Consider the following 56,634-nt stretch of genomic DNA (forward strand, 5'->3'; position numbering starts at 1 on the left):
GTGCCCCCCGCCCCCCCCGCGTGCCCCTCCTCTCCGGTTGACCGGCCCCCCAACCCCCCCAACACCCACGCTTAGCCCCCCCCCCGCCCACCCCCCCCAAGCCGGGGCCGGAGCGCTCGTGTGTCCGCACCTGGGACCGGAATATATTGCCGTGGTGGACATTGCGCGCGACGGGGATATCCGCGGCTGCTCACGGTTAACCCATCGCCATCAATTAGCGCTGTGAGCCAACGCAATTCGGCGGATTCGGCCGCAGCCCCGGAACTGCGCGTCTGTTATCTTCAGTCGACATCGAGATCGACAGAGGAATAGGGCAGTACACGATGACGCTCACCGGGGGATCAACCGAACCCGATATCCAGAACAAGAAGACCACCGTCGGTCGTCGCGTACCCGCCGCACCCGCGCCCTCCTCCTCGCGCGGGCCGTGGATCGCCGGGGTCGCCGCGCTGGCCTTGGTGGTCATCGGCGTCGGCGTCGCGGTGGCAACCGGCACGAGTTCGGATTCGGACAAGAGCCCGGTGCTCAGCAAGACCTTCCTCGCGGTCGACAAGGAATGCGAACTGGTCACCAAGGCGATGCTGGACGTCTACGTGCCCGGGGCCAGCTGCGCCTCGCAGGCGTTCAGCGGTATGAACAACAAGGACGGGGTCAGCACCTATGCCCCCTCCTGGGCGGTCGAATCCGCGACGCGCCCGCCGACCCAGATCGAACTCGGGCTCACCCTGACCCCGGCCGCGGAGAAGCTCTTCACCGACAGCTATGACGACGCCGTCCGCAGTTTCGAAGCCAGTCATCACGACCCGCAGATCGGTGAGATCACCCTGCCGCAGTTCGACAAGGCGTATCTGATGTCGGGCTCGTACGCCTACGCGGTGATCCCGCAGTCGGATGCGCGCGTCGCGGCCCGCAAGGGCAATGCCGTGGTGATTCTGACCTTCAAGGGGTTCGGTAGCATCGACGACTCCGTCGGTGCGGTGAAAGCCATTGCCGCGGACATCATCACGCACCTTCCCAGCTGATTCCCCGCGCACCGCAGCCCTCCGTCATCGCGCGACGGAGGGCTGTTTCGTGTCCGGATACCTCGGCGACGCGGTGGCCGGGCGCTGCGGCGGCTACTCGCCGACCTCGTCGAGGTGCTCGTGCAGGGCCGCGGTGATCGCGGTGAGCACGCGGTGGGCGGTGTGCAACTCGGCGTCGGAGAACTCGGTCATGGCGGCGCGGTTGCGATGGCCCAGGGGCAGGAAGAAGTCCTCGGCGGCGGCCCGCCCGGGCGCGTCGTGGTAGAGCAGGACCCGCCGGCGATCGTTTGGGTCCGTGGCGCGGCGCAGGTGGCCGGATTCGATCATCCGCTCCACGAGATAGGTCATGGCGGCCGAGGACATGCCCATGAGCTTGCCCAGTTGCCCCGAGGTGAGCGGGCGGCCGGCGAACTCGGCGGTGGCGATATGAAGCAGCGCGCGGAAGTCATTGGCGCGCAGATTGTTCGACCGGGCGAACACGTGCCCGAGCTGCTCGGACACCGCTGTCAGGGCGCGCAGATCCGCGCCGATCTCGGTTTCGAGCACAAAGCGCTGCCGAGTGGCCTCCGCGTCGGCGCCGTCGTTCTCGATCACCGCAACAGCCTAGCCCGCTAATCTCTCATTTGCTTAATAATTAAATACATGAAAGATTTTCCGGGTGAGCTTCTGGAATCGGTACGCAAGTCTGGTCAGCCACCGGAGGTCGTGGCTGCTGCTGGTCGCCCTGTTTCTGCTGGCCGGAGCGCTGATCGGCGGAATAGGCAAGAACGACGCCGCCGGGCAGGCCCCGCGCTCGGTGCCCGATTCGGCGCAGTCCGCGCGCATCACCGAGATCCTGAAACAGTTCCCGGACGCGGACCGGTCGGTGGCCATCGCGGTGGTCACCCGCACCGATGACGCGCCGCTGACCGAGGCCGATCTCACCGCGGCCCGCGCCGTCGTCGAGCGCGCCACCCGGGCCGCGGGCGGTACCCCCGACCCCGCGGTCCCCCTGCAGACCGCACCAGGCGGGCAGGCCGCGATCGGGCAGGTGCCCGTCTCGGGCGCCCTCGACGGCTCCGCGCTCACCGAACACATCACCGAGGTCCGCGAGGCCGCGCGCCGGGATCTGCCCGCGGACCTGACGGTCGAGATCACCGGCGGGCCCGCGTTCGCCGGTGACATCGCCGACGCCTTCGCGGGCGCCGACGTCACCCTGCTGGCGGTCACCGCCATAGTCGTTGCGGCACTGCTGATCCTGACCTACCGCTCGCCGGTGCTGTGGCTGATCCCGCTGGTGATCATCGGCCTGGCGGACCGGGTCGTGGTCAGCGTGGGCACGGGCCTGTCCCAGCTGACCGGGCTCTCCTTCGACGGATCGACCTCCGGCATCACCAGCGTGCTGGTCTTCGGCGCGGGCACCAACTACGCGCTGCTGCTCATCTCCCGCTATCGCGACGAGTTGCACCGCACGCCCGATCACCGCCGTGCGCTGTGGCACGCGGTGCGCCGGGCCGGGCCTGCCATTCTGGCCAGCAATCTGACCGTGGTCCTGGCTCTGCTGGTCCTGCTGCTCGCCTCCGTGCCCAGCACCCGCAGTCTCGGACTCTTCGCCGCGACCGGACTGCTGGTGGCCCTGTTGTTCGTGCTGCTCGGCCTGCCCGCCGCGCTGGCGCTGTGCGGTCGAAACGTCTTCTGGCCCTACGTTCCGCGCCCCGACGACCGCGACCGTGTCGAAGAGGGAATCTGGCATCGGGTCGCGACCCGGGTGGTGGCGAAGCCGGTGCCCATCGCCGCGGCCACCCTGGCGCTGCTGAGCGTGTGCACCCTGGGACTGTTCACCGTCGACGTCGGCCTGTCCCAGACCGAGCAGTTCCGCACCCGCACCGAGTCGGTCAGCGGATTCGACACCCTCGCACAGTATTTCCCGTCCGGTGCGGCCGACCCGACCCAGGTCGTCGCGCGGACCTCGGCCGCACCGGCGGTCGGCGAACTGCTCGCCGGGACGCCCGGGGTGGTGCGCGCGGCCGCGACCGGAACATCGGAGTCCGGCTGGTCCCGCTGGACCGTGCTCATCTCCGGCGCACCCGGTTCGCACGACGCCTTCGACACCGTGCAGGCCCTGCGCGATCGCGTGGGAGCGGTGCCCGGGGCCGATGCCCTGGTGGGCGGAAACGACGCGCGCGCACTGGATTCCAGCGATGCCGCCGCGCGCGATCGGATGGTGATCATCCCGCTGATCCTGCTCGTCGTCTGCGTGGTGCTGCTCGGTCTGCTGCGCGCGGTGCCCGCGGCGCTGCTGCTGGTCGCGGTCACCGTGCTCGGCGCGCTGGCCGCGCTGGGCCTGGGCAGCTGGGTGAGCGTGCACCTGTTCGGATTCCCGGCCATGGACACCGCCGTACCGCTGTTCGCGTTCCTGTTCCTGGTCGCCCTGGGCGTGGACTACACGATCTTCCTGGTCACCCGGGCGCGCGAGGAGACCCCCGAGTACGGCACCCGGCACGGCATGGTGCGCGCGGTGTCCTCCACCGGCGCGGTCATCACCAGCGCGGGTCTGGTCCTGGCCGCGGTGTTCTGTGTCCTGGGTGTACTGCCGCTGATCACGCTGACCCAGCTCGGCATCGTGGTGGGCATCGGCATTCTGCTCGACACCTTCGTGGTCCGCACGGTGGTCATTCCGGCCCTGTTCGCGCTGATCGGCTCTCGCGTCTGGTGGCCGAGCCCGCTGGCGGCCGAGTCCACCGGAAAGGAAGCCGCGCACGATGATTCGGTCGCGGTGAGCGGCTGACCGGCAAGGCTCCCGGTTCGGGGGAGTGCTCGGCCCGGATGCGACCGGGACCCGGGGCGGCCTCCCGCTCCGGGGCCGGTGACACGCAGAACCCCACGAACTAGAACGCGTTGCAGTACGGTCGGCGAATGGGTACGACCGAACCGCGATCGGGGACGGCGGCGTGAGCCGGCCGCGCGTCGTGATCGCCGGGCTGGGCGACACCGGCCTCCTCACCGCGATCCACCTCGCGAAACATGTGGACGTGGTGGGTATTTCGAGCAAGCCCGGCCTGGTCAGCGGGCAGGAGCTCGGCCTGCGACTGGCGCGCCCGCGCGAGTGGGCGCGCGACTACCGGGTGTCCTTCGACCGCTACCGCCGGCTGGACGGGGTGCGGATCGTGCACGGGACGGTGTCCGGCGTGGATTTCGGCGCACGCCGCCTCGAGCTCACCGATTCCGCCGGAGCCGCGCGGTCGGAGTCGTACGACGCGCTGGTGATCTCGACCGGGGTGAGTAACGGCTTCTGGCGCACACCCGGCCTGCAGACCGACGACGAGGTCGAGGCCGGGATCACCGCCGCGCACGAACGGCTCGCGGCCGCGGACTCGGTGCTGGTGCTCGGTGGCGGCGCGGCGGCGGTCAGTAGCGCGCTGAACGCGGCGACCGCCTGGCCGGGCAAGCGCGTGGATCTGTACTTCCCCGGCGAACACGCACTGCCGCAGCATCATCGCCGGGTCTGGCGCACCCTGCGCGGACGGCTCGAGCGCCTCGGCGTCGGCCTGCACCCGCACCACCGTGCGCGGGTCCCCGAGGGATTCGGCTGCGACGAGATCACCACCGGCCCGGTCGAGTGGAGCACCGGCCAGCCCGCGAGCGCCGCGGACGCCGTGCTCTGGACCATCGGGCGGGTCCGGCCGAACACGGACTGGCTGCCCGGCAAGGTGCTGGACGACGGCGGTTTCGTCGCGGTTGACGACTATCTGCGGGTTCCCGACGCCCCCGGGGTCTTCGCGATCGGCGATGTCGCCGCCACCGATCCGCTGCGCAACTCGGCGCGCAGCCGGGCGGACGGCCTACTGGCGCACAACATTCGGGCCGAATTGACGGGTGGATCGTTGAAACCGTTCGTTCCGGCGGCCCGGCGCTGGGGATCGGTGGTCGGGCCGCAGCGCAACGTGCTCGAGATCTTCGACCCGGCCGGCCGGGGCTACCCGATTCCCGCCTGGTCCGCGCTACAGCCGTTCATCGTGTGGCGCGGGATCTACGGCGGGGTTCGGAAACCTCACTCCCGGTAGACCCGCACGTACGCGTTCGTCACGCCGCCGACGCTCGCCGGCCCGAGGCAGGAGGACGCACCCTGTCCGGCCGGTCCGAACGACCCGCCCCAGCTGCCGCGGTACGGGCCGATGCCCATGAGCGGCCAGGCATTGGGAATACCGGCCAGCCCCCAGCACTCGACGACCACCGTGTACTCGCGCCCGGGCGGCGCGTCGACATCGCTGCAGGTCGCCGAGGCGCTGATGAGATCTCGTGTGATGACGCAGTCTTCCGGCGCGGCCTGCGCCGTTCCGGAACCGAAGACCGCGGCGAGTCCGAGAACCGGAACCGCGGCGGCCGTGACTCGTGCGGCAGCGACCATGCGCTCCTTCATTCGAAATCCTCCCAAAAGGCCGTGCGGCCATCGTTTACGGATACCGAGCTGATCGAGCCGGGGCACCGCTGTGCCCCCGAGTGCGCTGTCCACTCCAGGGTTTGATCGTCAACGCCGCGAGGAGTGTTGCACGGGACCGTCCGGCTGCGTGGGATCCGCGCTGGGCCAGGCAGCGCGGTGACGCCCCAGCGCGCTCCCCCTATCCGGGCCGAAGCCGCGGTTGGACGCCCGGCAGCGCGAATCGGCGAACCCCCTCGCCCCGGCAGTGTGTGAGGGGTGGCCGGAGCGCGACCGCGTGAATCCACCCCCCGGTGCCGGCATGGCGTCAGCCCAGGATCAGCGCCGCCGCGTGTTCGCCGATCATCATGGTGGACGCGTTGGTGTTGCCGCCGACGATGCTGGGCATGATCGAGGCGTCGGCCACCCGCAGGCTCTGGATGCCGCGCACGCGAAGCATCGGGTCCACGACCGCCCGCTCGTCCACGCCCATGCGGCAGGTGCCGACCGGGTGGTAGACGGTGGTGGCTCGATTGGGCACCTCGGCCGCCAGTTCGGCGCGGCCGGGATGCCGTGTGCCGGGCTCGATTTCGGCGTCCACCGCCGGGCCGATGGCCGGGGCCGCCATGATCTCGCGGGTCAGCTCCATCCCGTGCACCAGGGTGTCCAGGTCGCGTTGTTCGGCGAGATAGTTGGGGTCGATCGCCGGTGCGGCGGTGGGATCGGCGGAGGTCAGGCGCAGGGTGCCCCGGCTCTGCGGGTAGATCATCGTGACCATGACGGTGAGCGCGCGGCGCGGATCAGGGGTGTGCCGGACGGGCGCGTCCTGGTTCGGCCCGGGGTAGCTCCACGGCAGCACGTGCAATTGCAGGTCCGGTGTGCCGGTGGAGTACGGGGTGCGCAGGAACGCCAGGACCTCGAAGACGCTGCGCGCCAGCCAGGTGCTGTTCTTGCGCAGCGTCTCCCGCATCAGGGCGCGGGCGAAGTAGCCCGCCGCCGATCGGTGCACGGCGCTGGGCATGGCGAAGCTCATCGGCACGAACAGGTGGTCGTGCAGGTTGTCGCCCACCGGGAGATCGGCGGCGACCTCGATGTCGAAGGCCCGCAGGTGATCGGCCGGTCCGATGCCCGAGAGCATGAGCAGTTGCGCGGAGCCGAAAGTGCCCGCGCTGACGATGATCTCGCGGTCGGCCCGCAGGGTCTGGGTGCCGTGCGCGGTGCGGTACTGCACCCCGGTGGCCCGGCCGTTCTCGATCACGATGCGGGTGACGTGGGTGTCCGCCAGCACCGTGAGGTTCTTCGGCCGCGAGTCGAGATATCCGACCGAGCTGCTGTATCGCAGGCCTTCGCTGTTGCTCTGCTGTAGCAGCGACACCCCGTCCTGTTCCGCGCCGTTGTAGTCGGGATTCAGTGCGACGCCGGTGGTTTCGGTCAGCGCCGACATGAACGAGGTCGAAGCGTCGGTCAGCTCGCGCTGGCGAATCACCTTGATCGGCCCGGCGTCGCCGCGGAATTCGCTGGCGCCGTCCTCGAAGGATTCGAACTTCTTGAAACTCGGCAGCACGTCCGCGTAGGACCAGCCGGTATTGCCCGCGGCCGCCCAATCGTCGAAATTGCGCTGATTGCCGCGTACGAACACCATGCCGTTGATCGAACTCGAGCCGCCCACGACCTTGCCGTGCGTCTGCGGGACCTTGCGGCCCAGCGCGTGTTTCTGCTCGACGGTGTAGTGCCCCCAGTCGATCGTCTTCTTCAGCTGCGGTACCGCGTGCATGGGGCCGATCAGGCCGGGCGTGCGCACCAGCCGGGTGTTGTCCCGGCGTCCCGCCTCGATGAGTGTGACGGCCGCGCCGGAGTCGGCCAGCCTGCGCGCGATAATGGCTCCGGCACTGCCGGAACCGATGACGATGTAGTCCGTAACCGACATGGTCGGCCCCTCTCCCCAGACGGTGTCGCCGCGAGTCACCGGCAAACTAGAACCTGTTGCCGAACGTACTCGAAAAGCGCCGCGCGGGAGTCCGATTCACCGTGACCCGTGAATTCGAATGGGGAGGGCGCGCTATCGCGAGGACAGCGCCCGCAATACTTCTGCGGCCGCGCGCGTTCCCGATTCGAGGGCGCCCTCGATATAACCCGGATGATCGCCCGCGGTTTCGGTGCCTGCCCAATGGATGTCACCGGTGGGCTCGGCCGTGACCGGCGGGAATCCGACGGTGGTTCCGGGCAGGGGGACCGCGAAGTAGCCGCCGCCGACGAATTCGTCTCGATGCCAGGACTTTTCGTGCCAGCTCACGGGTTCGAGCAGTTCGGGTCCGAGATGCAGCGCCAGCGGGCGCAGGACGGCGTCGCGGCGCGCTCGGTCATCCAGGTCGTCGAGCCGATGCGCTTCCGGGCCGGGGACCAGGATGCACAGGTGGCCGGGACCGCCCGGCGGGGTCGTGTCGAAAGCCGCCCGTCCGGGGGTGTCGAGCACCAGGAACTCCCCGCCCGGGCCGGTGCGCCAGAACGGCCGGTCGTACACCGCGATCGCCTTGTACACCGATCCCATGTAGGTGTTCCGGGCGAGGTCGGTGTGCGCGGCGGGCAGCGCGGGGTCGAAGTCGATGCGCTCGAGCATGGGCGGCGGCACGGTGACGATGGCCTTCTCGGCCCGAATCTCGCCGTGCGTCGTGCGCAGGAGCACACCGTCGCCGTCGGCGACGATCGATTCGACGCCGTGGCCCAGGCGAACTCGATCGCCGAGCTCCGCGGCCAGGGCATCGGCCAGCGAACCCATGCCCTCGACCAGCAGGGAGTCCTGTGCGCCACCTCGGGTGGACAGCATGGTCCGGAGTCCGCCCTGCGAGCGGATCATCCTGGCCATGGCGTCGACCGAGAACCGGTCGAGATCGGCCGTCCACGACGTCGTGGCGATCACCTCGAGCAGCCGCCGGATGGTGCGCCCGGGCACGTGGCGCAGCCACTCGGACACGGTGACGTCGTTCCGTTTGCGTGGTAACGCGGTGCGGGACAACGCTTCCAGTGCGACGAGGGCGGCCACGGCGCCGAGCATGGCGGGCCCGCCGACCGTGATTCGGCGTGCGCCCTCGACGATGACGGGCAGTCGCCCGGTGTGCATCGGGAACTTGGTGAGGCGGAGTTCGGCGGCCAGCGCGGTCACCCGGTGATGGTCGTGCCCGATCCACTGGCCGCCGAGGTCCACGCGCGATCCCAGCGCCGTGGTCTCGCTCATCGCGCGCCCGCCCGGCCGGTCGGCGGCCTCGAGCACGATCACCTCGACACCGTGGCGTCGAAGTTCGCGGGCGGCGCGCAGGCCCGCGAATCCGGCCCCGACCACCGCCACCGTCGTGCGGGGGATCGCGTCGTGCTCCTGTGCCGGCTGCTGCTGCATCGGGCGTCCCTTCGGTATCGCTGCTGTTCGGAAGGCCACGCTCGGAGGGTGAGGGCGACCGCTGGCGCTCTAAGTCGTACAACCGACCGACTTTTTTCAGTAAGCCACAACGGGCCGGTGAACGCAAGGGTCGCGGCGTTGCCGGTGTCAGTCGGCGGCGGCCGCGATCGGCCGCGGATCGGCGAAGCGAACGATCATGTCGACGGCGTGGTCGAGATCGCGCCGTGCGCGCTCGGGATCGGGGTTCGTCACGTACTGGATGATGAGCCCGTCCATCATCGCCAGGGACAGGCGGCCGAGGGTGTCGTAGTCGACCGCGCAGCGTTCGCCCGCCGCGGTCGCCGCGCGCTCGTAGGACTCGGCGATGAGCGCGGTGTAGCCCTGAAACTGGAGTCGCCCGAGCCCGCCGGCGCCGCCGTCGTCGCGCGCGGAATACATGGCCAGTTCGTACTGCATCACCTGCAGACCGATCTCGTTCTCGACCAGCGAGCTCCAGAAATTGTCCACGGCCTGCCGAATAGCTTGCGCCACACCGTGATCGGAGTCCACCCGGACGTGCAGCGCGGCGGCGACGTCGCGCTCGACGGCCGCGATGACCGCCCGCAGCAACTTGTCCTTGGACGGGAACACGTAGTGCATGGTGCCCAGGGGGAGTCCGGCTTCGGTGGCGACCGCCCGCAGGGTCGTGCCCGCCACGCCCACCGCGCCCAGGACCCGGATCGCCGCGGCGACGATCTGCTCTTCCCGCTCGGCGGCTTTGACGTAGGCCAACCCATTCCTCCTCTTCGGCCCCACGAGTCTCGCACGCCGCACCCGCCGGCCTCGCCCGCAACCCGCCCGTCCCGCCGGACTCCGGGGAGTGTTCGCGCCGGGCTGCGGAGTGATGAACTGCGGCCCGGCCGCCGCCGCGCCCGCGCCGGGGCCTGCACGACGCCGGGGAACGTCGAGGGTGCTCAGCGCGGATCGGCGGGTACGAGCGCGTCGGTGATGGCCATGGTGACCCGGTGCAGCAGCCATTCCGCCGGTCCGCGGCGGAACATGCTGCGCCACAGGGTCGCCAGGACCAGCGAGCCGATGACCAGCAGCGCCAGGAGCTGCCAGGACGGGCCGTGGATCGCGCCGGCCGGGGGAGTGTCGGCATCCAGCGGCACCAGCACCGCGACCGCGACAACCTGCACGATATAGAGGCTCAGCGCGCACGAGCCCGCGCAGATCAAGGGGTACAGGGGAATTCGGGCCGCGGGCAGTACCGCCGTCAGCGCGCCGATCACCAGGAACGCGATGCCGACGGACCCGAAGATCTCGAACGGGGTTCCGCTGTGGGCGTTGTCGATGGTGAGCCACCACCAGCTGTTGGTGCCGACGGTGCCCAGACCCGCCAGATCGATGATCACCGCCGGATCGATGTCGGTGACCCCGAGGCCGGTCAACAGATCCACCAGGTGGGCGCGCCCGCCGAACGGATGTTGCAGCAGCCAGGATCCGCCGTAGCCGATGAGCGCCAGCAGCGCGCCGATGCCCAGCAGCGGCAGGGCGCGGAGTTCCCGGATGCCCCAGCGGCCCAGCGCCATTCCGGCCAGCACGAACGGCATCCAGGTGATGGCCGGGTACGCGCCGGTGAACATCAGCATCGTGGCCGCCTCGCCGAGTCCGGACCACGAGGTGAGCATGTCGGCGCCGGGGTGACCGCCGACGGTGGACTGATCCAGGTGCTCGCGAATCAGGAACGACGCGATCGGCCCCGCGATCGCCCACCCCGCCGCGAGCACGGTCAGCGCTCGCGCGCCCAGACGCAGCAGCGGCAGCGCGAGCAGGAAGTAGAGCCCGTAGTACGTCAGGATGATCATGATCCCGATACCCGAGTGCAGTTGCGCCAGTGCGAGTCCCAGCGCCGCGATGAGCACCGCCCGCGCGGCGATGCGGACCAGGTCCCGCCGGCCCGCGCGCCCGGTACGCGGGGTGCGACCCCCGGACATCAGGGTCAGCGAGACCCCCGCCAGCACCGCGAACAACGCGGCCGACCGTCCCGCGAAAACCGAGAGCCAGCCGGAACCGAACACCTGCTCGGGCGGCCCGGTGTGCACCGCGAACATGCCCAGCACGGCGATGCCGCGTGCCGCGTCCAGTGCCAGCACCCGCGGCAGACCGGGTTGGGTGGCAGAGCGTTCCGATACGACCGTTCGCGCCGACGTCACAGCCCGGCCTCCTTCGCAGTTCCCGTACTTCAGTTATTGGCAGGCTAATTCAAAGGATTGAGGGAAAGACAACCGTCACGGTGTGATCTGGAAAAGATCAGCCTTCAGATGTACTCCTCAGCAAATGTCATGGGCCGCTGGTCTGACGGTCACCGCCGCATGCCGGGGGTGCGTACCCCGTACCCGCGCCCGGCCAACCATCCAGTGGCACGTGTTAGTGTGCGTTTGGCTTCGGGGGCCGCGCGGGGAACCACTTTCGCGTCCCGAATGTTGACGTTCTGACCCACTCGGGCAACGCGCCCCTCGCGGGCGCGGTTCCCGGTAGGTTCCGAAACGCGACGGCGGGCTCGGTAGAGCCCGCCGCACAACGATCGACAGGAGATGGTTGGCATGGGTGTGAGTTTGTCCAAGGGCGGCAACGTGTCGTTGACCAAGGCGGCGCCGGGCCTGACCGCGGTAGCGGTCGGCCTGGGCTGGGACCTGCGGACCACCACGGGAACCGATTTCGATCTCGATGCCAGTGCCATCGGTGTCGACGCGAGCAAGAAGGTCGTGTCCCCCGGGCACTTCGTCTTCTTCAACAACCTCAAGTCCCCCGAGGGCGCGATCGAGCACGCCGGTGACAACCGCACCGGTGAGGGCGAGGGCGACGACGAGGTCATCAACGTCGATCTCGCGACCACCCCGGCGAGCATCGAGTCCATCGTGTTCCCGGTCTCGATCTACGACGCCGTCTCGCGCAGCCAGAGCTTCGGCCAGGTCCGCAACGCCTACATTCGCGTCGTCGACCGGTCCAACGGCACCGAGCTGGCCCGCTACGACCTGAGCGAGGACGCCTCGACCGAGACCGCCATGGTCTTCGGCGAGCTGTACCGCAACGGCGCCGAGTGGAAGTTCCGCGCCATCGGCCAGGGCTACGCCTCGGGCCTCGAGGGCATCGCCCGCGACTTCGGCGTCGGGCTCTGAGACCCGAGTTCTGAAACCGGCCGGTGGCGAGCGCGTTCATCCCGCGTGGCGCTCGCCGCTCGGCCGGTGCGGAAATGGGGCGTGACAAGCGGTTTCATGTCCCGAACAGTTCGATCGTCCGTGTTAGCGTCGAATGCACCCGACAAAACGGACACCTCACAGAAGCGAGCAGATGAGACGCGCGAAGCGCAAATACCGATTACCCAACCCGCCCCGAACTGATCGCGGCCGCGTTCCCGCCCCGGGGGTGACGCCGTGCTCACCGCGCTGAGTGTTGGACTCGGTGTTCTCGTCGTCCTGGCGATCACCGCGCTGACCGGGTACTTCGTTGCCCAGGAATTCGCGTACATGGCCGTGGACCGCTCGCGGCTCAAGGCCCGGGCCGAAGCCGGGGACACGGCCGCCGGCCGGGCCCTGGCCGTGACCCGGCGCACCTCGTTCATGCTGTCCGGCGCGCAACTCGGCATCACGGTGACCGGCCTGCTGGTCGGCTACGTGGCCGAACCGCTCATCGGCCGCGGCCTGGGCGAACTGCTCGGCGGTGTGGGGGTGCCCACCGGCGTCGGCATCGCGGTGGGTGCGGTACTGGCCGTGCTCTTCTCGACCGTGGTCCAGATGGTGTTCGGGGAGCTGTTCCCGAAGAATCTGGCCATCGCCCGGCCCGAACCGGTGGCTCGCAGGCTGGCGTTCTCGACGACCCTGTACCTGAAGGTCTTCGGCTGGCTCATCAAGCTTTTCGACCAGTCCGCGAACGTGCTGCTGCGCGCACTGCGCATCGAACCGGTCCACGATGTCGAGCATTCGGCGACACCGCGCGACCTCGAGCACATCGTGGCCGCCTCCCGCAACGCCGGGGAGTTGCCCCCCGAGTTGTCGACGCTGCTGGATCGCATCCTCGACTTCCCCACGCGTACGGCCGAACACGCCATGATCCCGCGGGCAAGGGTGGACGTCGTCGCGGCTTCGGAGACGGTGGGGGCGGTGCGCGATCGCATGAGCACCGGCCACACTCGCTACCCGGTGGTCGGGGAGACCAGCGACGATCTGCGCGGCATCATCCATCTGCACGATCTGCTCGACGTCGATCCGGACGAGCTTGCCGGGCAGCACTTCCGCGAGGCGGTCATGGTGCCCGAATCGCTGTCGCTGCCCGACGTCGTCACGGCCGTGACCGCCGCCGGGCAGGAAATGGCCTTGGTCATCGACGAATACGGCGGATTCGCCGGCGTGGTCACCATCGAGGACATCGCCGAGGAACTGGTCGGCGAGATCGACGACGAACACGATCCCGAGATCAACGACGATGTGGTGCCCGTCGACGGCGGTTGGCTGGTCGCCGGTGACCTGCATCTGGACGAGGTGTCGAGACTGTTGGATCTCGAACTCCCCGAAGGGGATTACGAGACCCTGGCCGGATTGGTGATCACGCGGTTCGGCGGCCTGCCCGAGGTCGGCGACTCCGTCGCGATCGACCTCGAACCCGAACCGTCCGAACTGCTCGCCGAACATCCGCGGCGGCGCTCGGTGCTGGCTCAGGTTCGCCAGGTGCACAAGCGGGTGCCGTCGCGAGTGTTGATCACCCCGCAGGCCGACTCGGAGGTGCGCGGCGATGAGTAATCCCTGGGTCGTGGTGGCCATCACCATCGGATTGATCACCGCCAGCGCGTTTTTCGTCGCGGTGGAATTCGCGCTCATCGCGGCGCGCAAGCACCGGCTCGAGGACGCGGCCGCGACCAGTGCCCCGGCGCGGGCCGCACTGCGCAGCGCCTCGGAACTGTCGGTGCTGCTGGCCGGGTCGCAGCTGGGTATCACGGTGTGCACGCTGGCGCTCGGCGCCATCACCAAACCCGCTGTGCACCACTGGATCACCCCGCTCATCGAGACGCTGGGCGCTCCGCTGTGGCTGGCCGACGTCGCCGGTTTCGTGCTGGCCCTGGTCGTGGTGACCTTCCTGCACCTGGTGGTGGGGGAGATGGCGCCCAAGTCGTGGGCGATCGCGCATCCGGAGCGATCGGCCATTCTGCTGGCGCTGCCGATGCGCGCGTTCATGTGGCTGACCCGGCCGCTGCTGTCCGTGCTCAACCGGCTGGCCAACTGGTGCCTGGTGCGGGTGGGCGTCACCCCGGTCGACGAGGTCGACGCGGGCCAGGATCCCGCCGCGCTGCGGCATCTGATCGAGCATTCCGCCACCGCGGGCACGCTCGACGAGCGCTACCGCGGGAACCTGACCGCGGCACTCGAACTCGAAGCGCTGACCGTCGGCGACATCGTGCGCCCGAACATCGGCCCGAGCGCGGTCGCGCCGGACGCGGACGCGCGCACGATTCAACGGGTCTCGCGCTCGACCGGGCACCTGCGCCTGTTCGTGCGCGAGGGCGCCGAACTGATCGGTGTGCTGCACGTGCGCGACAGTCTGGGCGTGCCGGACACGACCGTGGCGCGCGATCTCATGCGCCCGGTGCTGCGTTTCGAGGCGACGCTGCCGGTCTACGAGGCCCTGGGCGTCATGCGTGAGACGCGCGGCCACATCGGCGTGGTCACGGGCCCCGCCGGTGTGATCGGGTTCGTCACCCTCACCGATGTGCTCGAGCGGCTGCTGCCCGCGGCCGCGGTGTGAGCGCGGCCGGACAAGTTCATAACTGCTGTTCCACAACATGTTTCGACGAGTAGACAGAGGTTGAGTTCGTGATCACGCTCAGAAAAGAAGACGGTGCCGCCGATCTCGCGGGCATCAGCAAGATGAGTGTCGGGGTCAGCTGGGACCCCTCGGCCGGGGCCAGCGGCGGCCTGCTCGGCATCGCCCGCCGCAAGAAGGGCGTGGATCTGGATCTGATCGCGATCCTCATGCAGGGCGCGGAGCCGGTGCGGTTCGCGGGCCTGGATTCGCTCGATCCGCTCGGCAACGGGTCGGTGCTGCACTCGGGTGACGAGCAGACCGGTGCGGCCGCCGGTGACGACGAGACCGTGCACGTGACCTTCGCCGACGTGCCCGGCGGCATCGACTCGATCGTGTTCGTCGCGGCCGCGTTCAAGAAGGGCTCGAGCTTCGAGAAGGCGAACAACGTCTCGTTCAAGATCTACGACGCGACCGGCGGCGGCACCCAGCAGGTGGCCGACATCTGGCCGTCGCTGCTGGGCGGGGACAACGCCAACGCGATCGCCCGCGCGTTCCGCAACGGGCCTGCCTGGCAGCTCGAGGTCGTCGACCGCAAGGGCAAGATCAAGCAGGGTGACATGCAGGCCCTGCTGCGCTTCGCACTGCAGTAGCCCGGAAACGCGAAAGACCCTGCCCGCCGATAACGCTCGCGGGCAGGGCCTTTCGGGGTCGATCGGCAGTGCGCTCCCGGATCGATCGTCAGTGCACCGATTCGGATTCGGCCGCCGCCCGGGCCTTGCGGGTGGCGATCGCGCGCTTGGCGACCTCGTACACGATCGGCAGCACCGATACGGCCACGATCACCAGGAAGATCAGGTCGATGTTGTCGCGCACCGCGGCGATCTGGCCGAGCAGGTAGCCCAGGTAGGTCAGGCCCGAGCCCCACAGCACGCCGCCGATGATGTTGTAGGTCACGAAGACCCGGTACTTCATCTTGGCCGCGCCGGCCACGACCGGCGCGAAGGTGCGCACGATGGGCACGAAGCGCGCCAGCACGATGGTGATCGGCCCGTGTTTGACGAAGAACGCGTGCGATTCGTCGATGTAGGACTTCTTGAAGAAGCGGGCGTCGTCGCTCTTGAACAGCGCGGTCCCGCCGCGCGCGCCGATGAGGTATCCGACCTGGTCGCCGGCGATGGCGGCGAGCGGAATCAGGATGAGCAGCACCTCGATCGGCGCGAAGGGCTCGATCTCGGTCGATTTGGAGGCCGCGATCAGACCGGCGGTGAACAGCAGCGAGTCACCGGGCAGCAGCGGGAACAGCAGGCCGGATTCGATGAAGACGACCGCGAGCAGGCCGACCAGCATCCAGGTGCCGAAGGAGTTGAGCAGGTTCACCGGGTCCAGAAAGCCCGGTAGCAGTGCGAGATTCGTGGTTGTCGAATCCATCGCGGTGGTAATCGTCGTCATCTGCTCCGCCGTTCGGTGCTCGTCGATCGGGCGGGCCGGGTGTGGTCGATTGCCACGTGCTTGGTCTCCTTCGGATGGTTCATAACGCCGAGAACAGGGTCGATGCCCTGCCGGTGAGACCCCCGCGCGGCGACCACGTAGGCCGATCGGACATGCCGCACCCCACCTGCAGGCCACAGTAGCACGCGGCACTGTAAGGTTGTCCGGGTGCGAACGGCGCCCGTGCGGGCCCGTGATCGGGGTTCGGGCGGCGGACCGTGACCCGGATCGCTGTATGGTTGAGATCTTTCGAGGATGGAGGTGCTGATGCCGGAGGGCCTGGTCAGAATCGGAGAACTCGCCTCCCGTGCCGAGGTCAGCTCCCGCACCATCGACTACTACACCAGCCTGGGACTGCTCGTCCCCGCCGAGCGCACCGCCGGCAATTACCGGATGTACGATCCGGCCGACGTCGAGCGCATCCACCTCATCCAGACGCTGGAGGCCCAGGGCATCTCGCTCGAGGAGATCGCCAAGGCGCTCAATTCCCAGCCCGGCGACGTCGCCGAGATGCTGGCCCGCATAGACACCGACCTCAAGTCACTGCAAACCGCCGCCGAGGTCGCCCCCGGTGAAATGAACGGGCTGCTCAGCATTATCGCCGCCCGGGTGCAGTCGCTGCTCACCGTCGCCCTGCAACTCCCGCCCGACCTGCCGATGCTCTGATCGGCCGGCGGGTGTGACGGCTCGCTGATGGCCGCGCCGGCGCACGCGGATCCTCTTGCCGTGCACTGACTTCGGCTCGGGGCCGGCCGAGTCCGTCTCCGGCCGTTGCCGATCCGCGCCGTGCTAGGCCAGTGCGAGGAAGAGCTTCTCCAATTCGGCCTCGGTCAGCGGCTCGCGTCCCTCGGCTCCTTCGCCCGTGAGGCATTCGCGCAGGCCGCTGGCCACGATCTTGAACCCCGCGCGGTCCAGGGCGCGCGAGACCGCCGCGAGCTGGGTGACCACGTCCTTGCAGTCGCGGCCCTGTTCGATCATGGTGATCACGCCCGCGAGCTGGCCCTGGGCGCGGCGCAACCGGTTCAGGACCGCCGCGGTGGCCTGTTCGTCGCCGACCATGTCTGCCTCCTGAGCAGTTGATCCGGGTCGGTTCGCCCGGCCCGTCTACCGAATGAAGATACCCCTGGGGGTATGGCACCGACAGCCTCCGTGTTGGAACTCACCGGCCGGGTATGCCTCGGGGGAGGCGGGGATCACGTACTCGAAGCATACCCCCGGGGGTATGGTCGGTATCGAGTCGGATACCCCAGGGGGTATGGAACCGCGGGTCGTCACCCGCGAGGAGGTGCGAGATGAAGGTTGTGATCGTCGGTGGCGTGGCCGGTGGTATGTCGGCCGCGACCCGATTGCGGCGGCTGGACGAGTCCGCGGAGATCGTGGTGCTCGAGCGCGGCGCGCACGTGTCGTTCGCCAACTGCGGGCTGCCGTACTACGTGGGCGGAGTGATCGAGGAGCGCGAGGCGCTGCTGTTGCAGACCCCCGAATCGCTCGCCGCTCGCTTCCGCCTCGACGTGCGGGTGCGGCACGAAGCCGTCGAGATCGATCCGGCCGAGCGGACCGTGCTGGTGCGGGATCTGACCTCGGGCACGCAATTGCTGGAGTCCTACGACGAACTGGTGCTCAGCACCGGCGCGTCGGCCATCGTACCGCCGCTGCCCGGCGCCGAACGCGCCCTGGTGCTGCGCGATGTGGCCGATGTGGATCGCCTGGCCGACGCGGTCGGCCGGGTGCGTACCGCGGTCGTGGTCGGCGCGGGCTTCATCGGCGTCGAAATGGCCGAGAACCTCACCCGCCGTGGCATTTCGACCACCGTGGTCGAGCGCGGCGATCAGGTGCTCGGCCCGCTGGACCCGGAGATGGCGGCCCCGGTCGCGGCCGAGATGCGCGGGCACGGAATACGTTTGGAGACCGGCGTCGAACTCGAGCGGATCGACGCCGAGAGCGTGACGCTGTCCGATCAGCGCGTGGTGCCCGCCGAATTGGTCGTCATGGCGATCGGCGTGCGCCCCGAGAGTTCCCTGGCCCGGGCCGCGGGGCTGGACATCGGTTCCGGCGGTGGCATTGTCGTGGACGAGCAGCTGCGCACCTCCGCCCCGCACATCTACGCGGTCGGCGACGTGGTGCAGAAGCGGGACGCGGTGAGTGGCCAGGACGCGCTGGTCCCGCTGGCCAACGCGGCCAACCGCCAGGGTCGCTCGGTCGCCGATGTGATCGCCGGGCTGCCCGTGGTGGATCCGCCCGCACAGGGCACCGCGATCGTCGGCGTCTTCGAGCTCACCGCCGCCATGACGGGGTGGAGCGAGAAGCGCCTGCTGGCCGCCGGGCGTCCGTTCCGCGCGCTGCACGCTCACCCGATGGCGCACGCGGGGTACTACCCGGGCGCTCGTGCGCTCTCGATCAAGCTGCTGGTCGATCCGGAGACCGATGAGATCCTGGGCGCGCAGGCGGTCGGCGGCGACGGTGTCGACAAGCGCATCGACGTGCTGGCCACCGCGATGGCGGGCGGCATCCGCGCCTCGCGGCTGCTCGATCTCGAACTCGCGTACGCGCCGCAGTTCGGCTCGGCCAAGGATCCGGTGAACATGCTCGGGTACATGGCCGACAACCTGCGCACCGGCGGTCTGCGCACCGCGCAGTGGCACGAGGTCTACAAGGCCGTCGCGAACGGTGCGCAGCTGGTCGATGTCCGTTCACCGAGTGAGTTCGCCGGCGGTTCGGTGCCCGGTGCGCGCAACATCCCCCTCGATGAACTGCGAGCGCGCGCCGATGAGATCCCGGCCGGTCCCATCCTGGCGTTCTGCCAGGTCGGCCAGCGCGGCAACAGCGCCACCCGGCTGCTGACCCAGCTGGGCCGCGACGCGGTGAATCTCGACGGCGGCTACCGCACCTGGCATGCCGCCACGACCGGCTGATCCGAAACCCCCGCACCGAAAAGGAAATACGAACGATGTGTCAGCGAATCACCTGTCGTACCTGTGGCAAGCCGGGATTCACCGGATGCGGCAACCACGTCGAACAGATTCTGGGCGATGTGCCGAAGTCGGGCCGGTGCGCGTGCGCCGCCGAGCGTCCGGTGCGCAAGCTGTGGCCGTTCGGGCGCTGAGCGCGCCGACTCGTTCAATCAATGATTGAACTGTCGATTGAAACGTGTTCTACTTCTGTCCGATCGGGAAGCCGCCGTTGGCATCTCGACGTCGAAGGAGAACTGAACGATGACCGGACGACTGAGCGGACGGGTGGCCCTGATCAGCGGGGCCGCCTCGGGGATGGGCGCGTCACACGCCCGCGCCTTCATCGCCGAGGGCGCCGCGGTGATGCTGGGCGACATCGCCGATGACGCCGCCGCCCGCCTGGCCGCCGAACTCGGCGACCGGGCCGCGTCGGTGCACCTGGATGTCACCCGGCTCGCCGACTGGGAGGCGGCGGTCGCCGCGACCGTCGACCGCTTCGGCGCACTGAACGTACTGGTCAACAATGCGGGCATCCTCGACGGGGGCTCTATTGGCACGTACACCGAGAAGCAGTGGAACAACATCATCGCCATCAATCTGACCGGCCCGTTCCTGGGTCTGACCGCCGCGCGTGACGCTCTGGTCGCCGCCCGTCCCGCCGCGGTCGTGAACATCTCCTCGGCCGCCGGGATCCAGGGCGTCCCCGGCGTGCACGGTTACACCGCGTCGAAGTTCGGCGTGCGCGGCCTCACCAAATCGGCCGCCCTGGAGCTGGCCCCGCACGGCGTCCGCGTGAACTCCGTGCACCCCGGCGGCATCCTGACCCCGATGCTCGGCGCACCCGAGGACGCCCCCGTCGACCGCGCCGCGAATCCCCTCGCCCGCTTGGGTTCTCCCGCCGAGGTCACCTCGATGGTGGTCTTCCTGGCGAGCGAGGAGTCGAGCTACTGCAACGGGGCGGAGTTCGTCGTGGACGGCGGAATGACCGCCGGCCGCGCCTGAGTTCGACTGCGCCGCAGCCCAACCGGCACCGAGGCCGTGCACGCTGATATGCCGAGCCGGTCCCTGCCGCAGGTCGTGGTGAGCCGGCGAACCCGGCCGGGTCGGCGGACCTCCGTCGCGCGGGAGTGCGACCCCGCGCGACGGGCGCGGCGAGCCGCTCAGTGTGTGACCGGCAGTCCCGCGCTCGTCGCGGCCAGTACCTCCGCGGCCGCGCGCTGTCCGGCCTCGATCGCGCCGTCGATGTAGCCGGTCCAGGTCACCGCGGTCTCCGCGCCGGCCCAGTGCACCGGGCCGACCGGTTCGCGCAGCGCGCGTCCGAAGCTGGTCAGGGCCTGCGGGGTGGTGAACGCCCCGTAGCAGCCTCGCGTGTATTCCTCTGCGGCCCAGTCCTGTTCGATGTAGGCCAGGGGTTCGGCGGCGGCCGGGCCGAAGTAGCCGACCAGATCGGCCACGACCCGGCGCTGCCGCTCGGCCGGCGTCATGCGCGCGGCGGCATCGGCGGCGCGGCCCTCGAAGAAGCCCACCAGGACGCCGGGTGTGCCCTCCGGCGGCGAGTTGTCGAACACGGTGCTGATCAGCCGGAGGTCGCTGTTGGCCTGCCCGCTGAACCCGTCCGCGCGCCAGAACGGCGTCTCGTACACGGTATTGGTCTTGATCACGCGCCCGGCGGGCATGCGCTGCATGAGCATCACCCGGTCCGCGGGCAGGGCGGGGACGTGGTGAACGCGGTCGTTGAGCGCCTGCGGTATCGCGACGACCGCGTGCCGGGCACGCACCTCGAGTCCGTCGGCGTGCACCCGCACGCCGTCGTCGTCCCGCTCGATCCGGGTGACCGGCGCCGACAGCCGCACCCGCGCACCCAACCGCGCGGCGAGTTCGGTGGCGAGCAGTTCGGTGCCGCCGGCGATCCGATCCTGCTGTGCGCCGCCGCGGGTTTCGATGAGGGCGTCGAGCCCGCCCGCGGCCGAGATGTAGGACAGCGCCCACAGCGCCGACAGATCCTCGGGTTCGGTGGCGAAGACCGCCAGGGTGAGGATGCGCATGAACGCTCGCCCGCGCACGGTGCGGAAATGGTCGTGGATCCAGCCCCCGAAGGTCTGGGCGTCGAGGCTCTCGGCCGCGGCGGCGTCCCACGGTCGGCCCGGGTCGATGGCGGTGGCGGCCCGTTCGATCAGTCGCTGTCCGAGTGCCAGATCCGCCAGGGTGAGCGGCCCGAGCCGGGGGATGCGGCCGGTGTATGTGGTTCGCGCCCCGCGCAATTCGACGATGTTGCGACCCTCGTCGTAGGTCGGGTACAGCGTAAGTCCCAGTTCTTCGGTCAGCGCCCGTGCTCGATGCTGGGTCGGGCCGATCCACTGACCGCCCACCTCGATCGGCGCTCCGCCGGGCAGCCGGGCGTTGAGCAGCCGCCCGCCGACCCGGTCCCGCGCCTCGAGCACCACGACCTCGCGCCCGGCCGCGACCAGATCCCGGGCCGCGACCAGCCCGGATATTCCGGCGCCGACGATCACGACGTCGGTTTCGATCACCTGTGCGTTCATGACGGACCACCTCTCACATACACCGTGTATCTCGCATACACACTGTATGTGATATTCCTGGGGGATGAGCGCTGTCAAGAGCCGTCGCGAGGAATACGCGCAGAACACCAGGGAAGCGCTGGTGCGCTCGGGGGCCGCGCTGTTCGCCGATCGCGCCTTCGCCGAGGTGTCCGCCGAGGAGCTGGTCGCGGCCGCGGGCCTGAGCCGGGGCGCGCTCTATCACCACTTCGGCGGCAAACAGGGCCTGTTCGCCGCGGTGTTCGAGGACCTGGAGAACACGGCCGCCGAACGCATCGCCGCCGCGATGAGCGAACCGGCGGGTCTGCGCGAGAAGACGATCGCGGGTATGAGCGCGTTCCTCGACATCTGCACCGATCACGCCTACCGCCAGATCGTGCTGCTGCAGGGTCCCCTGGTGCTGGGCTGGGAGCGCTGGCGCGAGCTCGACCGCCGCTCCCTGGCCGGCCTGATGGTGACCCAGACCAAACTCCTGAAAGAGCAGGGCCTGACCCGCTTCTCACCCGAACTGGTGGCCGCGATGTTCTACGGCGGCCTCACCGACATGTCCTTCGTCCTGGCCGCGGCCCCCGATCCCGCCCCCATCCGCGCCGAAGCCGCCCGGATGCTCGAGGACCTGCTGGACAGCCTCCGCCCGGCCTGACCGCCGTCGCCTCGAAATGCCCTGTGGACCAAGCGCTCCAGGAGAGAGTGCCGCGCCTTGACGTGATAGTTGCTGAATAATTGCTAGCCTGGCTGGGGTTGGCTCGACTCGGCAACGGCGCGATTCGAGCCGGCCCTTCCCGCGCTCACCGCACCGCAGAGAGGCCGACATGGGGTTCGCCAGTTACTACACCGGTTCCAGCGCCGACGGTTTTCTGGCCGACGACAACAGTTCCCTGGACTGGCTCGAATCGCGTGACACCGACCCGGACGGCCCGCTGGGCTACAACGCCTTCATCGCGGACGTCGGCGCGATCGTCATGGGGGCCAACACCTATCAGTGGGTGATCGACCATGACCCGGCCGCCTGGCCCTACGACGTGCCGGCCTGGATCATCACCCATCAGCGTTTCGCCACCCGTTCGGACCGCGACATCCGGTTCGGCAGCGGGCCCATTCCGGAGATCTACGCCGAACTCGAGCAGGCCGCCGGCGACCGCAAGATCTGGGTGGTCGGGGGCGGCAACCTGGCCGCCCAGTTCGCCGCGCACAATCTGCTGGACGAGATCATCGTGTCGTATGCCCCGGTCACCCTCGGCGCCGGAATCCCGCTGCTGCCCTGGCGGGTCGAGCTCGAGACGGTCGAAGCCACCCAGAACGGCGACCTGGTCAGCGTGCGCTACGCGGTCGTCCGGGAGACGTAGCGGCGTGTCCCGCCGGTCCCGTATTTTCCTCACCGTGAATTCAATGCACTCAAGAGAAACTTCAGTATTCGTGTAGGGACTCTTGGCGATTGGAAATCGCGGAATGTCGCCCCGTCGCGCCTAGCCTCCATGGAGATACACCGGACGGCAGAAGGACGCGACATCGCGATGAGGATAAAACGATTCGGCAGGCTCATGGCAACGGGCACGGTGGCCATTGCCCTCGCAACCGCGCTCACCGCGTGTGGCGGCTCGGGGTCGTCCGGAAATGGCCCGGTGGGTGACCCGGTTTTCGGTGGCACGCTGAAGTTCTACGATCCCATCGAGTACACGGCCTGGTTGCCGACGAATTCGATCTGGTCCAACAGTCAGGTCGCGAACAATCTGGCCGAGCGCCTGACCTGGCAGGACCCCAAGACCGGTGAGATCAAGCCGTGGCTGGCGAAGTCGTGGAAGATCAGCGACGACAAATTGACCTACACCTTCACATTGCGAGAGGGCGTGACCTTCAGCAATGGCGATCCGGTCGACGCCGCGGTGGTGAAGGCGAATTACGATCAGCACGGCCTGGGTGACAAGGCGCTGGGAATTCCGCCGGATCGCTTCTTCTCCGATTACAAGTCGGCCGAAGTGATCGATCCGCTCACCGTGCAGGTCTCGTTCACGAAGCCGAATGTCGGCTTCCTGCAGGTGGCTTCGTTCTATCGCGCGGGCTCGATTCTGGCCAAGCCTTTCCTGGCACAGGATCTGAACGGCCAGGGGCAGGCCAAGAATTGGATCGGTTCGGGCCCGTTCGTGGTCGAATCGGTGCAGGGCACCACCGGCATCACCCTGAAGCGCCGCGACGACTACAACTGGGCCCCGGAGGGTTCGGGCCACCAGGGCAAGGCGTACCTCGAGAAGGTCGTGTTCAAGACCGTGCCCGAGGCGGGCACCCGGGTCGGCGCGCTCAAGTCCGGCGAGGCGCACATCGCCCGCAACATCGCGCCCTACGACGAGGAGACGGTGACCGCAGGCGGCGGCGTCATCGAGGCGTTCCCGGTCCAGGGGCAGACCAACAAGCTCTCGTTCCAGCTGGATTCGGTCACCCCGATCCTGGACAAGAACGTGCGCCTGGCCCTGCAGGCGGCCACCGACCGTCAGGAGATCAACGAGACGGTGCTCTCGCCCAGCTACCCGGTGCCGAAAAGCATTCTGGTGCAGGGCACCCCGAACCGGGGCGACTCCTCCCGCTTCCTCGGCTACGACCTGAACAAGGCGAAATCCCTGCTGGACGCTGCCGGTTGGCAGCCCGGCGGCGACGGCATCCGGGTGAAGGACGGCAAGCGCCTGCAACTCGACATCTGGGTCGCCCCCTACTACCAGGTCGCCCAGCCCGTGCAGGAACTGCTGCAGTCGCAGTGGCGCAAGGCCGGCGTCGAACTGAAGATCAACGCCACCTCGCTCACCGACTACGAGGCGACACAGCTTGCGCGCCCGGACAATTGGGCGCTGGTGCAGGGACAGACCTCGCGCGCGGAAGCCGACGTGCTGCGCACGGCCTTCGACAGCGCCGCGACCAACGAACTGCACGCCAACACCCCCGACGAGAAGCTGAACGAACTCGTCCGGGCGCAGGCCTTCGTCTTCGACCCCGCCAAGCGGACCGCCGCGGTGCAGGCCATCGAGGATCACCTGTTCGGTGAGGGCTACGTGATTCCGCTGTACGACGAGACCCAGGTCTTCGGCCTGGCTCCCTCTGTACACGGCTTCAGCACCGAATCCACCGCCCGCACCTGGTTGTACGACACCTGGATCGCCGAGTAGGCCGGGGAGCGAGAATGCACATCTATGCCGCGAAGCGCCTGGGACAGGCGACGGTGGTGCTGCTGGCCGCCTACACCCTGTCCTTCGTGCTGCTGAGCGCCCTGCCGGGCGACTCGGTCAATAATCGGATCCAGAATCCCGAAGCCCAGATCACCCCCGAGGCGGGGCGGATCATGCTCGAGTACTACGGCCTGGACCGCCCGGTCTGGCAGCAGTACCTGCACAGTCTGGCGGCGTTGTGGCGCGGCGATTTCGGCTTCTCGCTCACCAACGGCAAACCCGTCGAGGAACTCATCGGCGAGGCGCTGCCGGGCACCGTGCAACTCGCCGGCCTCGGGCTGGCCTTCGGGCTGGCGTTCACCGCCGTGGTCGCGATACTCGCCAATTACGCGCCGTGGGCGTGGCTGCGCTCGCTGGTCGGGACGGCACCGGCACTGTTCGCCTCGGTCCCCACGTTCGTGGTCGGCATCCTTGCCCTGCAGTACCTTTCGTTCCGATTCGGCCTGATCCCGTCGGTCGACGACGGCAGTTTCCGGGCGCTGCTGGCTCCGGCGGCGACCCTGGGCCTGTTGATCGCCGCACCGCTGTCGCAGGTGTTCACCGGCTCGATTCGGACCACCCGTCGGCAGCCCTTCGTGCACGTGCTGCACGCCAAGGGCGCGGGGGAGGGCTTCGCCTTCCGCAAGGACGTGCTGCGCAATTCCGCGCTGCCGGTGCTGACCCTGCTGGGCCTGGCGTTCGGCGAGCTCATCGCCGGCGCGGTGGTGACCGAATCGGTCTTCGCCCGGGACGGCATCGGGCAGCTCACCGTGGGCGCGGTGAACACCCAGGATCTGCCGGTGGTGCAGGGCGTGGTGCTGCTGTCCACCGCGGTCTACGTGCTGATCAACCTGGCGGTGGACCTGGCCTACCCGCTGATCGACCCGCGAGTGCTCGTCGACGGCAAGGCCCGCCGGTCCGCGAAAGCCGGTGTGGTGCGGCGCAAGCCGGCCGTCGCCGCCGTGCTGCCCGCACCGCGTCCGCTGCCGGTGGAAGCGGCCATGCCATGAAGCGCTGGTCTCTGATCCCGGCCGTGGGCGTGGTCCTGCTGGTGGTGCTGTGGGCGACGGTGCCGCACCTGTTCACCGCGGTCGATCCGCTGGCGGTGAATCCGGCCCAGAAGCTGCGACCGCCGTCGGGCGAGCACTGGTTCGGCACCGATCAACTCGGCCGCGACCTGTACGCGCGGGTCGTCTACGGTGCTCGCGCCTCGCTCACCGGTTCGGCCATCGCGGTGGCGGTCGGGGTCGCGGTCGGCTCGCTGCTCGGGGTGACCGCGGGCTGGTTCGCCGGATTCACCGACAACGTGGTCATGCGCGTCATCGACATCCTGCTGTCGATTCCCGGATTCCTGCTGGCCATCACCTTCGTGGTGCTGCTGGGCTTCGGGGTGCTGCAGGCGGGAGTCGCGGTCGGGCTGACCAGTGCGGCGACCTTCGCCCGCCTGATTCGCTCGGAAGTCCTGGAGGCGCGCACGAGCAACTACGTCGAGGCCGCGATCACCAGCGGGGCAACCACTTTCGCGGTGCTGCGCCGGCACGTGGTGCCCAATTCGATCGCCTCGACCGTCTCCCTGATCACCGTGCAGTTCGGCATCGCCATCATCTGGATCGCCTCGCTGAGCTTCCTGGGCCTGGGCGCGCAACCGCCGGACCCCGAATGGGGCCGCCTGGTCTCGGACGGCCGCAACTACATCGCCACCCGCGGCTGGCTCACGCTGTGGCCGGGCCTGACGGTGGTGGCCGTGGTGCTGGCGACCAATCACATTTCCCACCACCTCACCAGGAGGGCGTCGTCATGACCGTCGTCCAGTCGGCGAGCCGGCTCGAGAAGTCCCCCGCCGCACCGTTGCTGGCGGTGCGGGACCTGACCGTCGGCTACCGCGTGCGCCGCCGCTTCGAACCGGTGGTGCACGAGGTCTCCTTCGAACTGCCGCCCGGCGAGGTCCTGGCCCTGGTCGGCGAGTCCGGTTCGGGCAAGACCACCACGGCGCACGCGATCCTGGGCCTGCTGCCGGAGAACGGCTCGGTCTCCGGCGGCGGCATCACCTTCCGCGGGCAGGAGCTGACCGAGCTCTCGCCCAAGGGCTGGCGTGATATTCGCGGCCGGGCGGTGAGCCTCATCCCGCAGGATCCGGGGTCCTCCCTGGACCCGGTGCGCCGGGTGGGACATCAGGTCGAGGATGTGCTGCTGCTGCACACCGGCCTGGACGCCGAGGCCCGCCGCCGGCGGGTGTACGAACTGTTCGACCTGGTCGGTTTCACCGAGGTCGAGCGCCGCTATCGCCAGTACCCGCACGAGCTTTCGGGCGGCATGCGCCAGCGCGTGCTGATCGCGGCCGCCGTGGCCGCCGAGCCGGATCTGATCATCGCCGACGAGCCGACCTCGGCGCTGGACGCCACCGTGCAGCGGCAGGTGCTCGATCTGATCGACGACATTCGCCGCCGCACCGGGACCGGGGTGGTGCTGGTGACCCACGACCTGGGCGTCGCCGCCGATCGCTCCGATCGCATCGGGGTCATGCGCCAGGGCCGCCTGGTCGAGTTCGGGCCGACGAAAGAGGTTGTCGCCCAGCCGCAGCACGAATACACCCGGCACCTGTTGAACAGCGTGCCCGCCCGCGCCGGCGCGATCCTCGATCGGAAGCCGGCCCCGGCGCCCGCCCGGGAAACGATCATCGAGGTGAGCGGCCTGGTCAAGCGTTACGGCGACGCGGCCGCGGTGGACGACATCACCTTTCGGGTCGGTCGCGGCGAAACCTTCTCCATCGTCGGCGAATCCGGCAGCGGCAAGTCCACGACCGCGCGCGTGCTGACCGGGCTGACCACGGCCACCTCCGGCCGGGTGGAACTGCTCGGCACCGACATCACCGGGCTGAGCGCGCGCGCATTCCGCCCGCTGCGTCGCGAGGTGCAGATCGTCTACCAGAATCCCTTCTCCTCCTTCGATCCGCGCTTCGACGTCTACGACGTGGTCGACGAGCCGCTGCGCTCGTTCCAGCCGCGCCGGGGGCCGCGCCGGCGCAAACGCCCCAACGAGGAGCGAGTGGTGGCGGCGCTCGAAGCCGCCGCCCTCCCGGCCGATTTCGTCAACCGGCACCCGCGCGAGCTGTCCGGCGGCCAGCGCCAGCGGGTCGCCATCGCCCGCGCCCTGATCCTGGAACCCACCGTGCTGGTACTGGACGAGCCCATCTCGGCGCTGGACGTCTCGGTGGCCGCGCAGATCCTGGAATTGCTGCGCACGCTGCAGGCCGAGCGTGACCTCACCTATCTGTTCATTTCCCACGACCTGGCCGTGGTCCGAGCGATCTCGGACCGGGTGGCCGTCATGCGGCAGGGCCGCATCGTCGAACAGGGCACGGTGCACGAGGTGTTCACCAACCCCGTCGAGGACTACACGGTCCGCCTGCTCGAGGCGATCGCCGGTCGCCGCTCACTCCCCGGAGGTTTGTCATGACCACCGCACAACCGGCCACGCTGGCCGAGGCGCTCCCTCGTATTCGCGCGGTGCTCGCCGAATTCCCCAAGGGCGTCGGCGAACGCGATCTCGCCTTCGAACACCCCGACGCGCTGATCCGGGCGCTGGCCGAGGCGGGATTCGGCCGCCTCCGGGTGCCGGTGGAGTTCGGCGGCTTCGGCGTCGGCCTGCCCGCGCTGTTCGAGCTGCTCGCCGAGGCCGGGCAGGCCGACTCCAACATCCCGCAGATCTGGCGCGGGCACTTCACCACCACCGAGGTGTTGCGCGCCGAGACCGATCCCGTGGTCCGTGAGCACTGGCTGCGCGTGGCGGGGCAGGGCGCGGTGTTCGGCAACGCCCAGTCCGAGCCGTCGGCGATCGTCGCCGAAGCGGTTGCGGCGCAGGGCGAATCAACCACCGGCTGGGGCGTCACCACCACCCGGGTCCGCACCGATGAGAACGGTGATCGATTCGTCTCGGGCACCAAGTTCTATTCCACGGGCTCGCGCTTCGCGGATTACATCCGGGCCGCCGTCGCGAGCGAGGACGGCGTCCGAAGCTTCGTGGTGATTCCGGCGCGGCACCCGGGCGTCACCCACGTCGACGACTGGGACGGGGTCGGGCAGCGCCAAACCGGCAGCGGCACCACCCTTTTCGCGGACGTGCCGGTCGAGCCGCACGGTGACATCGGCCGCTATCGCGAATCGCTGCGCGGGCTGGACTCGTTCGTACAGATCGTGCACCTGGCCAACCTGGCGGGCATCGCCCGCAGCCTGGTCGCCGAGACCACCGACATCGTGCGGGCGCGCACCCGCACCAGCCTGCACGCCCTGACCCAGAACGCGGCCGCCGACCCCGAGGTGCTCGGCGTGATCGGCCTGCTCGAGGCGCGCCGGCTCACCGCCGAAACGCTGCTGCGCCATGCCGCCGAGCGGCTCGAGGCCGCGCACGCCTCGGGCGAGGAATCCGATTACACCGCCGCCTATCTCGACACCTCCGCGGCGCAGATCGCGGTGATCGAAGCCGTGCTGGACGCCGCGACCCGGGCCTTCGACGCCGGGGGCTCGTCCGCGGTGCGCAACAGCGTGCACCTGGACCGGCACTGGCGCAACGCGCGCACCCTGGCCTCGCACAACCCGGTGGTCTACAAGCCGCGGGTGATCGGCGATTTCGTGGTCAACGGCGTGGCCCCGGTGCCCGGCTACTACACCAACCGCCCGTCGGCCGCCGACGCCGAGGAAAGGACCGCGCAGTGAGCAGACTGCTGCACCTCAATGTCAACATCCTCAACGCCGGTGTCTTCGGCGGCTCCTGGCGTTTCCCGGGCACCGACGGCGCGGCCTCCTACTCGATCGAGCACTACACCTCGATCGCGAAGAAGGCCGAGGAGGCCAAGCTGGACGCGGTCTTCCTGGCGGACGGCCCGGTGCTGGACCCGGGCATCGAACACCGCACCGGGAACAACCTCGAGCCCACGACGGTGCTGGCCCGGGTGGCGGCGCAGACCGAGCGGGTCGGGCTGATCGCCACCCTGTCCTCCTCCTACAACGATCCGGCCGAATTGGCCCGCAGGCTGGGCGATCTGGACCACGTCACCGGCGGGCGTTTCGGCTGGAACGTCGTCACCACGGCGGGCCCGATCGCGGCGGCCAACTTCGGGCGGGACGGGGAACCCGAGCACGGCCTGCGCTACCGGCGAGCCGCGGAGTTCGTGGAACAGGTGGTCGCGGCCTGGGCCGAGCGCACCGATTTCGTCTCACCCCAGGGCCGCCCGGTCGTGGTGCAGGCGGGCGGTTCCAGCGACGGCAAGCGCCTGGCCTCGCGGGTCGGCGAAGTGATCTTCTCCGCCGAGCAGGACATCGACCGGGCCCGGGCCTTCCGCGACGAATTGCGCGCCGGCGCGGCCGAATTCGGCCGGAATCCGGACGAGATCGTGGTGCTGCCGGGTCTGTCGACGGTGCTGGGCAGCACCGAGGCCGAGGCCCGCGAGCGCCGCGAACTGCTGGACGAGCTACTGCCGGACGCCTACGCCCGCTCCCGGCTCGCCGGGCAGCTCGGCTTCTCCCTGGACGGACTGGACGACGACGCCCCCATTCCGCCGGAGCTGCTCGTGGAACCCGACGCCGCCGGTGGGTCGCAGACCTTCTACCGCGTCGTGCGCAATCTCATCGACAGCGAGAACCCGACCCTGCGCCAGCTGCTCAAGAAGCTGTCGGGCGGCGGCGGGCATCGCATCGTGGTCGGCACCCCCGAACAGGTCGCCGACGACGTCGAGCGCTGGTTCCGGGCGGGTGCGGCCGACGGCTTCAACGTCATGCCGGACGTCTTGCCCTCGGGCTTCGACGATTTCGCCGATCACCTGGTGCCCGAACTGCGCCGGCGCGGCCTGTTCCGCACCGACTACGACGGCACCACGCTGCGCGATCACCTCGGTCTCGGGCTGCCGCCGGTGCCCACCGGCGTGTGGGAACGCGGCCCGCTCGAAGCCGCGCGCTGAGTCCGAGAGAAGAGGCAGGACAATGAGTTTTCCGATTCTGATCGATATCGCGGTGCGCGATCTGCCCGGCGCGGTCGCCATCGCCGCGGCCGCCCGGTCCTCGGGCGCGGCGGGAGTGCGGGTGCACGACACCGCCGGGGACGGGCCCGCGCTGGATCCCAGCGTCGTGGCCTCGTACCTGGCCGGAACCATAGGGGACATCGGCTATCTGGTGGATGCGCCGACCACGGGCAACGCCCCGTACAACGCGGCCCGGCGCATTCTGTCCTTCGACCGCGCCACCGCCGGACGGGCGGGCGTGGTGTTGCGGCCCGGCGCGGACGACGAGGTGAGCCGGGCGACCACGCCCGATCCGGCGGCCTCCGATCCGGCGCGCCGCTGGGCCGAATACGCCATCGTGCTCACCCGGCTCTGGGAATCGTTCCCGCGTGCGGCGCTGATCGCCGATCAGGAACGCGCGCTCGTGGTGGACCGCGCGCTGATCTCGGCCATCGACCACGAAGGGGCGTACTACCGGGTCGCGGGGCCGCTCGACGGACCGTCCTCGGTGCAGGGCAGGCCGGTGCTGGCGGCCGCCGAACCGCACGAGCTGGGCTGGGACGTGGTGGCGCACATCGCCGATGTGGTCGTCGTGGACCGCGACCGCGCGGCCGGGGCGAACGCCGCGCTGACCGCCGCGCTGGCCGGGACCGGGCGGCAGCGCTCGGAGATCGTCCTGCTCGGCCGGGCGCGGGTGGCCGCGCCCGCGGATCCGCGCGCGGTCGCGGACGAGCTGGCCGCCTGGGTCGCCGCGGACGGCCTCGACGGACTGTCACTCGCTCCGGTGGGTGACACCATCGAGATCGTGGCGGCGATCGAGGCGCTGACACCGCTGCTCGCCACCCCGGTCACCGGACCGACGCTGCGCGAAGCGCTCGGTCTGCGCACCCCGGCGGGAGCGCTGCGATGACCGCCGTGCGCGACGGTCAGCCCACCACGCTGCTCACCGTCGCCGGCATACGCGCCGCCATCCAACCGGCGCTCGATCGCCTGGCCGCGTCCGCGAGACACCGTGAGACCGTGCGGGATTACGCGAACGAGGATGTCCGTGAGCTGGCCGCGGCAGGTATCGCAGTGACAGGCATCGCACCGTCCGAAGGCGGTGCGGGCGGCACCGTGCGCGATGTCACCGAGGTGATCATCGAGCTGGCGCGCGCGGATTCCAATGTGGCGCAGGCCCTGCGCAGCACGTTCCTCATCGCGCACCAGGTCGCCAATCGACCGGATCTGCCGCAGCGCGACCTGGTGCTCGAGCGCCTGCGCAACCGAGAACTGTTCGCGGGCACCGCCAACGAGCGCACCGGCGGCGCCAGCGGGCAGACCTACGCCACCGCGCGCGCCGACGGCGCGGACTGGATCGTCGACGGTGAGAAGTACTACTCCACCGGCGCGGTGTACGCGCACTGGTTCTCGACCCAGGCGATCACCGAAGACGGCACGCTGCTGCGGTTCACCGTGCCCACCGATCGCGCCGGGCTGGAGATCCTGGACGACTTCGATGCCGTCGGACAGCGCCTGACCGCCAGCGGGACAACGCGATTCAGCGGCGTCCGGGTCGCCGGCGCGGAGGTCACCACCGGCGGGCTGATCGACAACGTGTCGGACAATCCGTGGGCGGGATCGTTCGCGCAGTTGTACCTGGCCGCCGTACAGGCCGGTATCGCGGCCCGTGCGCTGGACGACGCGGTGCTGTACGTGCGCGAGAAGGCCCGTCCCATCAAGCACAGCTCGGCCGCCGCGAGCGTGGACGACCCCTACGTGCGCCAGACGGTCGGCGAGATCGCCGCGCGCGCCCAGGCCGCGCGTGCGGTGGTGCTGCTGGCCGCCGAACAGCTCCAGGCGAATCGGGGCCTGATCGGCGAGGCCGCGCGCACCGCCGGGGCCGCCGCGGCCGTGCACGTGGCCCAGGCCGGCGTCATCGCCATCGAATCCGCCCTGCGCGCCGCGGAACTGCTGTTCGACGTGGGCGGCGGTTCCATCACCGACCGCGGGCTCGGCTTCGACCGGCACTGGCGCAACGCCCGCACCGCGGCCAATCACAATCCGCGCCAATGGAAACAGGCGGTCGCGGGCGCCTACCACCTCACCGGTGAGGACCCGCCCACCACCGGTCTGTTCTGACCACCGCAATTTCGTCCCCGCACAACGGAAAGAGAACGACACCGATGAACTACGGCCCCTTCGAGACCACCTACACCGCGGCGGAGAGCCGCTACGAGCAGGTGCCCTACCGGCGCACCGGCGCCTCGGGTCTCGACCTGCCCGCCTTCTCCTTCGGCCTGTGGCAGAAGTTCGGCACCGACTACCCGTTCGCCACCCAGCGCGACATCATCCTGCACGCCTTCGATCTCGGCATCACCCACTTCGACAACGCCGACCGCTACGGGCCGCCGCATCGCGCCGCGCAGCAGAACTTCGGCAAAGTGCTGGGCCGCGACCTCGCGCCCTACCGGGACGAGCTCATCCTGTCCACCAAGGCGGGCAACGCGATCGGCCCGAGCCCGTACCTGCGCGGCGGCTCGCGCAAGTCGCTGCTGACCTCGCTCGAACACAGCCTGCGCGATCTGGGCACCGATTACGTCGACATCTTCTACCACCACTCGCCCGACCACGGGACGCCCCTGGAGGAGACCGTCGGGGCGCTGGTGAGCGCGGTACAGCAGGGTAAGGCGCTGTACATCGGCATCTCCAACTACCAATCCGAACGCACCCACGAGATCGCCGAGCAGCTGCGCGCCGCCGGCGTGCCGCTGCTGATCCACCAGGCCCGGTACTCGATCTACGATCGCCGGCCCGAGCGCGAGGGCCTGCTCGCGACCGCCGAGCGGGACGGCTTCGGCGTCATCGTGTATTCGCCGCTGGCACAGGGTCTTCTGACCGACAAGTACCTGGAGACGATCCCCGCCGGGGCCCGCGCGGTGAACAGCACCTTCCTGTCGCCGGACGTCATCGACGAGACCTACCGGCAGCGCACCGCTGAACTGAACAAGATCGCGGCCGCGCGCGGGCAGTCCCTGGCCCAGCTGGCCCTGCAGTGGGTGCTGCGCCGCCCCGAGGTCACCTCCGCCCTCATCGGGGCCAGCTCCACCGCGCAGCTCGATCACAACATCGCCGCCGTGAGCTTCCCCGACTTCACCGATGAGGAGCTCGCGCTCATCGACGAACACGGTGTGCACGGCACCGGACTTCGACTCTGACCTCCGGCTGATTCTCGGGAGAACACCATGACAGCGGTCCGGCACACCACCCTCGGCGCGGGCGTCGAGGACGGCAGGAACTTCCGGCTCGGCTTCCTGCTCCACCTCGATCGCGATATCGCGCCCGCCGACGCGTACCGGGAGGCGATCGATGTCTTCCAGGCCGCGGAGGAGCTGGGTTACGACTCGGGCTGGGTGATCCAGCGGCACTTCCGCCAAGGGCGCGAACATGTTTCGTCGCCGCTGGTGGTGCTGGCCGCCATCGCCGCGCACACCTCCCGTATCCGGCTGGGCACCGGTGTGCTGGTGCTGCCGCTGGAGGATCCGCTGCGGGTCGCCGAGGACGCCGCCACCCTCGACGAGATCAGCGGCGGCCGACTCGAACTCGGGGTCGGTTCCGGACCGTTCCCGGGCGCGTGGGAAGCCTTCGGGAGAGACCTCGATCGCAAACACGAGGAGTACGAGACGGCCGTCGCCCGGTTGCACGAGGTCCTGGGCGGCGGGCCGGTGAACAGTCTGGGTGAGGTGCTGCATCCGCCGGGCGCCAGTGTCCGGCAGCGGCTCTGGCAGGCCACGACCGGCGAGCCGGACCGCGCGCACGCCGCCGCCGCGGCCGCCGCGCGGGCGGGTGACGGACTGCAGCTGTCCCGGGCGACGGCGTGGCGAGACGGGAGCATCGAAGCGGCGCAGCGCAATCAGGCGGCGTGGATCGAGTCCTACCGCGCGGCCTGGACCAGAACCGATGCCGCGCCGCGCATTCAGGCGTCCCGCGCGGTCTATCCGCATCCGGATCGCGAGGCGGCGCTGCGGCTGGTCGAACCGGGCGTGCGGCGCTGGCAGAGCTGGGCGCCCGCCGATCGGGGCGTGGACAAGCTGAGCGTCGCGGACTACCTCGACGCCGACCACGCCCTGGTCGGTCCCGCGCCGGAGTTGGCGGGGGAGCTGGCCGCGGACCCGTCGCTGGCCGGGATCACCGATCTGCTGCTGAGTTTCGTGCCCGGGGTGCCCGAACCCGACGAGCACGTGCGGCTACTCGCCGCCGGCGCTCGCGAACTCGCCCCCGCACTGGGCTGGACCCCGGCCGCGTTCTGACACACTTTCGCTTCACGAGAGGCTTTCCATGCCTGGATTCCATCTGAACCTGTCGCTCATGACGCCGGGGCACTTCCGGCACGCGTGGCGCGCCGAGCACGCAGATCCGCTGGCGTATCTCGACATCGACTACTTCCAGCGGCTCGCTCGCATCGCCGAGGCTGCCAAGATCGACGCCGTCTTCCTGGGCGACGGTCCCGCCCTGCGCGCGGAGATCGAGGAAGCGCCCGGCACCGGCATCGATCCGCTGGTGCTGCTGGGCAATCTGGCCGCGGTGACCGAACGGCTCGGCGTGGTCATCACCGCCTCGACCACCTACAACTCGCCCTACAACCTGGCCCGCCGCTTCCAGGCGCTGGACCACGTCACCAAGGGGCGGGCCGCGGTGAACATCGTGACGACCGGAACCCCGGCCGCGGCGGCGAATTTCGGCCTGGACGAACACCCGGACAAGACCACCCGCTATCGGCGGGCCTGGGAATTCCTGGATGTGGTGACCCGGCTGTGGGACAGCTGGGAGCCCGATTGGCTGGTCGCGGACAAGGACAGCGGGCGCTACGCGGACGCGGGCAAGATCCACCGGATCGACCACGAGGGCGAATTCTTCTCGGTGGCAGGGCCTTTGCCCGTCGCGCCGGGACCGCAGGGCCGGCCGGTGGTGGTGCAGGCGGGCGGCTCCGAAGGCGGGCTGCGCCTGGCGGGCGACTTCGCGGACGTGGTCTTCACCGTCGCCCAGACGCGCGCCAAGGCGGTCGCGTTCCGCGAGGACATCCGCCGCCGGGCCGCGGCAGCGGGCAGGCATCCGGACTCGGTGAAGATCTCCCTGGGCGTGGTGGTCCTGGTCGCCGCCACCGAGGCGGAGGCCCGCGAGCGGGAGCGGGAGCTCTACGCGCACCTGCCGATCGAGCGCCTGACCGCCAACCTCCTGAACGATCTCGGCCTCCCGCCCGGCAGTTTCGGCCCCGACGACGAGATCACCGCCGACGATCTGCCCGAGGCCATCCCCGCGGGCGCGTTCTCCACCGGTTTCGCGATCTCCACCCGCGCCCTCATCGCCGAAAGCCCCCGTACCCCACGCCAACTCATCCAGGGTGGTGCGGGCGGGTCGGGCCACCGCCTGCTGGTCGGTTCCGCCGAGCAGATCGCCGACGACCTGGCCGACTGGTACGCCGCGGGCGCGGCCGACGGTTTCACGATCATGCCCGCCGAAACCGCCGTCGACCTCCAGGCGTTCACCGGCCTGGTGGTGCCGCTGCTGCAGTCCCGCGGCCTGTTCCAGCGCGAGTACTCCGCGCCGACCCTGCGTGAACGGTTCGGCCTCCCGCTCCCGGGCAGGCAGTCCGCGGCCGCGGTCCCGGCCTGAGCCCGCTCGGCCCGGAGCTGCGACGCGGTTAGGTTGGACCGATGACATCGATCAGGCAGATTCAGGTCACCTTCGACTGCGCCGAGCCCGAGCGCGTCGCTGAATTCTGGTCCGCGGTACTGGGTTACGAGCATCGGGGCCGATCGTGCGCCGATCCGGCGGGAGTGGGACCGCGGCTGTATTTCCAGGCGGTTCCGGAGGGCAAGATCGTCAAGAATCGGGTGCACATCGACGTGCGGGTCGGAACCGGTCTGGTGGGTCAGGAGCGGGTGGACGTGCTCGAGGCCGAATGCGCCAGGCTGGTCGCGCTCGGGGCGACCCGGCTGCACCTGCTGCGCGCGGACGGCGTCAACGAGTCCTGCCTGGTGATGCAGGACATCGAGGGCAACGAGTTCTGTCTGGACTGAGTGCCGAGTCGTAATCAGAGGGCGGCTTGGACGGCGGCGAACAGGTCGTTGGCCGGCTGGGTGAGCGGTCCCAGGGCGTCCGGGCCGAGTTTGGGCATCGACTTGACGGCGGTGCGCAGCGAGGTGACCGCGGCCTCGGCGTCCGGGCCGCCCGCGGCGATGGCGTCGGCGACCGGTGCGACCGCGAGCGGCTCCGGTGTGCTCGCCCGGGTCTCGATCGAAACGGGCTGGGCCGCTGCGGCATCGGCGCCCGGTGCCGCGGCGGGATCGGCCGCGGTCGCGGCGCCGAGCGCACCCCCGACGAATTCGCCGATGGCCCCGCCGCCCACCAGCCCGGCGATGTCGACGGGTATGGCGACCGCGAGCCCACCCAGTAGACAGCCCGCCACCCCGCCCACGGCGGCCCCCACGGGCACGCCCGCTCCCACGGTCGGCAGTCCGCCGATGACCCCGCCCGCGACCGCCCCGATCGTCGCCCCCACCCCACACCCGACGATCTCCAGGGGGAAGACGACGACCTTGCCGATGACCGCACCGATGACCCGGCCGGCTTCGGCCCCGGCGGCCCGGCGCTCGGGTTCGCTGCGGGGGTGGCCGAGCCGATCGAATGTCGCACCGACCTGTGACTGGACCCCGTCGACATAGCTCTGGGCCTGCGCGAGTGCCTGGGCGTCGATCGCCACCGGCAGCTGGACGGTTTCCGACCCCACGCGCAGGGTGCCGGAGGCCGCCACGGGTTGCACGGCGGGTTCACCGCGTCCCTGATCGAGGGGAACGCTTTCCCCGGGTTGCGCTGCCGCGGTTCCGGATCCGAACGCGAGCAGCGCCGGAACCGCCGTCAACACCGCACAGGCACGCAGGTAGGACATCGCCGCACTCCTCGCTCCGCCGAGCCATCGTCGAGCCCCCGGGAGCGGCCCCGAATCTCCGATGGCGACGCTGCCAGCCGATCTTACTCCGAACTTCTTGCTCGACAGCATGATTCGGGTGGCGGTCGACGGTGTGCCGGTTCGCGGCCGCTCGGCCCGCGGTCGGCGCGACGCCGACCGGACGGGGATCCGCCGAGCCCGGGATTACGCTCGGTGCCATCGATCGTTGTGCGATGCGCGCGGGTGGCGTGCGGAACCGCTGCGGAGTTCTGGATATCGAGAGGGCGGCACGTGCTGCGAATGGTTGTCGGCGGGCTGGTGTTCGCCCTGGTGCACTGGGTGCTGTATCGACGGTTACTGCGGGCCACGGGCGTGCCCAAGGCCGCGAAGGTGGCGGGGGCGGGCGTGCTCGCGGTGCTGTGGGCCGGTGTGTTCGTCGCGTTCGGGGCGGGAAGCCTGTACTCGCCCGAGCCCGTCCGAGGCATCGTCTGGGTGGGGCTGGTGTGGACGGCGGTGCTGTTCTACCTGGTGCTCGGCCTGCTGCTGATCGGGCTCGTGCTGGCGATCGCGCGCGGCGCGGGGATGACGGATCGCCTGCCGCTGCTGCGGGTGCTCTCGGGTGTACTCGTGGTGGCCGCGGTGGGCGCGGTCGTCTACGGGGTGGGGGAGGCGAACGATCCGCGCGTGCTCGAGGTGGAGGTGAGTTCGGCGAAACTGCCCGCGGAACTCGACGGCCTCCGGGTCGCGGTGGTCGCCGACATCCACGTGGGCGCGGCCCGCGGCGCCGCCTTCACCGAGCGGGTCGTGGATCTGGTCAACGCCCAGCGGCCCGATGTGATCGTGCTCCCCGGGGATCTCATCGACGGATCGGTCGAACTCGTCGGGCCCGATATCGCGCCGATCGCGGGGCTCACCGCGAAATACGGGAAGTTCGCGGTCGCGGGCAACCACGAGGGCTACGTGGACGGTGTCGCCGACTGGATGGACTACTGGGATCGTCTGGGGTTGAAGTCACTGCGCAACGCACGGGCCGAGGTTCAGGTCAACGGCGCGACCCTCGAGATCGCGGGCGTCTACGACTTCGCGGCGCCCGATCCGTACGGACCCGACATCGACGCGGCCCTGGCCGGGCATCGCGACGACCGCTTCGTCATGCTGCTCGCGCACCAGCCGCGCCAGGCGCCCGAGGCCGCCGCGCACGGGGTCGACCTCCAGGTGTCCGGTCACACCCACGGCGGCCAGATCTGGCCGCTGAACTACGTCGTGGGCTGGGTCAACGGCACGGTGGCCGGACTGGATCACGAAGCCGATATGCAGCTCTACACCACGCGCGGCGTCGGAGCCTGGGGCCCGCCGGTCCGCATCGGCGCGCGCCCCGACATCTCGATCCTGACCCTGCGGCGCGGCTGAGCCCGCCACGAACCCCGTGCGGGAAGGGAAGTTTGGACGACGCTGGGGAACTCAACTCGCCCCCAGCTATAGATCCAGGAGCTTCCCCGCGTCGCGGCGACAACGATAACGACCGATGCCGGTTGCCGCCAGCGAATAAAACTCGAACCTTGGTGGGGCGTGCCGGTCGGTTGAGCGGGTGTCTATCGGTTCCGGTTCGCCGATCCTCCGGTCTGTTCAATGACATTCCATGCCAACAGATCTCGTGTTCGTGCCAACTGTTCCACGCGGCTTCAGCCAAGCATGCGAACCCGCTGTGGGGCTAGAGCCCAACGGCCTCGAATTCGTGAGAGTGGTTGAGGCCCAATAGAAGTGAGGTGTCTCACGGAAGGGGCAGGGATCATGGCGGATGACGTGTCGGACGAAGTCGTACGGGCCAAGGCCGGAGAGTTGGAGGGTGCGCTGAGCCGGTGGAAACTCGAGGGATTCGATCCGGTGGCGGGATTGGATCTGGCGACGGCGGCCCGTCTGACGGCAGGACTCGAGCCGCGCGTGGATTCCGAGGGGACTCCGTTGATCATCGTGGATATGGACGGGGAGTACAGCTATTCGGTGCATCTGAGCACGCAGGCGGTCGCCGAGCTCGGCAGATCGGATTTCGGCGCGATGCTGGGCGCGGCCGTGGCCGCCTTCCCGGATGTCGCGGCCATCGTGCAGCCGCTGTCGGACTTCATCGCCACCCATGCCGGTGAGATCGAGGGGCAGGCGGCGGGCGGCCCGGTGCGGCTCGAGGGAACCGTGCCCTCGCCGTTCGTGGTACCGGTGCCCGAGTCGCCCGTGTACTGGGAGGTCGAGCACCAGATCGCGGAGGAGGAGTCCGGATCCGGGCGGCAGTCGGACGACAGTGACCTCGACAAACAGCTGAAGGACCAGCTCGGTGACGGCAACGGCGGCTGGGAAGGCAACCCGAACAAGGACCCGCTGCATCGCAAGCACCGGGGGAGTGGGATCTGATCATGTCCAACATCACCGAACAGCAAGTCCGGGACAAGGTTTCGGAGTTCGAAGCCACCCTGGCGAACCATCGGCTCGACGGGTTGGAGCTGAACCGCGTCTTCGATCTGGACGCGACGGCCCGGCGGGTGCTGCAGGCCGCGCAGGACCCGGACAGCGATCAGTTGGTGCGCGTCGACACGCACGGCTTCCTGCATCTGCGCTACACCGTCCATCTCAGTCCGCTGGCGGTGCAGATGTTCACTACCGCGGCCGACGCGATCGGCAGTGCGTTGCGGGACGTGGTGGTCGAGATCCCCGAACTCGCCATCATCTCGATTCCGCTGGTGGCCTTCATCATGACCGAATCCGGGTCCATCGAGGCAGTCGCGAACGCCTCGGAATCCGGCGCCGTCGCGCTGGAAGGCGTCTTCCCGTCTCCGTTCGCCATGCCCTTCCCGGAGGACGCCGGCTTCTGGCCTGACGATCAGCCGGACGATCACGGCGGCTCGAATTCGGGCGGCGGTGGCGGAAACAGCGGTGGCGGTGGCGGAAACAGCGGCGACGACGACCCGTGGCATCTGAACGACGGCGGCGGAAGCAAGGGCCCCGGCGACATCTGGGATGGCGACGACGTCTGATCGCACTATCGTGTCCTTGGGTAACCATCTCACCAAGGAGAGCGGGCCATGGCACGAGTGCTCATCGTCGGAGGCGGCATCGCGGGGGACACGCTCGCGGTGTACTTGGAGCGGGACGGGTGGGAGGTGGTCGTCACCGAGATCGCGCCCGCGCTGCGGGCCGGTGGCCAGACCGTCGATCTGCGCGGGGACAGCGCCGAGGTGCTCGATGAGCTGGGGCTGCTCGAACAGGCGCGCAAGCGCCTTATTCCCCAGCGCGGTGCGGCGTGGATCGTGGCGGACGGGCGGCGGCTCGCGGAGATGCCGGTGACGGCGTTCGACGGCCAGGGGCTGGTGTCCAGCGAGGAATTGCTGCGCACCGACCTCGCCCGGCTGATCCACGACGCCGCCGGCCCCGGTGTCATCCGGCGCTTCGGCGAAACGGTGACGGCACTGCGGGACTCGGGCTCCCGGGTCACCGCGGAGTTCCGCTCCGGCGACGCCGAGGACTTCGATCTGGTCGTGGGCGCGGACGGCGCACACTCCCGGGTTCGCGCACTGCGCTTCGGACCGGAGGAGAACTACCGCCGCCCGCTCGGCCTGGCCCACGCCTGGTTCACCCTCGAGGAGGAGCCGGCGACCCCGAAGCTCGACGGCTGGTTCCTGCTCTGCAACGTCCCCGGCCGCCGTGCGCTCGAGGCCCGCCCCGGCCATCCGGGTCAGCAGGAGATCGGGCTGACCTTCGCCGCCGACACGCTCCCGCCCCGCGACGATCGCGAAGCCCAATTCGCGCTGCTGGAACAGATTTTCGCGGACGCGGGCTGGCGCGCCCGCGAATTCCTGGACGCCGCGCGCAAGGCCCCCGACTTCGCCCTGGACACCTACGACCAGGTGCACATGCCCGCCTGGCACGACGACCGTGTCGTCCTGGTCGGCGACAGCGCGTGGTGCGCGAGTCCGCTCAGCGGCCTCGGCACCGCCCTGGCGCTGCGCGGAGCCGCGGAACTGACGACCGCCCTGCGCGCAGCGAACGCGCCCGCCGATCCGGCCGGAATCCCTGCCGCCCTGGCGGCTTTCGAGTCGGCCATGCGCCCGCGCATCACCTCGGCGCAGCAACTGCCCCCGGGCCGCGTCGCAGCGGTGGCCCCCGAGTCCATGCTCGGTATCCGCGTGAACGCCTGGATCATGCGCGCGGTCCAAACCCGGCTGGCCCGCCCCCTGGTCGCGCGCGCCATGGCCGGCACCGAACATCACCGGCCCGCGCAAACCCCGTAACCCGTACCGCCGCAGCTGGATTCCGGCACTGCTCCGGACGGGGTGGTCCGGGATGGATTCGGGACTCTCTGTCGCATCGATACGCTCACGAGGTGTCACGTGGCCGGACAGGTCGATGCCGTCCCGCACGGCGCGGTGATCGGCGGGTGGCGCGGGGGAGTCGCCCGGTGCTACACCGGGCTCGGCCCCGGTGTCCAGTGTCAGCGCACGCCGCTCGTCGGCTCGGGTGCGCAGGCCGCGGCTGTTTCGTCCTGGGCCGCGAGGCCGGTCGATCCGATGATGAAGACGGGTGTCGTTCCGGTGGCGGGAGATTCGGGTGCGGCGAGGGGGAGTTCCGCGACGGCCGGGCGGCGGCGGGACAGGGGGAGCAGGGCCAGGGCCGCGATCAGCGCGGCGGCGCCCATGATCACCAGGAACCGCCAGTCGCGCAGCCAGGCGGCCGCCAGCGGCGCGCCCGCGCGGGACAGCGCGATGGGGACCGTCATGAGCGCGGCGATCCCCGCGAACCGCGCGACGCCGAACGAGTCGGCGACAATCGAGGGCCGGGCCACCACGCTCGTGCCGTAGCCGAGCCCGAAGGATATGACGCACACCAGGGTCCACGGCAGCGAGGTCCCGGCCAGCGGCAGCGCCAGCAGGCCCGCGCCCTGGAACGCGAAGGACACCGCGGTCACGCCCGTCATCCCGTACCGACGGGCCAGCGGCGCGAGCGCCAGCCGCGAGCCGATCTGCGCGACCCCGATGGTGATGGGCAGGGTGGCCGCGGTCGTGGCCGCGAAGCCCGCGTCCCGGAAATAGGTGACCATCATGGTGAGAAAGGCCGACGTGGACGCGGATTGGGCGACGAACGCCAGCACCAGCAGCCAGAACCGGTGATCGCGCAGGGCCCCGCCCTCGGAGACGCCCGGCTGCGTGGCGATGCGGCCCAGATGCGCGGCCCGCCCGGGCACCGCCCACAGGTGCGCCGGGACGGCGATCACCGCCAGCTCCACCGCGAGCAGTACGAGTGTTGTGCGCCAGCCGAAGCGAGCGTCCAGGTGCCCGACCAGGAAGTAGTAGAAGCTGGTGGCCAGCCCGCAGATCATGGTGACCGCGATGATCGCGTTGTCGCGATGGCGTGGGTCGGCGGCCACCACCAGCACGGCGAAGGCCGCCTCGTAGGTCGACATCGCCAGCGACACCCCGATGAGGGCGAACGCCACGTACAGCTGGGCCAGGTTCTGCACCTGCGACCACAGCAGCACCGCGACGACGCCCACCCCCGAGCCGGCCGCCATCAGCACCCGCCCGCCGTAGCGATCGAGCAGCCTTCCGACCGGCACCGCCGCCAACGCCCCCACCAGCGTGGAAATCGTTGCGGCGGCGGCGATCGCGGTGCGCGAGGCCCCGAGCGCGTCCGACATGGGCAGCAGCAGGACCGTGAAGGCCTGGATCATCGCGCCATAGCTGACGGTCTGGGTGATCGCGAAGACCACGATCAACCGCAGCGGGCCGCGGTCCCGCGACAGCGCGGCGCGGGCGGTGGTGAGACTGCCCGCGCTCATTCGGCGAGCAGCGGCAGCAGCTGATCGCCCTGGCGTTCGATTTCCCGCAGGTAGGGGGTATCGGAGAGTACGAAGTGGGTGATGCCGAGATCGCGGTACTTGCGCAGGGATTTGGCCACGTCATCGGCGGACCCCACCAGCCACGTGGTCGCCGCGCCGCCCCCGCCGTAGCGGCCGGGTGTGGTGTACAGGTTGTCGTCGAGCACCTCGCCGCGTGCGGCCAGATCGAGCAGGCGCTGCTGTCCGACGGCGGTGCGGCGATGCGGATTCTGCCCGGGGTCGCCGTGCTGCGCCGCCATCTCCGCCACCTTCGCCTCCGCTTCGGCCCATGCCTGCTCGGTGGTGTCACGCACGAAAGTCGTGATGCGCAAACCGAATTCGAGCGGCGCGTGCTCGCGGCCGAGTTCGGCGCTGAGGGTCTTCAGGCGTTCGATGCGCTCGCGCACCCCTTCCAGGGGCTCACCCCAGAACAATTGCACGTCGGCCTCCGCCGCGGCGACCCGCTCGGCGGCCTCGGACGCCCCGCCGAAGTACAGCTTCGGGTGCGGACGGCCCTCGCGCGCCACCACGCGCGGCTGCACGGTGGAATCGGTGACCTGAAAGTGCTCACCCCGGTAGGTGACTCGCTCCTGCGTCCACAGCTTGCGGGTCAGCTGCAGGAATTCCAGGGTGCGCGAGTAGCGGTCGGCCTGCTCGCCGTCGCTGTCTCCGTACGCGGCCAGATCGTCCTTGCCGGACACGATGTTGACCCGGACCCGGCCTTCGGTCAGGTGATCCAGGGTGGCCGCGGCGGCGGCGAAGTTCGCGGGCCGCCAGTAGCCGGGCCGGATCGCGATGAGCGGTTCGAAGGTGCTGGTGCGCGCGGCCAGCGCGGTGGCGGTGGTGAAGGTGTCCGGGCGACCCCAGCCGGTGCCGAGCAACGCGCCCTGCCAGCCGTGCCGCTCCAGCGCCAGCGCGTGGGTGGTGAGGGTGTCCAGGCTGTTGTGCGCGGCGGTCACGGGTTCACCGCGATGCCCGGGGGTGACCTGATTCGGGATGTACCAGAGGAATTCGAGACTCATCGGAGGACGGCTCCTGTTCGTGGAGAAGGGTGGTTGTCCGGCTCAGCGGGCGAGCCGGGCCAGCTGGGCCCGGCGAACGTCGGTGGTCTGCCCCTGGACCAGGACGAAAAGCGCGGAGCGCGCGTGCAATTGGGCGGTGTCGTCGGTGCCGAGCCCGCGCCCGGCGCGAGCGATGAGCAGTGCGCGGGTGAGTACCGAGAGCGCCTCGCCGCTGGCGACCTTGGCGGCGAGCCGTTCGGCCAGTCGATGATCGCCGCCGCCGCGCGCCACCGACTCGTCGGCGAGTGCGTAGGCGGTGGAACGGATCTCGGCGACCCGCGGCCGCCAAGCCCGGGCCACCTCGCGTGCGGACTCGGTGTGCTCCAGCTCGGTGAGTACGGTCTCGGCCAGTCCGAAGTGATGCCCGCGCGCGTCGCTGGCCACCCCGATATCGAGATGGCGAGAACGCTCGAGCGAATGCGTGAGCAGCACGTGCGACTCCGGCACGAAGACCTGATCGATGCGCACCCGTGCGGTCCGGCTGCCGGTGACCGCGCTCAGCGGCAGCGGTCCCGCGCTGGTGATCCGCTCGCCGACCGGGACGAGTGCTGTCACCACGGTCTCGGTCTCCGGATCCACCGCGGCCAGCGCCAGCGCGGCGTGCAGCCCCCAGCCGCTGACCCAGGAGATGGTCCCGTCGAAGGTCCACCCGCCCACGGACCTGCGCGCCCGCAGGTAGTGCTTGGGGTAGCGGCGCACATCGCTCACCCCGGCGCCCAGCAGCACCTCACCGCGCAGCACGCGCTCGGCCAGCTCGGGCAGAACCGTTTCCGGCGTACGGGATTCGGCGATGCGCCCGGCCATGGGCGCGTGCTGTGCCCAGATCAGCCAGGTGTTGAAGCAGGCCCCCGAGATGATCTCGTGCAACCGCCGATCGGTATTGCGGTCGATGCCCGCGCCACCGAACTCGACCGGCGCGGTGTGATTGAGCAGTCCGAGCGCGGCGAGTTCGCTGATCCGCCGGGCCGGGACGCCGTCGCGGTCGGTCCGCAGCGCGGCGGGTCGCAGCACGGTCTCCGCGTACTCCCGCACCCGGACAACCAGCGGATGGCCGTCGGCCGCGGTGACGGCGGCCGCCGGGTCGGTTGCGGTAGTACCCGCTGTCATCGGACACCTTTCGTTCAGTTCAGCTGAAGAATGCGGCCGGGCGCGTACCGTCGGCGGCATATCGATATCCGGATTATCAACCCGGAAATCGGGCGCGATCCGAATAGTGATTGCGCCGATTACTCGCGCACGGCGCCTGATCTGCGCGAAGCGCCGACAGGACAAATAAATTCGCCGCGATTCCAGTTGTTTCGAACAGCTCGTCGCGGGCGCGCGCACGTAAAACCGCAGGTCCGAAGCGCGGTATCCGCCTGAACCTTTCACGAAAACTGAACGAATCCGGTAGATCAGCTTGGTTGTTCCACCCGGGCCGCCTATGCACACTTGCGGGCAGATTCGATTCATTCAGGAGTTCTCTCACATGCCCTCAGGCAAATTCGCGAAGGCGAGCGCGCTCGCCGTGGCCACTGCACTCGTCGCGGCGGTATTGACCGGATGCGCGGCATCCGGGAACAAGGTCTCCGGCGGCGACGACAGCGGTCCGCCGGTGTCCGGTGGGACATTGCGATTCGCGGTGCTGGACGCTCCGGCGAATCTCGACCCGCATTCGGGCAGTTCCTACCCGGAGTCGTTGATCACCAGCAATATCACCGACAAACTGACCTATCAGAATCCCGATACCGGGGCCATCGAACCCTGGCTGGCCAAGTCCTGGGACATCGATCCGGCGCTGAAGGAGTTCACCTTCCACCTGCGCGACGACGTCACCTTCAGCGACGGCAGCAAGTTCACCGCCGACTCGGTCAAGGAGAACTTCGACCTGCTCGGGCGCGGTGACAAGGCGCTGGGCATCGTTCCGGTGACCGCCTACTGGGTCGGCTACGCCGAGACCACCGTGATCGACCCGGTGACCGTCAAGGTGCGCTTCGAACGCCCCAATGCCGGTTTCCCGCAGGCCCTTTCGCTGTACTTCTCCGGCATCGTCGGTCATTCCACGCTGCAGTTGCCCAAGGAGCAGCGGGCGCTGGCCAAGAACATCGTGGCCACCGGCCCGTTCACCGTTGCCGAGCACGTGTACCAGCAGAAGACCGTGCTGAAGAAGCGCCCGGGCTACAACTGGGCGCCGCAATCTCGCAAGCACCAAGGTGAGGCGTACCTCGACACGGTCGAGATCTCGGTCATCCCGGAGGCCGGCGTGCGCACCGGCGCACTGCGCGCGGGCACCGTGGACGCCATCCTGGATGTGAACAACACCGACGAGGCGCCGTTGCAGGCCGAAGGGTATCGCCTGGTGCCGCAGCTCATTCCGGGCCGCGACATCTCCCTCGACCTCAAGACCGATCGCTTCCCGACCGATGATCGCGCGGTCCGCGAGGCCGTCAAACTGGGCTGGAACCGGGACGCGCTGGCCAAGACCGTGCTCACCCCCAGCTACACCGTGTCGAGCTCGGTGGTGTCCAAGCGGGTGCCCGGCTGGGTCGACTTCTCCGCGAGCCTGAAGCAGGACCAGAAGCGCGCCGAGCAGATCCTGGACGCCGCGGGCTGGACCAAGGGTTCGGACGGCATCCGAGTGGACCGCCAGGGCCGCCGGCTCGAACTCGACCTGCTCGGGATCAACAACCTGGTCAACAACAAGCCCGCCTACGAGCTGATCCAGCAGGACCTGCGCAAGATCGGCATCGAGGTGAAGCTGAACGTGCTGCCCATCCCGGACTACACCGCCGCCGCGACCCAGCAGCAGCGCTGGAACATCCAGGTGGCCAACCAGAGTCGCGCCGACATCGCGGTGCTGGAACAGGTCTACTCCCCGCAGTACACGAACATGACGAAGCTGGCCCCGGAAAATCCGGCCTACCAGCAGGCGATCGACGTCCTGAGCGCGCTGAGCAAGACCCTCGAGGCCGGCCCGCGGGCCAAGGCGGCCGAGGCGGCCCAGCGCTTCCTGCTCGAGGATCAGATCCTCACCGTCCCGGTCTACAACCCGGCCCAGGTCACCGCGGCGAACCCGCGCGTGCACAACGTGGGCTACGAGGCGCAGTCCCGGAACGTCTTCTACGACACCTGGATCGAGGCGAGGTAGTGCGATGACCCGATATGTGCTCGCCAAGGCGGGTCAGGCGGTGTTCGTGGTGTGGGGCGCGTACACGGTGACCTTCCTGCTGCTGTACGTCCTGCCGTACGACACGGTGGACATGCTGTTCAACCCCACCGAGGGCGAGATGATGACCGCCCAGGACAAGCACGACGCGCGGGTGTACTACGGCCTCGATCACAACCTCGCCGGCCAGTACCTGAACCGCCTGTTCGACGCCGCGCGTGGTGATTTCGGCATCTCCACCCGCACCGGCGAGCAGGTGTGGCCGCTCATCCTGTCGGTGCTGCCGCAGACGGCGCTGCTGGCCGGGGTCGCCCTGGTACTGGCGGTGGCACTGGCGTTCACGGTGGCCCTGGCCGCGGCCTACACCCGCAGCCGATGGCTGGCGGATCTGCTGGCCACCGTTCCGGCGGCGGGGGTGTCGGTTCCGGTGTTCCTGGTGGGATTGGCCGTGCTGCAGGTGTTCTCGTTCCAGCTCGGCTGGTTCCCGCCGATCGGCAACGAGGGCGCGGCCGCGCTGGTGCTGCCCGCGGTGACCCTGGCGATCCCCGTATCCGCGCCGATCGCGCAACTGCTGATCAAGAACCTGGATCTGGGATTGCGCGCGGGCTACGTGACGGTCTCGGTCGCCAAGGGCGCCACCCGTTTCCAGGTCCTGGTGCGCGATGTGCTCAAGAACGCGGGCCTGCCCGCGCTCACCATCGCCGGGGTGACCCTGGGGCAGTTGCTCGCGGGCGCGGTGATCGTGGAGACGATCTTCTCGCGCTCGGGGCTGGGCCGGCTCACCGAAACCGCGGTCCGCACCCAGGACGTTCCGGTGGTGCAGGCCGTGGTGGTCTTCGCCGCGCTGGTGTTCGTCACCGTCAATTTCGCGGTCGATCTCATCTATCCGGTGCTCGACCCCCGGCTGCGTTCGCGGCTGCGGGCCGGGAGCGCGTCGTGACCGCGCTGCGGCGGGTGCCGCTGGGACTGGCGATTTCCTGGGCCGTGATCGGGGTCGTGGTGCTGTGGGCACTGCTGCCGTCCTGGTTCACCGGTTACGACCCCAACGAGGGCGACTCGGACGCCAGCTTCAGCGCGCCCAGCCTGGACCACCTGTTCGGCACCGACCGGCTGGGCCGGGATCTGCTCTCGCGCACCATTCACGGCACCGCGACCACGGTCAGCGCCACGCTGCTGGCCGTGGCGCTCGGATTCGTGATCGGTGCGGCGATCGGCCTGTTCAGCGGATTCATCGGCGGCCGGGTGGATGCGGTGGTCATGCGATTCGTCGATGTGCTGCTGGCGATTCCGAGTCTGCTGCTGGCCATGACCGTGGTCACCGCCCTCGGCTACGGCACGATCAATATCGCGGTCGCGGTGGGCATCTCGGCGGTGGCCGCGTTCGCGCGGGTGATGCGCTCGGAAGTGCTCAAGGTCGCGGGCAGCGATTACGTGGAGGCCGCGTACGGGTCCGGAGCCGGTTTCGGCCGGGTGGTGTGGCGGCACGTGCTGCCCAACTCCGTTGCCGCCGTGCTGGCTCTGGCCGCCCTGGAATGCGGTTCGGCGGTGCTGGCCGTGGCCGCGCTGGGTTTCCTCGGCTACGGTGCGCCGCCGCCGCAACCGGAATGGGGTCTGGCCGTGGCCGAGGGCCGGGACTTCCTGGCCACCTACCCGTGGATCTCGATCCTGCCCGGCGTGCTCATCGCCGTGGTCGTGCTGTCCACCAACCGCATCGGACGATCGCTGGGAGGCTCCTGATGAGCGAACAACCATTGCTGCGCATCGACAATCTGCGCGTGCGCTATCGAACCCGCCGCGGAGCGAGCGCGACGCCCGCCGTGGACGGGGTGTCGCTCGCGGTACGACCGGGCGAATTCGTCTCGGTGGTGGGCGAATCCGGCTCCGGCAAGAGCACCACCGTGCACGCGGCCCTGCATCTGCTGCCGCCCGAGGCCCAGGTTCGCGCCGACGCCCTGGAGCTGGATGGCCAGGACACCCGCGGCTGGCGCGACCGCAAACTCGCGCGGGTGCGCGGGCCCTTCGTCGGCTTCGTCCCACAGGATCCAGGCACCTCGCTCAATCCGGTGAAACGGGTCGGCGCGCAGATCCTGGAGGCGGTACGCCTGCACCGCCGCGTCGATTCGGAAACCGGCCGCGCACTGGTGCTGGCCAAACTCGACCTGGCGGGACTCGCCGATCCCGAACGGGTCGCCCGGCAGTACCCGCACGAGCTGTCCGGCGGGATGAAACAGCGCGTGCTGATCGCCATCGCGCTGGCCAGCGATCCCGCGCTGCTGGTCGCCGACGAGCCGACCTCGGCGCTGGACGTGACCGTGCAGAAGGTCATCCTGGACCGGCTGGCCGAACTGCGGGTCACGCTCGGACTGGGCGTGCTGTTGATCACCCACGATCTCGGTGTGGCGGCCGAGCGATCGGATCGGCTGATCGTGATGCAACACGGGCGCATCGTGGAGCAGGGGCCGACGGCCGAGCTCCTGTCCGACCCACGCCAGGAGTACACCCGCCGATTGATCGCGGCGGCACCGTCCGCGCACGCGGACCGGCTCGCCCCCTCGGTCGCGACACCGAAGAAGGCTGTCGGCGACCAGGAGTCACCGCGGGTGATCCTGCGCCTGCACGAGTTGAGCAAATCGTTCGGGGGCGTGCGCGCGGTGGACGACGTCTCCATCGACGTCACCGCGGGCACCACCCACGCCCTGGTGAGGGAGTCGGGTGCGGGTAAATCCACCGTGGCCCGCATCGCGGTCGGTTTCGCCGCCGCCGACTCCGGGGACATCTGGGTCGAGGACCAGCGCGTCACGGGCCTGTCCCGGCGGCGATTCCGCCCGGTGCGCACCCGCATCCAGTTCGTGCATCAGAACCCGTATTCGTCGCTGGATCCGCGATTCGACGTCGAGCAGATCATCGCCGAACCGCTGGCGGCGCTCGGGCTGGCCACCGGCGCCGATCGCAAAGCTCGGGTGCGCGAACTGCTCGACGCGGTGGCCCTGGACCGGAAGTTCCTGGACCGCAAGCCCGCCGAACTCTCCGGCGGGCAACGCCAGCGCGTGGCGATCGCCCGCGCGCTGGCCGCGTCGCCGCGGATTCTGGTCCTGGACGAGGCGGTCTCGGCCCTGGACGTCTCGGTGCAGGCCCAGATCCTGCAACTGCTCGTCGATCTCCAGCACGAACAGGGCCTGACCTATCTGTTCATCACCCACGACCTGGGCGTGGTCCGGCTCATCGCCGACGAGGTGACGGTCCTGCGCGCGGGCCGGGTCGTCGAAACCGGCACGGTCGCCGACGTTTTCACCGACCCGCGCGCCGACTACACCCGCGAGCTGCTGGCCGCGGTGCCCGGCGTCGACACCGCCGTGCCGCAACTGGTCCGGGCCTGATACCCCACGCTACGAGAAGGAAGGTGACCCGCCCATGACCGCGGTAGCCGAAAGAACCACCCCCGCCACCGGATTGGACGAAGACGCCTTCGCGGCCGCCCTCGCGGTGGTCGCCGGCAACGCCGAACGCTACGACCGCGCCGCGGTGTTCCCGGCCGATTCGTTCGCCGCACTGCGCGAGGCCGGCGTGCCGGGCCTGACCGTCCCCGTCGAATTCGGCGGACGGGGCGCGGGTCTGGCCGAAGCAGTCGAGGTGATCGAGCGCATCGGCGCGGCCGATCCCTCGGTCGGGCTGATCCTGCAGTGGAACTTCGTGAACCATCTGGGCTTGATTCGCGAGGACTGTCCGTGGCCCGAGGATCTCAAGGAAGCGGTACTGCGCTCGGCCGCGGCCGACGGCGCGCTCTTCAACGGTTTCGCGGTGGAACGCGAGCTGGGCAGTCTGGCCCGCGGCGGCCTGCCCGCCACCACCGCCACCCGCCTGCCCTCGGGTGACTGGCGCATCGACGGCGAGAAGGCGTACGCCACCGGTGTTTCCGGGCTCACCTGGTTCACCGTCACCACCCGCACCGCCGATCCCGAACCCCGCATCGCGACCTTCCTGCTCGACCGGACCGCCACCGACTGGCGCATCGAGCCCACCTGGAATCACCTCGGCCTGCGCGCCTCGGACACCCAATCGGTGATCTTCGACGGCACCGTCGTGCCCAACTCCCGGCTGCTCGAACTGCGCGAGCCGGGCGCGCCCGGGCCGCGTCCCGCGCGGCAGGCGCTGCCGATACTGCTGGCGGCCAACTACAACGGCGTCGCCATCGCGGCCCGGGACTGGCTCACCGCCTACCTGCACACCCGGGTGCCGACCGCGCTCGGGGCATCCCTGGCGACGGTGCCGCGCTTCCACGATCGCGTCGGCGAGATCGAAGCCGCCGTCCTCACCAGCCGTGCGCTGCTGCGCCGGGCCGTGACCGAACTGGCCGCCGACGAGAACACCCCGCTACCCGGGCTGGCCAAGCACGTCGCCACCGGCACCGCGATCCGGGTCACCGAATCCGCCCTCGACCTCACCGGCAATCCCGGACTGGACCGGCGGCATCCGCTCGAACGGCACCACCGCGACGCCATGGTCGGCCGAATCCATTCCCCGCAGAGCGATCTCGTCATTACCGGTCTGGGCCGGGCGGCCATCGCCCGATCCGCCCCCGTCGCGCCGGACTCCGGCAGAAAGTGAATTCCCCCATGACATTGCGCTATCTCGGCCACACCGGCGTGCTGGTCAGCCCACTCGCGCTGGGCGCCATGAACTTCGGCGCCTGGGCCAATCGCGACCACGACGACGCGGTACGCATCGTGCACCGCGCGCTGGACGCCGGCATCAACGTCGTCGACACCGCCGATGTGTATTCGCAGGGCGAGAACGAGGCCATCGTCGGCAAGGCCCTGGCGGGCCGGCGTGACGATGTGTTCCTGGCCAGCAAGTTCCACGGGCAGATCGGCAACGACCCCAACAGCCGTGGCAACTCGCGGCGCTGGATCGTGCGCGCGGTCGAGGACAGCCTGCGCCGGCTGAACACCGACCACCTCGACCTCTACCAGGTGCACCGGCCCGATCCCGATGTGCCGCTGGAGGAAACACTGCGCGCACTGCACGACCTGGTCACCGCGGGCAAGATCCGGTACTACGGCACCACCACGTTCGAGCCGCATCAGCTGGTCACCGCGCAATGGGTGGCCGACGACCGCAATCTGCAACCGCCGGTCACCGAACAGCCGCCGTACTCGATCCTGGCGCGCGGCGCCGAGCGCGCCACCCTGCCGATCGCCCGGAAATACGGTCTGGGCGTGCTGACCTGGAGTCCGCTCGCGGGCGGCTGGCTCTCGGGCCGCTACCGCCCGGGTGCGGAAGCCGCCGAATCCAGCCGCCTGACCCGCCAGCCGCACCGGCACGATCCGGCGCTGGCCGCCAATCAGCGCAAGCGGGCCGCCGCCGAGCAGCTGGCCGTGCTCGCCGACGACGCCGGGCTCACCCTGGTGCAGCTCGCGCTGGCGTTCGTACTCCAGCACCCCGCGGTCAGCAGCGTGCTCATCGGCCCGCGCACCCTGGAACAGCTCGAAACCCAGCTCGACGCGGTCCAGGTGAAGCTCAGCGCCGACGTCTTGGACCGCATCGATGAGATCGTCGCGCCCGGGGTCACCATCAGCCCCGCCGACGAGGGCTATCTGCCGCCCTCGCTCACCGATTCCCGCACCCGCCGCCGCACCCTGTCAGGAGCCGTCCGATGAGCCTTTCCGACCTTCGCACCCTGGGCCGCACCGGCGTGCGCGTGAGCCCGTTCACCCTGGGCGCCATGAACTTCGGCGCGCGCGCCAAGACCACCCATGAGGAATCGATCGCCCTGATCCACCGGGCACTCGATGCCGGAATCAATATCATCGACACCGCCGACACCTATTCGCGCGGGGAATCGGAAATCATCGTCGGCAAGGCGCTGCGCGGGCGGCGCGATCAGATCATCCTGGCCAGCAAATTCCACGGGATCGTGGACGACGACCTCACCCACCGCGGCAACTCCCGCCGCTGGATCGTGCGCGCGGTGGAGGATTCGCTGCGCCGCCTCGACGTCGACCACCTGGACCTGTACCAGGTGCATCGCCCCGAAACCGTGACCGCGGTGGACGAAACCATCGGCGCGCTCGATGATCTCGTGCGCGCGGGCAAGATCCGGTACTACGGCACCTCGGTGTTCTCGCCCGGTGAGCTGATCGAAGCGCAGTGGGTGGCCGACCGCCGCAAACTCAATCGCCCGGCCACCGAACAGGTTCCGTACTCCCCGCTCGTTCGCGGCATCGAGCGCGAGACCCTGCCCATCGCCCGTGAATACGGACTGGGCGTCATCACCTTCGGCCCCCTTGCCGCGGGCTGGCTCTCGGGCAACTACCGGGTGGGCGCCGAGCAGCCCGAATCCTTCCGCGCCGATCTCATCCCCGGTCGCTTCGACATCGCATCGGAGCACAATGCCGCCAAACTAGCGGCCGCCGAGGCACTGTCGGTGCTCGCCGAGGAATCCGGGCTCTCGCTCATCGAATTGTCCATCGGATTCGTCCTGGCACACCCGGACGTCACCTCCGCCATCATCGGACCGCGCACCGAAGCCCACCTGACCGCGTATCTGAAGGCATCAGAAGTCGTGCTCGGTGACGACATCCTGGATCGCATCGACGACATCGTTCCGCCGGGAACGCTGTTCCACGAGCGCGACAGCGGCAAGATCCCCGACGCGCTGGCCGACCCCGCACTGCGCCGCAGCTGATCGGCGTGCGGCGCGATCTCGCCTCGCGCCGCACCGTTCGACGGCAGCGCAATCGCTCGGCCCCTGCTCAACCGGCCAGTTGCAGGGGCTGGGCGATCGCGCGCAGCGCGTGAATGGCCGCCGCCACCGCGGGGCGTTCCAGGGAGGCACGCCGGTAGGTCACCCCGATCTGCCGACTGCCCCCGGCCACCGGGCAGGCGATGAGGTGGTGATGCTCGGGCGCGACCGACATCTGCGGCACGATGGTCACGCCCAAGCCGTAATCCACCATCTCGGCCATGGCTTCGAAACTGGCACTGCGATGTTCGATGCGCGGCGCGAAGCCCGACTCCCGGCACGCGTAGAGCACCGACGCGATCGAGGGCGCGCCATCGCGAGCGGTGATCCAGTCCGCATCCCGCACGGCCGACAGACCGTGCTGAAGCACGCGTTCGCGCAACACTTCCGGGGCGAGCAGCACCAGCGGATCGCTGAACAGGAACTCCGAGGCCATACCCAGCGGCAGATCCCGCGTGCGGAACGAATACGAATAGGTGATCGCCAGATCCACTTCCTGCTGGCGCACCGCGGGCACCGAATCCACCGGCATCAGATCCACCACGCGCACACGCAAGCGCGGATACGCCTCGCGCAGCTGCACCACCACCGGCAGCGCCAATCCGACCTGAGCGGTGCGGAAGGTCGCCAGGGTGAGTACGCCGCTGATCTGCTCGGCGGTGGCCGCCACCGCGCTCTCGGCTTCCTCTAGCGCGGCCAGCACCCGGGACGTGTGATCGACCAGCACCCGCCCGGCCGGAGTCAAGCGCAGCACCCGGCCCTCGCGACGGGTGAGAACCGTCCCGACCTCTTCCTCCAGAATCCGCAACTGCTGGGACACCGCCGAGGTGGTGATGCCGTGCAGCTCCGAGACCGCGGTCATGGTGGTGTGTTCGGCCAGGTCCCGCAACAGGATGAGACGTCGGATGTCGTACACGTCTGCCTCGCTTTCGCCCCCGTGCTGGAACCCTGATCTTCGGCGCGAGCGAGCGCGCGGGACATGCTTTGGATCAGTGCGATTCTGTGTCGTCGCCGAACCACCAGGCTTCGATCGGGTCATCCTCGTAATACGCCGGCGTGGGGCGATATCCGCTCACGAGCTCGAAGGTCGTGGCCCCGGTGCGGAGTGCGATATCGCGAATAGCGGCCAGCGCCGGATCATCTCGGGGATGATCGAGCCAGGCGTCCTCGGTGATGCCGTGCCACCCGAGCGCGTGCCACAGGGCAATGGTTTCGACGTCGCCGGCGTGCTCCGCGGCACGCACGACCTCGTGCACGACCTCGGCCAGGGGCGCCGGAGCGAGCGGCTCGGCATCGGAGCCCGTGATCTGCCCGGACTGGATCATTGTGCGCCACAGCGCGGTTCCCGCATCGCAGTACAGGTGGGGCGGATCGACGTAGCCGTCTTCGAGCCAGCCCGAGGGATCTTCCTCCGGGTCGATCTCGGCCAGCGCGGTGAATTCGGTGAGCTGTTCGAAGTAGTCTGCGCGGCCGCTGTATTCGGGGTGCTGTCGTAGCTCGAAACGATGGGTGAAGCCGCGCTCGAGCAGGATGTCCAGCAGTCGGAAGTGCGTGAAGGAGCAGTCGTAGACATCCTGGTAGCGATACAGCGTGGCTATCCGTTCGCGTACGCGGCGATCATCTTTCGGGGAGGCGACGTGGAGCAGGCGGATCGACTGTTCGATCAGGTCCTCGACGACGTGCAGTGACATGCGCGTGCCTCAGCCCCGAGCAAGGACGGCAGCATCCACGTACCGCGGATCCCGGGCGATCGCGGTGCTGCTCGACTCGCCCGTCGATTCCTCGGCCTCGGCCAGCCGCACGAGCAGATCGAAATAGCTGCCCTCGGCCACCCGCAGATCCGCGATCGTGCGCGTGAGATCGAGATCAGCCGCGAACCGCGCCCCAGCGGTTCCCACGGACAGCGTGGCCAGCCACCCGGTGGAGTCGGCCGCGAACATCGAACCGCTGGTCTCGGCCCAGAACAGCACCGTACTCGGTGCGTCCGAGGCGCTCATCCGTCCCGCAGCGGCGAGCATGAGCAGCGCGGTGTAGATATTCGACTCACAGAATCCGAAGTGCATGAGATAGGCCTCGAGGGCCCCGTCCCGATAGGTCAGCACATAGGTGAGCCCGCCGGTGTCCTCCC

The 56,634-nt window shown here is 69.6% G+C and carries 51 protein-coding genes (1 of these 51 only partly in view); 35 read left to right on the forward strand and 16 right to left on the reverse strand.

Annotated features, from left to right (window positions below; translation table 11 throughout):
• Positions 1-323 precede the first annotated feature (323 nt).
• Positions 324-1,022 carry a hypothetical protein gene (locus ABZ319_RS10760; protein WP_354986139.1) on the forward strand — a complete coding sequence of 233 codons (699 nt, stop codon included), beginning with the start codon at positions 324-326 and terminating at the stop codon, positions 1,020-1,022.
• Positions 1,023-1,115: 93 nt separating this feature from the next.
• Here ABZ319_RS10760 and ABZ319_RS10765 read toward each other — a convergent pair whose 3' ends face one another.
• Entirely contained in the window at positions 1,116-1,613 is a 498-nt protein-coding gene (locus tag ABZ319_RS10765) for a MarR family transcriptional regulator (RefSeq protein ID WP_354986240.1), read from the reverse strand.
• Between the two features lie 67 nt (positions 1,614-1,680).
• Here ABZ319_RS10765 and ABZ319_RS10770 point away from each other — a divergent pair, with 67 nt between their 5' ends.
• Together ABZ319_RS10770 and ABZ319_RS10775 are read left to right on the forward strand one after the other, a co-directional pair.
• Positions 1,681-3,789, forward strand: coding sequence for an MMPL family transporter (locus ABZ319_RS10770; protein WP_354986140.1), 2,109 nt, complete (start codon positions 1,681-1,683; stop codon positions 3,787-3,789).
• A gap of 163 nt (positions 3,790-3,952) precedes the next feature.
• Entirely contained in the window at positions 3,953-5,065 is a 1,113-nt protein-coding gene (locus ABZ319_RS10775) for an FAD-dependent oxidoreductase (RefSeq protein WP_354986141.1), read from the forward strand.
• Here ABZ319_RS10775 and ABZ319_RS10780 read toward each other — a convergent pair.
• The 5 genes from ABZ319_RS10780 to ABZ319_RS10800 all read right to left on the reverse strand — a co-directional run bounded on the left by ABZ319_RS10780 (position 5,053) and on the right by ABZ319_RS10800 (position 11,004).
• Positions 5,053-5,421, reverse strand: a complete 369-nt coding sequence (locus ABZ319_RS10780; RefSeq protein ID WP_354986142.1) for a hypothetical protein — start codon at positions 5,419-5,421, stop codon at positions 5,053-5,055. The two genes, ABZ319_RS10775 and ABZ319_RS10780, sit on opposite strands and share 13 nt — an antisense overlap.
• A gap of 325 nt (positions 5,422-5,746) precedes the next feature.
• The gene (locus tag ABZ319_RS10785; RefSeq protein WP_354986143.1) at positions 5,747-7,345 is read right to left on the reverse strand and encodes an FAD-dependent oxidoreductase; all 1,599 of its coding nucleotides are present in this window, start codon (positions 7,343-7,345) and stop codon (positions 5,747-5,749) included.
• Between the two features lie 132 nt (positions 7,346-7,477).
• A complete protein-coding gene (locus ABZ319_RS10790; RefSeq protein ID WP_354986144.1) occupies positions 7,478-8,809 on the reverse strand; it encodes an FAD-dependent oxidoreductase in 1,332 nt (443 codons plus the stop codon).
• Between the two features lie 147 nt (positions 8,810-8,956).
• Positions 8,957-9,580, reverse strand: a complete 624-nt coding sequence (locus ABZ319_RS10795; protein WP_354986145.1) for a TetR family transcriptional regulator — start codon at positions 9,578-9,580, stop codon at positions 8,957-8,959.
• 182 nt (positions 9,581-9,762) lie between these two features.
• Positions 9,763-11,004 (reverse strand): heparan-alpha-glucosaminide N-acetyltransferase domain-containing protein, encoded by a 1,242-nt coding sequence (locus tag ABZ319_RS10800; RefSeq protein WP_354986146.1) that lies wholly within the window; start codon positions 11,002-11,004, stop codon positions 9,763-9,765.
• Between the two features lie 390 nt (positions 11,005-11,394).
• Here ABZ319_RS10800 and ABZ319_RS10805 point away from each other — a divergent pair, with 390 nt between their 5' ends.
• The 4 genes from ABZ319_RS10805 to ABZ319_RS10820 all read left to right on the forward strand — a co-directional run bounded on the left by ABZ319_RS10805 (position 11,395) and on the right by ABZ319_RS10820 (position 15,237).
• Positions 11,395-11,970 (forward strand): TerD family protein, encoded by a 576-nt coding sequence (locus ABZ319_RS10805; protein ID WP_354986147.1) that lies wholly within the window; start codon positions 11,395-11,397, stop codon positions 11,968-11,970.
• A 255-nt stretch (positions 11,971-12,225) separates the two neighbouring features.
• A complete protein-coding gene (locus ABZ319_RS10810; RefSeq protein ID WP_354986148.1) occupies positions 12,226-13,587 on the forward strand; it encodes a hemolysin family protein in 1,362 nt (453 codons plus the stop codon).
• On the forward strand, positions 13,580-14,587 hold the full coding sequence (locus ABZ319_RS10815) for a hemolysin family protein (protein WP_354986149.1): 1,008 nt from the start codon (positions 13,580-13,582) through the stop codon (positions 14,585-14,587). The genes ABZ319_RS10810 and ABZ319_RS10815 overlap by 8 nt, the downstream gene beginning before the upstream one ends.
• Before the next feature lie 68 nt (positions 14,588-14,655).
• Positions 14,656-15,237 (forward strand): TerD family protein, encoded by a 582-nt coding sequence (locus ABZ319_RS10820; RefSeq protein ID WP_354986150.1) that lies wholly within the window; start codon positions 14,656-14,658, stop codon positions 15,235-15,237.
• Between the two features lie 88 nt (positions 15,238-15,325).
• On the opposite strand, the gene ABZ319_RS10825 is transcribed toward ABZ319_RS10820, so the two are convergent.
• Positions 15,326-16,036, reverse strand: a complete 711-nt coding sequence (locus tag ABZ319_RS10825) for a VTT domain-containing protein (RefSeq protein WP_354986151.1) — start codon at positions 16,034-16,036, stop codon at positions 15,326-15,328.
• Between the two features lie 294 nt (positions 16,037-16,330).
• On the opposite strand from ABZ319_RS10825, the gene ABZ319_RS10830 reads away from it, so the two are divergent.
• Entirely contained in the window at positions 16,331-16,741 is a 411-nt protein-coding gene (locus tag ABZ319_RS10830; protein WP_354986152.1) for a MerR family transcriptional regulator, read from the forward strand.
• Positions 16,742-16,864: 123 nt separating this feature from the next.
• Here ABZ319_RS10830 and ABZ319_RS10835 read toward each other — a convergent pair whose 3' ends face one another.
• Positions 16,865-17,134 (reverse strand): metal-sensitive transcriptional regulator, encoded by a 270-nt coding sequence (locus ABZ319_RS10835; protein WP_354986153.1) that lies wholly within the window; start codon positions 17,132-17,134, stop codon positions 16,865-16,867.
• 233 nt (positions 17,135-17,367) lie between these two features.
• On the opposite strand from ABZ319_RS10835, the gene ABZ319_RS10840 reads away from it, so the two are divergent.
• Entirely contained in the window at positions 17,368-18,987 is a 1,620-nt protein-coding gene (locus ABZ319_RS10840; protein WP_354986154.1) for an FAD-dependent oxidoreductase, read from the forward strand.
• Between the two features lie 300 nt (positions 18,988-19,287).
• Positions 19,288-20,028 carry an SDR family oxidoreductase gene (locus ABZ319_RS10845; RefSeq protein ID WP_354986155.1) on the forward strand — a complete coding sequence of 247 codons (741 nt, stop codon included), beginning with the start codon at positions 19,288-19,290 and terminating at the stop codon, positions 20,026-20,028.
• A gap of 158 nt (positions 20,029-20,186) precedes the next feature.
• Here ABZ319_RS10845 and ABZ319_RS10850 read toward each other — a convergent pair whose 3' ends face one another.
• Complete coding sequence (locus ABZ319_RS10850) at positions 20,187-21,569, reverse strand: flavin monoamine oxidase family protein (RefSeq protein WP_354986156.1); 1,383 nt, start codon at positions 21,567-21,569, stop codon at positions 20,187-20,189.
• 64 nt (positions 21,570-21,633) lie between these two features.
• On the opposite strand from ABZ319_RS10850, the gene ABZ319_RS10855 reads away from it, so the two are divergent.
• From ABZ319_RS10855 to ABZ319_RS10920, 14 genes are all read left to right on the forward strand, one after another.
• Complete coding sequence (locus tag ABZ319_RS10855) at positions 21,634-22,230, forward strand: TetR/AcrR family transcriptional regulator (protein WP_354986157.1); 597 nt, start codon at positions 21,634-21,636, stop codon at positions 22,228-22,230.
• Between the two features lie 169 nt (positions 22,231-22,399).
• A complete protein-coding gene (locus ABZ319_RS10860; protein ID WP_354986158.1) occupies positions 22,400-22,933 on the forward strand; it encodes a dihydrofolate reductase family protein in 534 nt (177 codons plus the stop codon).
• 168 nt (positions 22,934-23,101) lie between these two features.
• Positions 23,102-24,739, forward strand: coding sequence for an ABC transporter substrate-binding protein (locus ABZ319_RS10865; protein WP_354986159.1), 1,638 nt, complete (start codon positions 23,102-23,104; stop codon positions 24,737-24,739).
• Between the two features lie 14 nt (positions 24,740-24,753).
• Positions 24,754-25,788, forward strand: a complete 1,035-nt coding sequence (locus ABZ319_RS10870; RefSeq protein WP_354986160.1) for an ABC transporter permease — start codon at positions 24,754-24,756, stop codon at positions 25,786-25,788.
• The gene (locus tag ABZ319_RS10875) at positions 25,785-26,579 is read left to right on the forward strand and encodes an ABC transporter permease (RefSeq protein ID WP_354986161.1); all 795 of its coding nucleotides are present in this window, start codon (positions 25,785-25,787) and stop codon (positions 26,577-26,579) included. Before ABZ319_RS10870 ends, ABZ319_RS10875 begins: the two co-directional genes overlap by 4 nt.
• Positions 26,576-28,234, forward strand: coding sequence for an ABC transporter ATP-binding protein (locus ABZ319_RS10880; protein ID WP_354986162.1), 1,659 nt, complete (start codon positions 26,576-26,578; stop codon positions 28,232-28,234). Before ABZ319_RS10875 ends, ABZ319_RS10880 begins: the two co-directional genes overlap by 4 nt.
• A complete protein-coding gene (locus tag ABZ319_RS10885) occupies positions 28,231-29,490 on the forward strand; it encodes an acyl-CoA dehydrogenase family protein (RefSeq protein WP_354986163.1) in 1,260 nt (419 codons plus the stop codon). The genes ABZ319_RS10880 and ABZ319_RS10885 overlap by 4 nt, the downstream gene beginning before the upstream one ends.
• Positions 29,487-30,731 (forward strand): LLM class flavin-dependent oxidoreductase, encoded by a 1,245-nt coding sequence (locus ABZ319_RS10890; protein ID WP_354986164.1) that lies wholly within the window; start codon positions 29,487-29,489, stop codon positions 30,729-30,731. The genes ABZ319_RS10885 and ABZ319_RS10890 overlap by 4 nt, the downstream gene beginning before the upstream one ends.
• A gap of 22 nt (positions 30,732-30,753) precedes the next feature.
• Positions 30,754-31,680 (forward strand): LLM class flavin-dependent oxidoreductase, encoded by a 927-nt coding sequence (locus tag ABZ319_RS10895; protein WP_354986165.1) that lies wholly within the window; start codon positions 30,754-30,756, stop codon positions 31,678-31,680.
• Positions 31,677-32,891, forward strand: a complete 1,215-nt coding sequence (locus tag ABZ319_RS10900) for an acyl-CoA dehydrogenase family protein (protein ID WP_354986166.1) — start codon at positions 31,677-31,679, stop codon at positions 32,889-32,891. The genes ABZ319_RS10895 and ABZ319_RS10900 overlap by 4 nt, the downstream gene beginning before the upstream one ends.
• A 44-nt stretch (positions 32,892-32,935) precedes the next feature.
• Positions 32,936-33,967 carry an aldo/keto reductase gene (locus ABZ319_RS10905; protein WP_354986167.1) on the forward strand — a complete coding sequence of 344 codons (1,032 nt, stop codon included), beginning with the start codon at positions 32,936-32,938 and terminating at the stop codon, positions 33,965-33,967.
• A 27-nt stretch (positions 33,968-33,994) separates the two neighbouring features.
• Positions 33,995-35,059, forward strand: a complete 1,065-nt coding sequence (locus ABZ319_RS10910; protein ID WP_354986168.1) for an LLM class flavin-dependent oxidoreductase — start codon at positions 33,995-33,997, stop codon at positions 35,057-35,059.
• A 28-nt stretch (positions 35,060-35,087) separates the two neighbouring features.
• The gene (locus tag ABZ319_RS10915) at positions 35,088-36,422 is read left to right on the forward strand and encodes an NtaA/DmoA family FMN-dependent monooxygenase (protein WP_354986169.1); all 1,335 of its coding nucleotides are present in this window, start codon (positions 35,088-35,090) and stop codon (positions 36,420-36,422) included.
• Positions 36,423-36,463: 41 nt separating this feature from the next.
• On the forward strand, positions 36,464-36,829 hold the full coding sequence (locus tag ABZ319_RS10920) for a VOC family protein (RefSeq protein ID WP_354986170.1): 366 nt from the start codon (positions 36,464-36,466) through the stop codon (positions 36,827-36,829).
• 14 nt (positions 36,830-36,843) lie between these two features.
• Here ABZ319_RS10920 and ABZ319_RS10925 read toward each other — a convergent pair whose 3' ends face one another.
• The gene (locus tag ABZ319_RS10925) at positions 36,844-37,698 is read right to left on the reverse strand and encodes a hypothetical protein (RefSeq protein ID WP_354986171.1); all 855 of its coding nucleotides are present in this window, start codon (positions 37,696-37,698) and stop codon (positions 36,844-36,846) included.
• A 300-nt stretch (positions 37,699-37,998) separates the two neighbouring features.
• On the opposite strand from ABZ319_RS10925, the gene ABZ319_RS10930 reads away from it, so the two are divergent.
• The 4 genes from ABZ319_RS10930 to ABZ319_RS10945 all read left to right on the forward strand — a co-directional run bounded on the left by ABZ319_RS10930 (position 37,999) and on the right by ABZ319_RS10945 (position 41,975).
• Positions 37,999-39,108 (forward strand): metallophosphoesterase, encoded by a 1,110-nt coding sequence (locus ABZ319_RS10930; RefSeq protein WP_354986241.1) that lies wholly within the window; start codon positions 37,999-38,001, stop codon positions 39,106-39,108.
• A 381-nt stretch (positions 39,109-39,489) separates the two neighbouring features.
• Complete coding sequence (locus ABZ319_RS10935) at positions 39,490-40,101, forward strand: hypothetical protein (RefSeq protein ID WP_354986172.1); 612 nt, start codon at positions 39,490-39,492, stop codon at positions 40,099-40,101.
• Between the two features lie 2 nt (positions 40,102-40,103).
• Complete coding sequence (locus ABZ319_RS10940) at positions 40,104-40,721, forward strand: hypothetical protein (protein ID WP_354986173.1); 618 nt, start codon at positions 40,104-40,106, stop codon at positions 40,719-40,721.
• A gap of 48 nt (positions 40,722-40,769) precedes the next feature.
• Positions 40,770-41,975 (forward strand): FAD-dependent monooxygenase, encoded by a 1,206-nt coding sequence (locus ABZ319_RS10945; protein WP_354986174.1) that lies wholly within the window; start codon positions 40,770-40,772, stop codon positions 41,973-41,975.
• Between the two features lie 200 nt (positions 41,976-42,175).
• Here ABZ319_RS10945 and ABZ319_RS10950 read toward each other — a convergent pair whose 3' ends face one another.
• From ABZ319_RS10950 to ABZ319_RS10960, 3 genes are read right to left on the reverse strand one after another with little or no spacing between them, the layout of a single operon-like run.
• Entirely contained in the window at positions 42,176-43,519 is a 1,344-nt protein-coding gene (locus ABZ319_RS10950) for an MFS transporter (protein ID WP_354986175.1), read from the reverse strand.
• Positions 43,516-44,580, reverse strand: a complete 1,065-nt coding sequence (locus tag ABZ319_RS10955) for an LLM class flavin-dependent oxidoreductase (protein WP_354986176.1) — start codon at positions 44,578-44,580, stop codon at positions 43,516-43,518. The genes ABZ319_RS10950 and ABZ319_RS10955 overlap by 4 nt, the downstream gene beginning before the upstream one ends.
• 42 nt (positions 44,581-44,622) lie before the next feature.
• A complete protein-coding gene (locus ABZ319_RS10960; protein ID WP_354986177.1) occupies positions 44,623-45,726 on the reverse strand; it encodes an acyl-CoA dehydrogenase family protein in 1,104 nt (367 codons plus the stop codon).
• 361 nt (positions 45,727-46,087) lie between these two features.
• Here ABZ319_RS10960 and ABZ319_RS10965 point away from each other — a divergent pair, with 361 nt between their 5' ends.
• From ABZ319_RS10965 to ABZ319_RS10995, 7 genes are read left to right on the forward strand one after another with little or no spacing between them, the layout of a single operon-like run.
• The gene (locus tag ABZ319_RS10965; RefSeq protein ID WP_354986178.1) at positions 46,088-47,746 is read left to right on the forward strand and encodes an ABC transporter substrate-binding protein; all 1,659 of its coding nucleotides are present in this window, start codon (positions 46,088-46,090) and stop codon (positions 47,744-47,746) included.
• A gap of 4 nt (positions 47,747-47,750) precedes the next feature.
• The gene (locus ABZ319_RS10970; protein ID WP_354986179.1) at positions 47,751-48,704 is read left to right on the forward strand and encodes an ABC transporter permease; all 954 of its coding nucleotides are present in this window, start codon (positions 47,751-47,753) and stop codon (positions 48,702-48,704) included.
• Complete coding sequence (locus ABZ319_RS10975) at positions 48,701-49,501, forward strand: ABC transporter permease (RefSeq protein WP_354986180.1); 801 nt, start codon at positions 48,701-48,703, stop codon at positions 49,499-49,501. The genes ABZ319_RS10970 and ABZ319_RS10975 overlap by 4 nt, the downstream gene beginning before the upstream one ends.
• Positions 49,501-51,141: an ABC transporter ATP-binding protein gene (locus ABZ319_RS10980; RefSeq protein ID WP_354986181.1), complete on the forward strand. Its 1,641-nt coding sequence runs from the start codon at positions 49,501-49,503 to the stop codon at positions 51,139-51,141. Before ABZ319_RS10975 ends, ABZ319_RS10980 begins: the two co-directional genes overlap by 1 nt.
• A 34-nt stretch (positions 51,142-51,175) precedes the next feature.
• A complete protein-coding gene (locus ABZ319_RS10985) occupies positions 51,176-52,369 on the forward strand; it encodes an acyl-CoA dehydrogenase family protein (protein ID WP_354986182.1) in 1,194 nt (397 codons plus the stop codon).
• Between the two features lie 8 nt (positions 52,370-52,377).
• Positions 52,378-53,421, forward strand: coding sequence for an aldo/keto reductase (locus ABZ319_RS10990; protein ID WP_354986183.1), 1,044 nt, complete (start codon positions 52,378-52,380; stop codon positions 53,419-53,421).
• On the forward strand, positions 53,418-54,449 hold the full coding sequence (locus ABZ319_RS10995; protein ID WP_354986184.1) for an aldo/keto reductase: 1,032 nt from the start codon (positions 53,418-53,420) through the stop codon (positions 54,447-54,449). The genes ABZ319_RS10990 and ABZ319_RS10995 overlap by 4 nt, the downstream gene beginning before the upstream one ends.
• 67 nt (positions 54,450-54,516) lie before the next feature.
• Here ABZ319_RS10995 and ABZ319_RS11000 read toward each other — a convergent pair whose 3' ends face one another.
• The 3 genes from ABZ319_RS11000 to ABZ319_RS11010 form a co-directional block, all read right to left on the reverse strand.
• Complete coding sequence (locus ABZ319_RS11000) at positions 54,517-55,422, reverse strand: LysR substrate-binding domain-containing protein (protein ID WP_354986185.1); 906 nt, start codon at positions 55,420-55,422, stop codon at positions 54,517-54,519.
• Between the two features lie 73 nt (positions 55,423-55,495).
• On the reverse strand, positions 55,496-56,197 hold the full coding sequence (locus ABZ319_RS11005) for a hypothetical protein (RefSeq protein ID WP_354986186.1): 702 nt from the start codon (positions 56,195-56,197) through the stop codon (positions 55,496-55,498).
• Between the two features lie 9 nt (positions 56,198-56,206).
• Positions 56,207-56,634, reverse strand: the 3' portion of a protein-coding gene (locus tag ABZ319_RS11010; RefSeq protein ID WP_354986187.1) for a hypothetical protein. Its footprint extends 205 nt past the window's final position; the window shows 428 of its 633 coding nt (coding positions 206-633); its start codon lies off the right edge, out of view — the gene reads right to left on this strand; the stop codon is at positions 56,207-56,209.

The sequence above is a fragment of the Nocardia sp. NPDC005978 genome, from assembly GCF_040614455.1.
Lineage (GTDB): Bacteria > Actinomycetota > Actinomycetes > Mycobacteriales > Mycobacteriaceae > Nocardia.

What these genes read in the sequence shown, in the direction of transcription:
- ABZ319_RS10760 (WP_354986139.1), top strand. Translation starts at nt 324, where the DNA reads ATGACGCTCACCGGGGGATCAACCGAACCCGATATCCAGAACAAGAAG.
- ABZ319_RS10780 (WP_354986142.1), bottom strand. Translation starts at nt 5,421, where the DNA reads ATGAAGGAGCGCATGGTCGCTGCCGCACGAGTCACGGCCGCCGCGGTT.
- ABZ319_RS10785 (WP_354986143.1), bottom strand. Translation starts at nt 7,345, where the DNA reads ATGTCGGTTACGGACTACATCGTCATCGGTTCCGGCAGTGCCGGAGCC.
- ABZ319_RS10790 (WP_354986144.1), bottom strand. Translation starts at nt 8,809, where the DNA reads ATGCAGCAGCAGCCGGCACAGGAGCACGACGCGATCCCCCGCACGACG.
- ABZ319_RS10805 (WP_354986147.1), top strand. Translation starts at nt 11,395, where the DNA reads ATGGGTGTGAGTTTGTCCAAGGGCGGCAACGTGTCGTTGACCAAGGCG.
- ABZ319_RS10815 (WP_354986149.1), top strand. Translation starts at nt 13,580, where the DNA reads ATGAGTAATCCCTGGGTCGTGGTGGCCATCACCATCGGATTGATCACC.
- ABZ319_RS10825 (WP_354986151.1), bottom strand. Translation starts at nt 16,036, where the DNA reads ATGACGACGATTACCACCGCGATGGATTCGACAACCACGAATCTCGCA.
- ABZ319_RS10830 (WP_354986152.1), top strand. Translation starts at nt 16,331, where the DNA reads ATGGAGGTGCTGATGCCGGAGGGCCTGGTCAGAATCGGAGAACTCGCC.
- ABZ319_RS10835 (WP_354986153.1), bottom strand. Translation starts at nt 17,134, where the DNA reads ATGGTCGGCGACGAACAGGCCACCGCGGCGGTCCTGAACCGGTTGCGC.
- ABZ319_RS10840 (WP_354986154.1), top strand. Translation starts at nt 17,368, where the DNA reads ATGAAGGTTGTGATCGTCGGTGGCGTGGCCGGTGGTATGTCGGCCGCG.
- ABZ319_RS10845 (WP_354986155.1), top strand. Translation starts at nt 19,288, where the DNA reads ATGACCGGACGACTGAGCGGACGGGTGGCCCTGATCAGCGGGGCCGCC.
- ABZ319_RS10850 (WP_354986156.1), bottom strand. Translation starts at nt 21,569, where the DNA reads ATGAACGCACAGGTGATCGAAACCGACGTCGTGATCGTCGGCGCCGGA.
- ABZ319_RS10855 (WP_354986157.1), top strand. Translation starts at nt 21,634, where the DNA reads ATGAGCGCTGTCAAGAGCCGTCGCGAGGAATACGCGCAGAACACCAGG.
- ABZ319_RS10860 (WP_354986158.1), top strand. Translation starts at nt 22,400, where the DNA reads ATGGGGTTCGCCAGTTACTACACCGGTTCCAGCGCCGACGGTTTTCTG.
- ABZ319_RS10865 (WP_354986159.1), top strand. Translation starts at nt 23,102, where the DNA reads ATGAGGATAAAACGATTCGGCAGGCTCATGGCAACGGGCACGGTGGCC.
- ABZ319_RS10870 (WP_354986160.1), top strand. Translation starts at nt 24,754, where the DNA reads ATGCACATCTATGCCGCGAAGCGCCTGGGACAGGCGACGGTGGTGCTG.
- ABZ319_RS10875 (WP_354986161.1), top strand. Translation starts at nt 25,785, where the DNA reads ATGAAGCGCTGGTCTCTGATCCCGGCCGTGGGCGTGGTCCTGCTGGTG.
- ABZ319_RS10880 (WP_354986162.1), top strand. Translation starts at nt 26,576, where the DNA reads ATGACCGTCGTCCAGTCGGCGAGCCGGCTCGAGAAGTCCCCCGCCGCA.
- ABZ319_RS10885 (WP_354986163.1), top strand. Translation starts at nt 28,231, where the DNA reads ATGACCACCGCACAACCGGCCACGCTGGCCGAGGCGCTCCCTCGTATT.
- ABZ319_RS10895 (WP_354986165.1), top strand. Translation starts at nt 30,754, where the DNA reads ATGAGTTTTCCGATTCTGATCGATATCGCGGTGCGCGATCTGCCCGGC.
- ABZ319_RS10900 (WP_354986166.1), top strand. Translation starts at nt 31,677, where the DNA reads ATGACCGCCGTGCGCGACGGTCAGCCCACCACGCTGCTCACCGTCGCC.
- ABZ319_RS10905 (WP_354986167.1), top strand. Translation starts at nt 32,936, where the DNA reads ATGAACTACGGCCCCTTCGAGACCACCTACACCGCGGCGGAGAGCCGC.
- ABZ319_RS10910 (WP_354986168.1), top strand. Translation starts at nt 33,995, where the DNA reads ATGACAGCGGTCCGGCACACCACCCTCGGCGCGGGCGTCGAGGACGGC.
- ABZ319_RS10915 (WP_354986169.1), top strand. Translation starts at nt 35,088, where the DNA reads ATGCCTGGATTCCATCTGAACCTGTCGCTCATGACGCCGGGGCACTTC.
- ABZ319_RS10920 (WP_354986170.1), top strand. Translation starts at nt 36,464, where the DNA reads ATGACATCGATCAGGCAGATTCAGGTCACCTTCGACTGCGCCGAGCCC.
- ABZ319_RS10925 (WP_354986171.1), bottom strand. Translation starts at nt 37,698, where the DNA reads ATGTCCTACCTGCGTGCCTGTGCGGTGTTGACGGCGGTTCCGGCGCTG.
- ABZ319_RS10930 (WP_354986241.1), top strand. Translation starts at nt 37,999, where the DNA reads ATGGTTGTCGGCGGGCTGGTGTTCGCCCTGGTGCACTGGGTGCTGTAT.
- ABZ319_RS10935 (WP_354986172.1), top strand. Translation starts at nt 39,490, where the DNA reads ATGGCGGATGACGTGTCGGACGAAGTCGTACGGGCCAAGGCCGGAGAG.
- ABZ319_RS10940 (WP_354986173.1), top strand. Translation starts at nt 40,104, where the DNA reads ATGTCCAACATCACCGAACAGCAAGTCCGGGACAAGGTTTCGGAGTTC.
- ABZ319_RS10945 (WP_354986174.1), top strand. Translation starts at nt 40,770, where the DNA reads ATGGCACGAGTGCTCATCGTCGGAGGCGGCATCGCGGGGGACACGCTC.
- ABZ319_RS10950 (WP_354986175.1), bottom strand. Translation starts at nt 43,519, where the DNA reads ATGAGCGCGGGCAGTCTCACCACCGCCCGCGCCGCGCTGTCGCGGGAC.
- ABZ319_RS10955 (WP_354986176.1), bottom strand. Translation starts at nt 44,580, where the DNA reads ATGAGTCTCGAATTCCTCTGGTACATCCCGAATCAGGTCACCCCCGGG.
- ABZ319_RS10960 (WP_354986177.1), bottom strand. Translation starts at nt 45,726, where the DNA reads ATGACAGCGGGTACTACCGCAACCGACCCGGCGGCCGCCGTCACCGCG.
- ABZ319_RS10965 (WP_354986178.1), top strand. Translation starts at nt 46,088, where the DNA reads ATGCCCTCAGGCAAATTCGCGAAGGCGAGCGCGCTCGCCGTGGCCACT.
- ABZ319_RS10970 (WP_354986179.1), top strand. Translation starts at nt 47,751, where the DNA reads ATGACCCGATATGTGCTCGCCAAGGCGGGTCAGGCGGTGTTCGTGGTG.
- ABZ319_RS10980 (WP_354986181.1), top strand. Translation starts at nt 49,501, where the DNA reads ATGAGCGAACAACCATTGCTGCGCATCGACAATCTGCGCGTGCGCTAT.
- ABZ319_RS10985 (WP_354986182.1), top strand. Translation starts at nt 51,176, where the DNA reads ATGACCGCGGTAGCCGAAAGAACCACCCCCGCCACCGGATTGGACGAA.
- ABZ319_RS10990 (WP_354986183.1), top strand. Translation starts at nt 52,378, where the DNA reads ATGACATTGCGCTATCTCGGCCACACCGGCGTGCTGGTCAGCCCACTC.
- ABZ319_RS10995 (WP_354986184.1), top strand. Translation starts at nt 53,418, where the DNA reads ATGAGCCTTTCCGACCTTCGCACCCTGGGCCGCACCGGCGTGCGCGTG.
- ABZ319_RS11005 (WP_354986186.1), bottom strand. Translation starts at nt 56,197, where the DNA reads ATGTCACTGCACGTCGTCGAGGACCTGATCGAACAGTCGATCCGCCTG.